Source organism: Flagellimonas sp. (genome assembly GCF_965233845.1).
GTDB lineage: Bacteria > Bacteroidota > Bacteroidia > Flavobacteriales > Flavobacteriaceae > Flagellimonas.
Window position 1 is genome coordinate 749,123 of sequence record NZ_OZ247584.1, and the last position, 57,671, is coordinate 806,793.

At 41.1% G+C, this 57,671-nt stretch carries 54 protein-coding genes, 3 tRNA genes, 1 rRNA gene and 1 pseudogene (2 of these 59 running past the window's edge); 26 read left to right on the forward strand and 33 right to left on the reverse strand.

Annotated features, from left to right (window positions below):
* The 9 genes from ACO6S0_RS03380 to ACO6S0_RS03420 all read right to left on the reverse strand — a co-directional run.
* Positions 1 to 400 carry the 5' portion of an ABC transporter ATP-binding protein gene (locus ACO6S0_RS03380; RefSeq protein ID WP_422350615.1) on the reverse strand. 311 nt of this gene lie to the left of the window's left edge, so only the first 400 of its 711 coding nucleotides appear in the window; its start codon is at positions 398 to 400; its stop codon lies beyond the left edge, outside the window.
* Complete coding sequence (locus ACO6S0_RS03385) at positions 397 to 1,599, reverse strand: nitrous oxide reductase family maturation protein NosD (protein ID WP_422351789.1); 1,203 nt, start codon at positions 1,597 to 1,599, stop codon at positions 397 to 399. Before ACO6S0_RS03385 ends, ACO6S0_RS03380 begins: the two co-directional genes overlap by 4 nt.
* 48 nt (positions 1,600 to 1,647) lie before the next feature.
* Positions 1,648 to 3,039: a nitrous oxide reductase accessory protein NosL gene (locus ACO6S0_RS03390; protein ID WP_422350616.1), complete on the reverse strand. Its 1,392-nt coding sequence runs from the start codon at positions 3,037 to 3,039 to the stop codon at positions 1,648 to 1,650.
* Positions 3,040 to 3,046: 7 nt separating this feature from the next.
* Positions 3,047 to 3,340 (reverse strand): hypothetical protein, encoded by a 294-nt coding sequence (locus ACO6S0_RS03395; RefSeq protein ID WP_422350617.1) that lies wholly within the window; start codon positions 3,338 to 3,340, stop codon positions 3,047 to 3,049.
* 8 nt (positions 3,341 to 3,348) lie between these two features.
* On the reverse strand, positions 3,349 to 3,795 hold the full coding sequence (locus tag ACO6S0_RS03400) for a nitrous oxide reductase accessory protein NosL (RefSeq protein WP_422350618.1): 447 nt from the start codon (positions 3,793 to 3,795) through the stop codon (positions 3,349 to 3,351).
* Position 3,796: 1 nt separating this feature from the next.
* Entirely contained in the window at positions 3,797 to 4,399 is a 603-nt protein-coding gene (locus tag ACO6S0_RS03405) for a hypothetical protein (RefSeq protein WP_422350619.1), read from the reverse strand.
* A 78-nt stretch (positions 4,400 to 4,477) separates the two neighbouring features.
* The gene (gene nosZ / locus ACO6S0_RS03410) at positions 4,478 to 6,436 is read right to left on the reverse strand and encodes a Sec-dependent nitrous-oxide reductase (protein ID WP_422350620.1); all 1,959 of its coding nucleotides are present in this window, start codon (positions 6,434 to 6,436) and stop codon (positions 4,478 to 4,480) included.
* A 31-nt stretch (positions 6,437 to 6,467) separates the two neighbouring features.
* Positions 6,468 to 7,049, reverse strand: a complete 582-nt coding sequence (locus ACO6S0_RS03415) for a fasciclin domain-containing protein (RefSeq protein WP_422350621.1) — start codon at positions 7,047 to 7,049, stop codon at positions 6,468 to 6,470.
* Positions 7,050 to 7,057: 8 nt separating this feature from the next.
* A complete protein-coding gene (locus ACO6S0_RS03420; protein ID WP_422350622.1) occupies positions 7,058 to 7,561 on the reverse strand; it encodes a c-type cytochrome in 504 nt (167 codons plus the stop codon).
* A 124-nt stretch (positions 7,562 to 7,685) separates the two neighbouring features.
* Here ACO6S0_RS03420 and ACO6S0_RS03425 point away from each other — a divergent pair, with 124 nt between their 5' ends.
* Positions 7,686 to 8,117: an RrF2 family transcriptional regulator gene (locus ACO6S0_RS03425; RefSeq protein WP_422350623.1), complete on the forward strand. Its 432-nt coding sequence runs from the start codon at positions 7,686 to 7,688 to the stop codon at positions 8,115 to 8,117.
* Positions 8,118 to 8,148: 31 nt separating this feature from the next.
* Here ACO6S0_RS03425 and ACO6S0_RS03430 read toward each other — a convergent pair whose 3' ends face one another.
* On the reverse strand, positions 8,149 to 9,336 hold the full coding sequence (locus tag ACO6S0_RS03430; protein ID WP_422350624.1) for an aldose epimerase family protein: 1,188 nt from the start codon (positions 9,334 to 9,336) through the stop codon (positions 8,149 to 8,151).
* A gap of 200 nt (positions 9,337 to 9,536) precedes the next feature.
* On the opposite strand from ACO6S0_RS03430, the gene ACO6S0_RS03435 reads away from it, so the two are divergent.
* The 7 genes from ACO6S0_RS03435 (at position 9,537) to ACO6S0_RS03465 (ending at position 19,308) form a co-directional block, all read left to right on the forward strand.
* Positions 9,537 to 10,598: an SMP-30/gluconolactonase/LRE family protein gene (locus ACO6S0_RS03435; RefSeq protein WP_422350625.1), complete on the forward strand. Its 1,062-nt coding sequence runs from the start codon at positions 9,537 to 9,539 to the stop codon at positions 10,596 to 10,598.
* A gap of 295 nt (positions 10,599 to 10,893) precedes the next feature.
* Positions 10,894 to 11,736: a fumarylacetoacetate hydrolase family protein gene (locus ACO6S0_RS03440; RefSeq protein ID WP_422350626.1), complete on the forward strand. Its 843-nt coding sequence runs from the start codon at positions 10,894 to 10,896 to the stop codon at positions 11,734 to 11,736.
* A gap of 30 nt (positions 11,737 to 11,766) precedes the next feature.
* Positions 11,767 to 13,218 carry a sulfatase gene (locus ACO6S0_RS03445; protein WP_422350627.1) on the forward strand — a complete coding sequence of 484 codons (1,452 nt, stop codon included), beginning with the start codon at positions 11,767 to 11,769 and terminating at the stop codon, positions 13,216 to 13,218.
* Positions 13,219 to 13,225: 7 nt separating this feature from the next.
* The gene (locus ACO6S0_RS03450) at positions 13,226 to 14,530 is read left to right on the forward strand and encodes a sulfatase-like hydrolase/transferase (protein WP_422350628.1); all 1,305 of its coding nucleotides are present in this window, start codon (positions 13,226 to 13,228) and stop codon (positions 14,528 to 14,530) included.
* Between the two features lie 64 nt (positions 14,531 to 14,594).
* Positions 14,595 to 16,043 (forward strand): sulfatase, encoded by a 1,449-nt coding sequence (locus ACO6S0_RS03455; protein WP_422350629.1) that lies wholly within the window; start codon positions 14,595 to 14,597, stop codon positions 16,041 to 16,043.
* Positions 16,044 to 16,277: 234 nt separating this feature from the next.
* Positions 16,278 to 17,786: a sulfatase gene (locus ACO6S0_RS03460; protein WP_422350630.1), complete on the forward strand. Its 1,509-nt coding sequence runs from the start codon at positions 16,278 to 16,280 to the stop codon at positions 17,784 to 17,786.
* 1 nt (position 17,787) lies between these two features.
* Positions 17,788 to 19,308 (forward strand): sulfatase-like hydrolase/transferase, encoded by a 1,521-nt coding sequence (locus ACO6S0_RS03465; RefSeq protein ID WP_422350631.1) that lies wholly within the window; start codon positions 17,788 to 17,790, stop codon positions 19,306 to 19,308.
* A gap of 27 nt (positions 19,309 to 19,335) precedes the next feature.
* On the opposite strand, the gene ACO6S0_RS03470 is transcribed toward ACO6S0_RS03465, so the two are convergent.
* The 4 genes from ACO6S0_RS03470 to ACO6S0_RS03485 form a co-directional block, all read right to left on the reverse strand.
* Positions 19,336 to 19,671 carry an L-rhamnose mutarotase gene (locus ACO6S0_RS03470; protein ID WP_422350632.1) on the reverse strand — a complete coding sequence of 112 codons (336 nt, stop codon included), beginning with the start codon at positions 19,669 to 19,671 and terminating at the stop codon, positions 19,336 to 19,338.
* Positions 19,672 to 19,681: 10 nt separating this feature from the next.
* Positions 19,682 to 21,028, reverse strand: a complete 1,347-nt coding sequence (gene fucP, locus ACO6S0_RS03475; protein WP_422350633.1) for an L-fucose:H+ symporter permease — start codon at positions 21,026 to 21,028, stop codon at positions 19,682 to 19,684.
* 36 nt (positions 21,029 to 21,064) lie between these two features.
* On the reverse strand, positions 21,065 to 21,853 hold the full coding sequence (locus ACO6S0_RS03480) for an SDR family oxidoreductase (protein ID WP_422350634.1): 789 nt from the start codon (positions 21,851 to 21,853) through the stop codon (positions 21,065 to 21,067).
* A gap of 87 nt (positions 21,854 to 21,940) precedes the next feature.
* The gene (locus ACO6S0_RS03485; protein ID WP_422350635.1) at positions 21,941 to 22,714 is read right to left on the reverse strand and encodes an SDR family NAD(P)-dependent oxidoreductase; all 774 of its coding nucleotides are present in this window, start codon (positions 22,712 to 22,714) and stop codon (positions 21,941 to 21,943) included.
* A gap of 882 nt (positions 22,715 to 23,596) precedes the next feature.
* On the opposite strand from ACO6S0_RS03485, the gene ACO6S0_RS03490 reads away from it, so the two are divergent.
* The 5 genes from ACO6S0_RS03490 (at position 23,597) to ACO6S0_RS03510 (ending at position 27,801) form a co-directional block, all read left to right on the forward strand.
* Positions 23,597 to 24,202 carry a TRADD-N-associated membrane domain-containing protein gene (locus ACO6S0_RS03490; RefSeq protein WP_422350636.1) on the forward strand — a complete coding sequence of 202 codons (606 nt, stop codon included), beginning with the start codon at positions 23,597 to 23,599 and terminating at the stop codon, positions 24,200 to 24,202.
* Positions 24,203 to 24,284: 82 nt separating this feature from the next.
* Positions 24,285 to 25,427: an AAA family ATPase gene (locus ACO6S0_RS03495; protein WP_422350637.1), complete on the forward strand. Its 1,143-nt coding sequence runs from the start codon at positions 24,285 to 24,287 to the stop codon at positions 25,425 to 25,427.
* A 12-nt stretch (positions 25,428 to 25,439) separates the two neighbouring features.
* Entirely contained in the window at positions 25,440 to 26,057 is a 618-nt protein-coding gene (locus tag ACO6S0_RS03500; RefSeq protein ID WP_422350638.1) for a hypothetical protein, read from the forward strand.
* A 151-nt stretch (positions 26,058 to 26,208) separates the two neighbouring features.
* Positions 26,209 to 27,081: a DUF3883 domain-containing protein gene (locus ACO6S0_RS03505; RefSeq protein WP_422350639.1), complete on the forward strand. Its 873-nt coding sequence runs from the start codon at positions 26,209 to 26,211 to the stop codon at positions 27,079 to 27,081.
* 213 nt (positions 27,082 to 27,294) lie between these two features.
* On the forward strand, positions 27,295 to 27,801 hold the full coding sequence (locus ACO6S0_RS03510) for a hypothetical protein (protein ID WP_422350640.1): 507 nt from the start codon (positions 27,295 to 27,297) through the stop codon (positions 27,799 to 27,801).
* Between the two features lie 55 nt (positions 27,802 to 27,856).
* On the opposite strand, the gene ACO6S0_RS03515 is transcribed toward ACO6S0_RS03510, so the two are convergent.
* The 3 genes from ACO6S0_RS03515 to ACO6S0_RS03525 all read right to left on the reverse strand — a co-directional run bounded on the left by ACO6S0_RS03515 (position 27,857) and on the right by ACO6S0_RS03525 (position 33,044).
* On the reverse strand, positions 27,857 to 29,389 hold the full coding sequence (locus ACO6S0_RS03515) for an LA2681 family HEPN domain-containing protein (RefSeq protein WP_422350641.1): 1,533 nt from the start codon (positions 29,387 to 29,389) through the stop codon (positions 27,857 to 27,859).
* Between the two features lie 43 nt (positions 29,390 to 29,432).
* Positions 29,433 to 30,410, reverse strand: a complete 978-nt coding sequence (locus ACO6S0_RS03520; protein ID WP_422350642.1) for a hypothetical protein — start codon at positions 30,408 to 30,410, stop codon at positions 29,433 to 29,435.
* A 66-nt stretch (positions 30,411 to 30,476) separates the two neighbouring features.
* Positions 30,477 to 33,044 carry an AAA family ATPase gene (locus ACO6S0_RS03525; protein WP_422350643.1) on the reverse strand — a complete coding sequence of 856 codons (2,568 nt, stop codon included), beginning with the start codon at positions 33,042 to 33,044 and terminating at the stop codon, positions 30,477 to 30,479.
* Between the two features lie 445 nt (positions 33,045 to 33,489).
* Here ACO6S0_RS03525 and ACO6S0_RS03530 point away from each other — a divergent pair, with 445 nt between their 5' ends.
* Entirely contained in the window at positions 33,490 to 34,053 is a 564-nt protein-coding gene (locus ACO6S0_RS03530; RefSeq protein WP_422350644.1) for a BfmA/BtgA family mobilization protein, read from the forward strand.
* 110 nt (positions 34,054 to 34,163) lie between these two features.
* Here ACO6S0_RS03530 and ACO6S0_RS03535 read toward each other — a convergent pair whose 3' ends face one another.
* On the reverse strand, positions 34,164 to 35,387 hold the full coding sequence (locus ACO6S0_RS03535) for a site-specific integrase (protein ID WP_422350645.1): 1,224 nt from the start codon (positions 35,385 to 35,387) through the stop codon (positions 34,164 to 34,166).
* A gap of 228 nt (positions 35,388 to 35,615) precedes the next feature.
* Positions 35,616 to 35,688: transfer RNA gene (locus tag ACO6S0_RS03540), tRNA-Lys, on the reverse strand.
* A gap of 123 nt (positions 35,689 to 35,811) precedes the next feature.
* Between ACO6S0_RS03540 and ACO6S0_RS03545 the strand changes: the two genes are divergently transcribed.
* Entirely contained in the window at positions 35,812 to 36,327 is a 516-nt protein-coding gene (locus ACO6S0_RS03545; RefSeq protein ID WP_422350646.1) for a shikimate kinase, read from the forward strand.
* Here the strand turns inward: ACO6S0_RS03545 and ACO6S0_RS03550 are convergent.
* Together ACO6S0_RS03550 and ACO6S0_RS03555 are read right to left on the reverse strand one after the other, a co-directional pair.
* Positions 36,319 to 36,816, reverse strand: coding sequence for a phosphoribosyltransferase family protein (locus ACO6S0_RS03550; RefSeq protein WP_422350647.1), 498 nt, complete (start codon positions 36,814 to 36,816; stop codon positions 36,319 to 36,321). The genes ACO6S0_RS03545 and ACO6S0_RS03550 overlap by 9 nt on opposite strands.
* 36 nt (positions 36,817 to 36,852) lie before the next feature.
* On the reverse strand, positions 36,853 to 37,224 hold the full coding sequence (locus ACO6S0_RS03555) for an RNA-binding S4 domain-containing protein (RefSeq protein ID WP_422350648.1): 372 nt from the start codon (positions 37,222 to 37,224) through the stop codon (positions 36,853 to 36,855).
* 78 nt (positions 37,225 to 37,302) lie between these two features.
* Here ACO6S0_RS03555 and ACO6S0_RS03560 point away from each other — a divergent pair, with 78 nt between their 5' ends.
* The gene (locus ACO6S0_RS03560; protein WP_422350649.1) at positions 37,303 to 38,301 is read left to right on the forward strand and encodes an FKBP-type peptidyl-prolyl cis-trans isomerase; all 999 of its coding nucleotides are present in this window, start codon (positions 37,303 to 37,305) and stop codon (positions 38,299 to 38,301) included.
* A 52-nt stretch (positions 38,302 to 38,353) separates the two neighbouring features.
* On the opposite strand, the gene ACO6S0_RS03565 is transcribed toward ACO6S0_RS03560, so the two are convergent.
* Genes ACO6S0_RS03565 through ACO6S0_RS03575 form a run of 3 tightly spaced genes read right to left on the reverse strand, consistent with a single transcriptional unit; the run spans position 38,354 to position 40,834 of the window.
* Entirely contained in the window at positions 38,354 to 38,965 is a 612-nt protein-coding gene (locus ACO6S0_RS03565; protein WP_422350650.1) for an outer membrane beta-barrel protein, read from the reverse strand.
* A 53-nt stretch (positions 38,966 to 39,018) separates the two neighbouring features.
* Positions 39,019 to 39,972: a transketolase family protein gene (locus ACO6S0_RS03570; protein ID WP_422350651.1), complete on the reverse strand. Its 954-nt coding sequence runs from the start codon at positions 39,970 to 39,972 to the stop codon at positions 39,019 to 39,021.
* A 16-nt stretch (positions 39,973 to 39,988) separates the two neighbouring features.
* Complete coding sequence (locus ACO6S0_RS03575) at positions 39,989 to 40,834, reverse strand: transketolase (protein ID WP_422350652.1); 846 nt, start codon at positions 40,832 to 40,834, stop codon at positions 39,989 to 39,991.
* 156 nt (positions 40,835 to 40,990) lie between these two features.
* Between ACO6S0_RS03575 and tgt the strand changes: the two genes are divergently transcribed.
* The 5 genes from tgt to ACO6S0_RS03600 all read left to right on the forward strand — a co-directional run bounded on the left by tgt (position 40,991) and on the right by ACO6S0_RS03600 (position 47,264).
* Entirely contained in the window at positions 40,991 to 42,121 is a 1,131-nt protein-coding gene (gene tgt, locus ACO6S0_RS03580; protein ID WP_422350653.1) for a tRNA guanosine(34) transglycosylase Tgt, read from the forward strand.
* Entirely contained in the window at positions 42,121 to 43,203 is a 1,083-nt protein-coding gene (locus ACO6S0_RS03585; RefSeq protein ID WP_422350654.1) for an LptF/LptG family permease, read from the forward strand. Before tgt ends, ACO6S0_RS03585 begins: the two co-directional genes overlap by 1 nt.
* 107 nt (positions 43,204 to 43,310) lie before the next feature.
* Positions 43,311 to 44,264 (forward strand): acetyl-CoA carboxylase carboxyltransferase subunit alpha, encoded by a 954-nt coding sequence (locus tag ACO6S0_RS03590; protein WP_422350655.1) that lies wholly within the window; start codon positions 43,311 to 43,313, stop codon positions 44,262 to 44,264.
* 167 nt (positions 44,265 to 44,431) lie between these two features.
* Complete coding sequence (gene dnaB / locus ACO6S0_RS03595; RefSeq protein ID WP_420399096.1) at positions 44,432 to 45,976, forward strand: replicative DNA helicase; 1,545 nt, start codon at positions 44,432 to 44,434, stop codon at positions 45,974 to 45,976.
* Positions 45,960 to 47,264, forward strand: coding sequence for an asparagine synthetase B (locus ACO6S0_RS03600; RefSeq protein ID WP_422350656.1), 1,305 nt, complete (start codon positions 45,960 to 45,962; stop codon positions 47,262 to 47,264). Before dnaB ends, ACO6S0_RS03600 begins: the two co-directional genes overlap by 17 nt.
* Before the next feature lie 26 nt (positions 47,265 to 47,290).
* On the opposite strand, the gene ACO6S0_RS03605 is transcribed toward ACO6S0_RS03600, so the two are convergent.
* The 4 genes from ACO6S0_RS03605 to ACO6S0_RS03620 all read right to left on the reverse strand — a co-directional run bounded on the left by ACO6S0_RS03605 (position 47,291) and on the right by ACO6S0_RS03620 (position 50,713).
* Complete coding sequence (locus ACO6S0_RS03605) at positions 47,291 to 48,316, reverse strand: hypothetical protein (RefSeq protein ID WP_422350657.1); 1,026 nt, start codon at positions 48,314 to 48,316, stop codon at positions 47,291 to 47,293.
* Positions 48,309 to 49,223, reverse strand: a complete 915-nt coding sequence (locus tag ACO6S0_RS03610; RefSeq protein ID WP_422350658.1) for an NAD-dependent epimerase/dehydratase family protein — start codon at positions 49,221 to 49,223, stop codon at positions 48,309 to 48,311. Before ACO6S0_RS03610 ends, ACO6S0_RS03605 begins: the two co-directional genes overlap by 8 nt.
* A gap of 198 nt (positions 49,224 to 49,421) precedes the next feature.
* Entirely contained in the window at positions 49,422 to 49,925 is a 504-nt protein-coding gene (locus tag ACO6S0_RS03615; protein WP_422350659.1) for a cupin domain-containing protein, read from the reverse strand.
* Positions 49,922 to 50,713 (reverse strand): HAD family hydrolase, encoded by a 792-nt coding sequence (locus ACO6S0_RS03620; RefSeq protein WP_422350660.1) that lies wholly within the window; start codon positions 50,711 to 50,713, stop codon positions 49,922 to 49,924. The genes ACO6S0_RS03615 and ACO6S0_RS03620 overlap by 4 nt, the downstream gene beginning before the upstream one ends.
* A 74-nt stretch (positions 50,714 to 50,787) precedes the next feature.
* Between ACO6S0_RS03620 and ACO6S0_RS03625 the strand changes: the two genes are divergently transcribed.
* Entirely contained in the window at positions 50,788 to 51,210 is a 423-nt protein-coding gene (locus ACO6S0_RS03625; protein ID WP_422350661.1) for a secondary thiamine-phosphate synthase enzyme YjbQ, read from the forward strand.
* Here ACO6S0_RS03625 and ACO6S0_RS03630 read toward each other — a convergent pair.
* From ACO6S0_RS03630 to thrS, 5 genes are all read right to left on the reverse strand, one after another.
* Positions 51,191 to 51,874, reverse strand: a complete 684-nt coding sequence (locus tag ACO6S0_RS03630; RefSeq protein ID WP_422350662.1) for an SGNH/GDSL hydrolase family protein — start codon at positions 51,872 to 51,874, stop codon at positions 51,191 to 51,193. The genes ACO6S0_RS03625 and ACO6S0_RS03630 overlap by 20 nt on opposite strands.
* Positions 51,875 to 51,943: 69 nt before the next feature.
* Complete coding sequence (rplT, locus tag ACO6S0_RS03635) at positions 51,944 to 52,288, reverse strand: 50S ribosomal protein L20 (protein WP_073181708.1); 345 nt, start codon at positions 52,286 to 52,288, stop codon at positions 51,944 to 51,946.
* A gap of 90 nt (positions 52,289 to 52,378) precedes the next feature.
* Entirely contained in the window at positions 52,379 to 52,576 is a 198-nt protein-coding gene (gene rpmI / locus ACO6S0_RS03640; RefSeq protein ID WP_046744547.1) for a 50S ribosomal protein L35, read from the reverse strand.
* 49 nt (positions 52,577 to 52,625) lie between these two features.
* The gene (gene infC, locus ACO6S0_RS03645) at positions 52,626 to 53,174 is read right to left on the reverse strand and encodes a translation initiation factor IF-3 (protein ID WP_422351790.1); all 549 of its coding nucleotides are present in this window, start codon (positions 53,172 to 53,174) and stop codon (positions 52,626 to 52,628) included.
* 36 nt (positions 53,175 to 53,210) lie between these two features.
* The gene (gene thrS / locus ACO6S0_RS03650) at positions 53,211 to 55,151 is read right to left on the reverse strand and encodes a threonine--tRNA ligase (RefSeq protein WP_422350663.1); all 1,941 of its coding nucleotides are present in this window, start codon (positions 55,149 to 55,151) and stop codon (positions 53,211 to 53,213) included.
* Positions 55,152 to 55,584: 433 nt separating this feature from the next.
* Between thrS and ACO6S0_RS03655 the strand changes: the two genes are divergently transcribed.
* The 4 genes and pseudogenes from ACO6S0_RS03655 to ACO6S0_RS03670 all read left to right on the forward strand — a co-directional run.
* Positions 55,585 to 57,108: ribosomal RNA gene (locus ACO6S0_RS03655) — 16S ribosomal RNA — on the forward strand.
* A 137-nt stretch (positions 57,109 to 57,245) separates the two neighbouring features.
* Positions 57,246 to 57,319 (forward strand) — tRNA-Ile (locus ACO6S0_RS03660).
* A gap of 199 nt (positions 57,320 to 57,518) precedes the next feature.
* Positions 57,519 to 57,595: transfer RNA gene (locus ACO6S0_RS03665), tRNA-Ala, on the forward strand.
* A 4-nt stretch (positions 57,596 to 57,599) separates the two neighbouring features.
* Positions 57,600 to 57,671, forward strand: a pseudogene (locus ACO6S0_RS03670); it runs 8 nt beyond the window's last position.

Genomic DNA, 57,671 nt, shown 5'->3' on the forward strand with positions numbered 1-57,671 from the left:
TTTGTTTGGTTCCGCCAGAAAGGGTGGTCAGTTTTTTATCCAGGAAGTCCTCTAGCTTAAACAACTCAATGAGTTCATCTGCCCTGTTGGGCTTTTGCCTAAGATCTACGATCATCTTGATCAGTTCCCTTACTTTGAGATTGCCTGGGAAATTTGCAATCTGAGGAAGATAGTTGATTTCTTTGCGATAGTTCCAATTGGTTTTGATGGCGCTGCCCAGCACCGAAATGCTTCCTTTATCCATGATCACCATTCCCAGAATACTTTTGATCAGGGTAGTTTTTCCCGAACCATTGGGCCCGAGGATGGCAAAAATACCGCCCCCGTCAATGTCTAGATCAAGCTTGTCCAGTACTTGGGTTTTACCAAATTTTTTATGAAGGTTAGCTACTTGGATCATTGCAGTTTTTTCATTAATGGACTATTGTCCCTTAAATTATCTGGGGTGAAAACTGGGGACACTTTTTCGGAAAAATCGATGATATCCATAAAAAGGCTACGCAGCAATACTATGGTTTCAGGGGTTCTATTGACAATGTACGAAAAGAGTTTTACAGGTCTGTACGGTACATCGCCAACCCCGTTCTTATCCAAATCATAACCGGTATAGTTGCTCCAATAATTACCACTGAAAGAATTGTCGTTCAGTTTACTGTTATAGCTAACATCAAAGGAGTTGTACAAGAAGTTATTGGATGAAAAAACATTGCCATAGCAGGCCCCTCGGACTTTTAAAGCCCACCCGTTGTTTACAAAGTCATTTTCTTTATAATCAATACGGTTGGAACCTTCAATACTGATACCCACGGTGTTTTCTTCAAACGTATTGCCAATGATCTCAGAGTCGTTGATTTCCTTTAAAAGCATTCCGAAGGAGGCCGAACCCCAGTTTTTCTTGAAGGTATTGTTGTACATTTTTATTTTCTTGGAAAACATGACGGCCACACCAGCACCGTTGTTCTCGAAGGTATTGTCTTGGTATAAATCGTCATTGGAGAACATAAAATGAAGGCCGTAACGTACATTGTTGGTACTGATATTGTTCTTGATGACGATTTGATCGGAAAACTCCAAATAGATGCCATCCCTTACATGCTGCACAATATTCTGCTCAACGGATACATTGTTGCAGTACCAGAGCTGTATACCGTTCCCAGAGTTAAATTCTTCCACGGCGTCTCCAATAATTTTGTTATGGTACACTCGGCCGTCAGTGGATTTTTCCAAATAAATGCCAAAAAAGAGCTTTTCCAAAACCACATTTTGTATGAGGAAGTTTTTGCTTTTCACCACGCGTATGGCAGCATAATCTGATGTGTAACTTGTTCCCACGTTGATGATGAACAATCCATCTATGGTGACATCGTCAGAAGTAACGGTGAATATTTCCCCTTGGTCTTCGCCATCAACAACCGGGTAATCTTTACCTATGATGGTCAATGGTTTGTCCACAATGATATCAAACTCTAAATAGGTCCCCTTTTTGATCAGCAAGGTGTCATATGCTTGCGCTTGCTCAATTCCTTGTTTGATGGATTTAATAGGGCATGTGGAACAGATTTCCAAGGTTGATCCATAGGAAGTTGCTCCATATACCATATAAAGTATCAAAAGAAGTCTGCTACAAGCTTTCATGATTGAAATCGGCTATAACACGTTATACCTTACGCCTGCATTAATGGTGTAGTCCGTGTTCATGAAAATACCATTGTAGTTTTGGTATAGGGGAGCATTCAACTCAACCCCCAATACAAGTTTTCCATTGGCTACCAAAATGTTGGTTCCCAAACCTGCGGAAAGCAGCTCACCTCCATAATTGGCCGGATTCGCGGTTGGAACCATCATAGGATTGAGGTCGGTATCCATACCCGAGATAGTGGCCTGGGTACTGCCGCTAAGCCTTAGGTTGAACCCAATGATGTTGGAAATGTTATAACCCATCCAGCTATGAAATTCGTGAATATTTCCGAAACGATAGCCTTCACTGTTTCGGCCTGTACTAAAAGTATTCAATTGTTGAACTCCCCAGGCAAAATTGGAATACTTTTGTTTAAAAGTTGCCCCTAAACTCAAGTCCAGGGTGCCGGTACCCAATTGCATCGCATAGGGTAACTTCGCATCGGGCATCATAGGAGTAGCATCCCTATTGTCCACGGTTCCTATGGGGATGTTAATACGAGTATTCAAGTGAAGTGAGTTTTTGCCTTTGGAGAAAACACCATAGAGCATCCCCAATTTTAAATCTCCTAGGCCACTGGATGAGGTGGAAAAATCATTTTGCATTGCCATGCCATTTCCCATGGTCATCTGGGCCGTAAGGTCCATGTCCTTGCTGACCATATTTTGCATGAGCATTAGGGTTACCTTATCCGAAGGCGCATACATAAGGCCCAACATGAACATTTCCATGCTCATTTGTTGGGGAGCGACCATGAAATTCTGATAAATATTTGAATCCTGGATTTTATTGCTTCCCATTCGATTTCCCTCCATGCTCATATACATGGAACGCAATGAGATCATAACGCCGCCTTTCGGATGCAAATGATCCCCCATTACCCCACTTGGGGCATAAGCATTGGGACCGTGATTGTGGTGTATATGCTCTGTAGGACCAAATTTTGAGGAGGTAAAACGATTGTTCAGCGCGTGCCAATCCAACACCTCGCCACCATGGGTCTTTTTGGACTCCAATGCACCCTTTTTTGATGTATATGCCGATAAATTGGCACCCATGGGACTAGCTAGCTTTTCACTTTTTAGGTAGTAGGCGCGTAAAGCATCAATTTCCTCTTCAGTATTAAAATCGGTAACAATAAGGGCTTTGAAACTTTGCTCGTCCTTGGTTTGGACAAAGTTGACCAAACATTCCACTGAATCAAAATGCGCAATTTTACCGTTGGTTTTTTCTGCACGAGTCTTGAATTGAGGTTGGTTAATGTCCATGCCACAGGCGGAGCATCGCTCTTTGTTTTGGGCAAAAGAAACAAGGCTGCCCATGCTTAGCAGGCAGGCAAAGAAAGTATGTAGTTTTTTCATGATTTATTTATCTGATGATTAGGAATTTGGAATTTTTATGGGCTTTTACCCAATGTATTTCCTCCTTTGGAAAATTGAAGTATTGCTGTTCCATAAGCCTATAATTGTGATGGTTGATCCGAAAGTCAATATCCCCCTCCAAAACCAACAAATGGGCGTCTGTTGGGGAGCTGTGTTCTGGAAAAATGGTATCCTTTTCAAGAGAAATCAATAATACTTCCAAGGATTCCGATTTTGTCAATTGATGCACTTTAAGGCCATCGAATCCCTCTGTTCTGATATGATTGTCAATTTTATACATAGCTTGATTTAATTTTGGAGATGGACAAGCAATTCACTCCAGGTATATAATTCTCCCATTGATTTTTCTTGCGTGGCCATAGCTTCATCCTTTGTTTCAAAGGCTGTTAGATATGCGCCCATGGGGCTAGGAATGGATTTGCTGATTAAAAATGTGGATTGGGTGGCGTCAATCAGTTCCTTGGGTTCGCTATAGTGGTTGCATAAATAAAGGGCAACTGTATTGGAGTCCACTTCCTTTAGATAATTGACCATACACTCAACGGCATCAAACTTGAACGCCTTCCCCTTTTTGGTGACCAATTGTGCTGCATGTTGGGCATCAACAATGGTCATCCTACAAAAGTGACATCCATCTGTTCCATAAGTGATTTCTTGGGGCTTTGCATTACAATTCAGCAATGCCGCCACAGCCAATAGAAACAAAAATACCTTGGATACACGACGGATTTTCATGCTAACTGATTTTAAGTTTTTTGTTTTCCCGTCTTACAAAGAGATAGGCGAGCAACGATAACCCCATACCAATACCAAGGCTAACAGCACCCAATTGGGGATAGGAGTGGGCTGTAAAATTGAGAATGTCCTTAGATCCAAAAAGTGGAGGTTGAAATCCCATTACAGATCCATCTGGATTGGTAAATTTCATGATGGCCTTGGGGTCCAGGTCATGTCCATAATCGTGTTCCCAGAGGTAAAAATCATAAAGCCCGGCACTACTTAGAACTACCATCAGAACAAACCAATATAAATACCATTTGTGATTGGCTTTCCAGGCTATTAGGAGTCCTATAAACGTTGTGATCAAGATTCCGGCTGGGAATATCTTGAACTCTGGAATGGCTTCTGGAATATACTTCATACCCACATAGTGATTCATCAAATTGATGTTTTTGATGTCGTGAGGGTTAGCATCCGAAAAGTCGTTGATATGGATGAACATACCCAACGGAGTTGGATACTGTGGTGCTTCCAAGGTTATTTTCCATAAGGGGAAAACAAATAGTAACAGGGGGAGCAAGGCTCCAACTAGCATCAATATTCTAGCTTTCTTTTTCATGGATGGGATAATTAAGTTTGAAAAAGCGGGAGGGAAGCCCTCCCGCTGATCCATTCACAATTCAACTTTGCACTAAAACTAATCTTCGCCCAGTGACCAGCTCAACTCAATATTGGAGCTGGCAGGGGAAACTCTTACGTAACCCTGCATTTCTTGGTGTAGGGCTGAACAGAAATCCGTACAGTAGAAAGGCCATACCCCTACTTGCTTGGGTTCCCAGACAAAGGTTTCAGTCTGTCCTGGCATGATCAGAAGTTCTGAAGTATTGGCACCGATCATACTTACTCCGTGGGGTACGTCATAATCCTGTTCCAAGTTGGTGACATGGAAATAGACTTTGTCCCCAACCTTGATACCTTCAATATTATCCGGGTTAAAATGGCTTCGGATCATGGTCATGTACACATGTACCTCATTTCCGTCTCGTTCTACCCTTACATTGGCATCGGAAGTGGTTGCATATTTGTGCTTGTTCTCTTCCAGACTGTATATTTTCTTGGATCTTTCCTTCACCAAATCGGCGGCGATACCAGCTGCGTAGTGAGGTTCTCCAACCGTTGGGAAGTCAAGCAGAAGTTCCATTTTTTCACCGGAAATATCGTAAAGTTGGGCTGACTGCGTTACTTCTGGCCCAGTTGGCAAATATCTGTCCTTGGTGATCTTATTCATGGCAAGGACATACTTACCAAAGGGTTTTCTTGAGTTTCCGCCAGGAATCATCAAGTGCCCTACAGAATAGTAGCAAGGCTGTCTGTCCACTACCTCCCAGGTACCTACTTTCCATTTTACTACTTCAGAAGAAATAAAGAAGGTAGTATAGCCGTTTCCTTTACCATCAAATTCGGTGTGTAGGGGACCTAAACCAGCCTGCTTCACACTTCCTGCAAGCACATCTTCAAAGCTTAGGATTGGAATACCGTATGCCTCGCCATCAAATTGTTTATTTTCAATGGCCTGAATCATTTTGCTAAAGGAGTGTACGGTCAAATCAGATGAGAGTTTTCCGTTCCCAACAATGTATTCGCCTGTGGGATCTACATCACAACCATGGGGCGATTTTGGAGTTGGAAGCAGGTAAACCAAACCAGGTAATTCCGAGGCATCCAAAACCCTCACTTCTTTCTTCATGGTCGAAGTTGCCGTATGGGTCCCTTCATCATACACGTTGTGTGCGTAGTTGGCGGGCATAGTCTGGAATTTACCTTCTTTGATATATTCCTCAGCTTTTTTCCAGTTTACCGCGGCAATGAAATCCTTATCATTTTGAGAGGCATTCACTTCCATGAGTGAATGTGACTCCTCAGAGTTATAGGTGGAGAAGAACATCCATCCATGAGAAGCTCCCCTTCCTGGGTGGGCCAAATCATAATCGAAACCTGGCATGAGCACTTGGAATGAAAGATCCATTCCTCCGTCTTCCGGGTCTACACTAATAAAGGAAAGTGAGCCTTGGAAATTGCCCTTATACTCGTTAATGGGCATATCCCGTTGCGGTATTGGAACGGAAAATCGGGTTCCTGCTACCACGTACTCTGTGTTTTCAGTAACAAATGCGGAACTGTGGTTACCAGCACTGTTTGGAATCTCAATAATTTCTGTGGTTTCAAACACGCTAAGATCCACTTTGGCTATCCTAGGTGTGTTGTTTCCATTAATGAAAACGAAACGGCCATCCAATTCCCCATTGGTTTGGGAAATATCTGGGTGGTGGGCATCATCCCAAGGAACAAATCCATGGGAAGTATTGAGCATGGGCTTGGTTTCTTCATTATAACCCCATGCCTTTTCTGCATCTTGTGAAAACACCGGAATGACTTTGAACAGCCTTCCAGATGGAAGTCCGTAGACGGAAAGTTGTCCACTAAAACCTCCAGAGACAAAGGCGTAGAACTCATCGTGTTCCCCGGGTGCCACATAAACTTTCTCCGCAGCACTGGACGACAGTGCTCCGTTGGAGCTGTTGCCCCCTTGGTTACAGCTCACCAGGAACATGGTTGTAGCTATTAGGGCAAGCATTAAAAAGCGAAATTTATTCATCGTAGTTGTTTTTATTTTAATTGTTGATTTTCTATTCTTCTGGTGGAAGCATTACCTTGTCCACTACATGCACAATACCATTTCCGGCAGGTACACTGGCCAAAATTTTGGCACCGCCAATAAATACGTCATCCCCTTGGACTTCCACGGATACACTCTGATTATTGGCTTGTCCCAGTTTCTTGAACTTCTTTAGGAAATCCTTACTGTATTTTCCTGGGGTTACATGGTATTGTAAAATGTTGGCCAGGGCAGCCTTGTTTTCAGGTTTGAGCAAATTTTCAACCGTTCCATCAGGCAAAGCTTCAAATGCGGCGTTGGTGGGTGCAAAGACCATTAAGGGACCTGCATTGACCAAGGCATTTTCCAACTTGGCTGCCTGTACCGCAGCTACCAAGGTAGAGTGGTCCTTGGAGCCAATGGCAATGTCAAGGACATTGGGTGTAGCTTCATCATCCTTTAGGAATGCTTGGCCCTGTTTTTTGCTTTCTTGCTGTGACGCCACCTCATTGGCGGACGGGCTCTGGGTGTTGGTCTCGTTCTTGCAACCGGTCAAGAGGGATCCGGCTAGGAACAGACCAATGAAAAGTTTAATGCTGGTTGCTAGTTTCATACAAATATTTATAAGGTTCTAAAGTATTCAAGCACGGCCCGGGCTTGTTCTTGGGTTAGCCCTTGATTGGCCATGGGAGATCCATTAAATTCCATAAACAAATCCTTGGCTAGTGGGTCATCCTTTACCATGCCCTCAGGATTTAGGATCATGTTCATGATCCACTCCGGTGACCTTCTCTCTAAAATGCCATCTGGGGCGGGTCCAATGAACTTTTTGCCTATTCTGTGGCAAGCAAGGCACATTTGATCATAAACTGCTTTACCTTCATCAGCCATGGCTTGATCAATGGCATCGTTTAGGGTTACCGAGGTCACAGGACCAACACCTTTACTTTCCAAGTCTATTCTTTCCGATGCTTTGGTAGTTTCCGTTTCCACCTTTTGCTCGGTTTTTTGTGTAGTTTTTTGCCTTTCAACCTGGAAGCCATCTTGTTTTTTTTCTTGTTTGCCCCCGCAGGCGATTAGTAGGGTCAAGAGTAGTAGCGAACTGCCTTTTACAATAATTTTCATGTGATATCAATTGTTGGATTTGGGGCAAATGTATGGGCAGAATTTCGCGCAGAATATGATAAAAATCACATTTCGGATAAAAACATCTTTTTTACTTTGTACAATGAACTAAAGACAAGGGAGCATGCTTTCAAATTCGGCCAAATATGCGTTAAAAGCAGTGCTTTATTTGGCCTTGCATACCAATGAGGATAATAAATTAATGGTGAAGGACATTTATTCCAGAATCAATGTGCCACAATCCTACTTGGCCAAACTCATGCAGAAACTTTCCAAAAATGGTATTATTTCCTCCTCAAGAGGGCCAAAAGGGGGATTTTACGCGAGTGACCAAAACATTGACTTGCCCTTGATCCGTGTGGTAGAGGTGATTGATGGGGAGCAGCGACTCCGTTCATGCATGCTTAGTATACATGAATGTGACAGTGAAAACCCCTGCGCACTCCATGACCTTGTTGGTAATGCCAACAGTTTTTTTATCAAAAACCTTGAAGAAACTACTATTAAGCAGCTCATAGGGGATGTAAAAGCGGGTAAATCGGTATTACCGCTTTAATTATTTAGTCTGTTGAAACTTTAGATGAAATCTACTTCACCACACTGAACTTGTATACGCAAGCAGACGTATACGTCTGTCCTGGCTCCAGCACGGTACTTGGGAAATTGGGCTGGTTGGGTGAGTCTGGGTAGTGCTGGGTTTCCAGACATATAGCACCGCGATAAACATAGGGTTCACCATTTTTTCCATGTACTGAGCCATCCATAAAATTCCCGCTATAAAATTGCATTCCAGGTTCGTTGGTATAAACCTCCATAACTCTCCCGGATTCTGGTTCGGTTACCCTGGCCGCAAAAGTAAATCCGTCTTTATTTTTCGGAGATGGGTTGAGTACGTAGTTATGATCAAATCCACCCCCGTGCCTCAACTGTTCCACATCTGCATCTACATCCTGTCCAATAGGTTTTGCGGTGGTGAAATCTAGTGGGGTGCCCGCTACGGAATCTATCGTCCCAAGGGGTATTAAGGTAGAATCCACGGGTGTATAGTGGTCAGCGTTGATTTCTATGATGTGGTCCAAAATGGTTCCTTGCCCTTCACCCTTTAAATTAAAGAAAGAATGATGGGTAAGGTTCACGATGGTCTTTTGATCCGTGTTTGCTTCATAAAAAATTTGAAGTTGGTTGTCATCGGTCAAAACATAACGCACAGTTACTTTAAGGTTTCCAGGATATCCCTCTTCTCCATCAGGGGAGGTTCTGGAATATTGAATTTCCTTGGTTGAGGCATGGTCGACAGCCCAAACGACCTCGTCATAACCCTTGTCTCCTCCATGCAGATGATTGGGCCCATTGTTGGTAGCTAGGGTGTATGTTTTCCCATCCAAAGTAAACTTGCCTTTGGCTATACGGTTGCCATAGCGGCCAATGGTCGATCCAAAGTAATCAGTTCCCGGCTCGTAATAGCCCTCCAAACTGTTGCATCCCAATACAATATCGCCAAAATTGCCCTGCTTGTCTGGCACGTACAAAGCCACCAATCGCTGACCGTAGTTGGTGAAGTATGCCTCTATTCCGGACTTATTTTTAAGGATATGCATGTAAATGGAGTCGCCTTCAACTACCTTTTCAAATTTTTTAGGGTCAATTTTATTGGCCATAGTGGTTTGCTGTTGGGTTTGGTTGCTATCGGATGTAGGTTTTTGCTCCGTTCTTTTACAAGCCGAAATGGCGAACAAAAAAACTAAAAAAAGATAATTCAGATGTTTAACCGACATAGTTATTTGAATTTGCAAGCTTTAAATGTAATTAAATTTGGGAGAACACATTTGTAGCATATTGTTATGCCTTGAGAAAGAATGGCAGCATAAGTAATCCTTGATTTCGCAGGCCTCAATTTAGCTGGCTCACAAGTTGCTTTATTCCAAATTATCATTATTTTTCGAGTACCTTGTACAAAGTAAAATTCGACCAACCTATGAATATCAAGAATAACCTTATAGTGGGATGCCTTGTCGTTTTAAGCATGGCCTCATGCAAACAGACTCCAAAAGCAGCACTTGAAAAGCAAGAACCGATTTCAAAGCAGCTTGTAGATATTTCCCAAGCTTTTGCAATTGAAATTTTGGACGAAGAAGCACTAAAAATTATAGATTCAGCCGCTTCCATTGAGGTTTTGGCAAGCGGATTTAAATGGTCGGAAGGCCCGCTATGGATTGACGAGGGGAAATATTTGCTATTTTCCGATATTCCCAACAACAAGGTGTTTAAATGGGATTCCCAGACAAAGGATACGACTACCTATCTCCACCCATCTGGATTTTTGGGAGAAGTAGGGGATGACTTTAAGGAGCCAGGATCCAATGGCCTAACTTTGGATGGCAATGGACAGTTGGTCTTAATGCAACATGGGGAACGAAGGGTTGCGCGTATGACTGCTCCATTGAGTCAACCCAAATCCGAGTTTGAACCTTTGGTGGACAACTATGAAGGTAAACGATTCAATAGCCCCAACGATGGTTATTTTGACAAGCAGGGCAATTTCTATTTTACCGATCCACCTTATGGTCTTCCCAAGGGTATGGATGACCCCGAAAAAGAGTTGGATTTTCAAGGCGTGTACTGCTTAAAAACTTCTGGGGAATTAGTGTTGTTGGATAAGTTGACAAGGCCTAACGGAATTTGCCTGTCCCCAGATCAGGACAAACTTTATGTTGCTGTTTCCGATTCCAAGCATGCCGTATGGTACCAGTACGATGTAAAGGAACCAGGTGTGGTGGAAAACAAAAAACTGTTTTATGATGCTACCCATTTAATGGGCAAAGAAGGACAGCAAGGGGCACCGGATGGATTAAAGGTGCACAGTCAAGAATATGTATTGGCTACTGGCCCAGGGGGACTATGGATATTTGATGCTGCAGGAAAAACCTTGGCAAGGATTTACACTGGGCAACGAACTTCCAATTGTGCGCTTAGCACTGACGAAAAACAACTTTTCCTTACCGCTGATGATTACTTGTTAAGGGTTCAACTTAAATGATTGTATAATTTACCGTTTTATATGTTGGGAGAATTATAGGAGGTTTGGTAAATTGAGTTTGCCCCCGGCATCACCTTATTTTGGGCACCTAAGGGTTCTTGAATGAAAAACGGGATTCCTAACCACGGCTTAAACTTAAAATTCTTCTGAAATAATATTGACCAGCGGTGAATTCCCAACCCAAAAGCAAAAAGAGTATAGGTATAAGTAAATTTTCTGCTAGCCACCAAAAGTTGGCCAACTTACCTTTAAATTTTATCCGTAGCGCTTCCTTATGGAAGTTAAAACCTGATAGATGAAAGTATATAAAAAGGGAACCACAGCTTTCCTGGATAATGATGGCTATTACTATAAGAAGGTAATCACCGATTGGGCAGATTTCCTTAACCGTGATGGACTTTATAATGCACTACAGGAAGAAATAGCGGATTGGGAGCAGGTAGATGGTGCTTTTTTAAATGGAAACAGATTTGACCCTCCAATGGGCAATCATGAAATTTGGGCAGCAGGGGTTACCTATGAGCGAAGCAAATCTGCAAGGATGGATGAGGCCAAAGCATCAGGAGGTTCGTTTTTTTACGATATGGTATATGATGCGGAAAGACCTGAACTTTTCTTTAAGGCCACGGCCCAGAGATGTGTAGGCTCTGGCGATGAGGTGTATATAAGGAAAGATTCCACTTGGAATGTTCCAGAACCGGAATTGACTTTGCTCATTAACTCCAATGGGTCTATTGAAGGCTATACCATTGGCAACGATATGAGTTCAAGAAGTATAGAAGGTGAAAATCCCTTGTACCTTCCCCAGGCCAAGGTTTATGAGAAATGTGCTGCCTTGGGTCCATGCATTTATGTTCCAAAAGGCCCAATTCCAACTACGACAAGAATTTATATTATCATTGAAAGGGATGGAAAGACCATGTTCAAGGAAGATGTGGCCATTTCCAAGATAAAACGTGATTTTGGGGAGTTGGTATCTTTTTTGTTTCGGGAATGTGATTTTCCCCAAGGTGTTTTTCTAATGACAGGAACTTGTTTGGTACCACCAGACGATTTTACATTAGAAGTGGGAGATAAGATTTCCATTGCCATTGATGGCATTGGAAAACTCGCTAATCATGTAGGCAGAAAGGAATAGAAACATAGTTTACAAATTGACGGAAGCTTTATGAAGACCAAGTTGATTCTCATCATCTGTAGCATTTTGTTCCTCTCTTGTCAAAGTGATGGAAAGGAGCAAAGAAAACCAAACATACTCTTTATCATCGCTGATGACCTCACTACAACTGCTGTTTCCTCTTACGGGAACAAGGTATCCCAGACCCCAAATATTGATGGTTTGGCTGCTGAAGGTACCCGTTATACACGTGCCTACTGCCAATATCCGGTATGTGGGCCTTCAAGGGCTTCATTTTTAACAGGGTATTACCCCAATGCGACTCAAACCTTTGGCTATGTCAGCGGAAGGGAAAACATTGGGGATGAAAGGGTCACATGGCCCCAATTGTTTAAGAACAATGGGTATTACACAGCTCGGGTGAGCAAGATTTATCATATGGGGGTTCCCATTGATATTGAATTGGGGTCTGATGGAAAGGACGATGAGGCCTCCTGGACCGAGCGATTTAACAGCCAAGGCCCGGAATGGACTGCCTTGGGCGATGGTGAGCTGGTTCAAGGAAATCCTGATGGTTCCAAACCCATTAAGGGAGGCAACGTGATGACTATTGTAAAAGCGGATGGCGATGACGAGGTCCATTCCGATGGGAAAACCGCAGCCAAAGCTTCGGAATTGATTCGACAGCACAAGGATAAACCTTTTTTTCTAGCTGTTGGTTTTGTAAGGCCCCATGTTCCATTCGTTGCGCCGCGGGAGGACTTTAAGCCGTATCCGCATGAGGATATTGAGCTCCCCTACAACTTTGAGGTAGACTGGGACGATATTCCCCAAAAGGGTATTAACTATGTAACCAGCAAGAATGCACAAATGACCCAGGTGCAAAAACAAAAAGCCATCGCAGCCTATTATGCCTCCGTTACTTACATGGACCGCCAAGTAGGGAAAGTGCTTAAAACTCTAAAAGATGAGGGCTTGGAGGATAATACCATAGTCATTTTCACTTCAGATCATGGGTTTCATCTGGGGGAACATGAGTTTTGGATGAAGGTCAGTGTAAAGGAAGAATCTGCCAAAGTCCCATTGATAATAAAAGTTCCTGGAAAAGAGCCTGCGGTATGTAACTCTTTTGTAGAATTGTTGGATTTATATCCCACCGTATCAGAATTGGCAGGACTTTCATATTCCGAACATATTCAGGGAAAAAGTTTGGTCAAAACTTTGGATGACCCGGAGCATAAGGTGCGTGATATGGCTTTTTCGGTGACCCAAAACGGGGAGACTTTTTTGTTGCGAACTAATAAGTGGGCCTACATCCAATATGGAGAGGATGCTTCATTGGGCATAGAGCTTTTTGATATGCAGCAAGATCCAGGACAGTATACCAATCTGGCCGCGCTTCCTGAGTACCAAGAGAACGTAAGCTACTTTCAGGAAAAATTAAAACAGAAGTTGTTGGAGGTAAGAACGAATGACTTGGGTATAGACTATTCAAAAAAGTAAGGTCAAAATGAAAAAACTTCTATGTATATCCTTGATAGTACTTGTTTGGTCGTGTAAATCTGACAGCAGCGATAAAAACAATAACCAAAGCCCCAACATTATTCTGATTATGGCGGATGACTTGGGTTATGAGACCTTGGGCGTATATGGAAGCAACAGTTACAAAACCCCTAATTTGGACCGACTTGCCGCAGAAGGGATGCGGTTTGACCATTGTTATTCGACTCCCCTGTGTACCCCGTCCAGAGTGCAGCTGATGACAGGGAAATACAATTTCAGAAACTATATAGGATTCGGATTGCTAGATCCCAAGGAGAAAACCTTTGGACACTATATGCAGGAAGCAGGCTATAAAACCCTGCTTGCAGGGAAATGGCAATTGTTGGGCAATGAGCATCAACAAACCTTGGCAGGGAACAAAGTGGGATCCCTTCCAGAAAATACAGGTTTTGATGATTTCTGTCTATGGCAAGTAGATCAACGTGGCTCTCGATATAAAGATCCATTGTTATCTATTAAAGGCCAGGGAGTGAAGGAATTAAAGGGTGAATTTGGACCAGATGTGTTCGTGGACTATATCAATGCTTTTATGAGCAAGAACAAGGACAACCCATTTTTTGTGTATTATCCCATGGTACTTACCCATGACCCCTTTGTTCCAACACCAGACAATCAAGAATTTGGAGGGTTTGACCCCAAGTCAAAGACAAACGACCCAAAATATTTTGGCGAAATGGTGGGCTATATGGATAAATTGGTGGGGCGTATAGTCAATGCAACTGAATCTCTGGGGATTAGGGAAAACACCCTGATCTTGTTTATTGGGGATAATGGAACAGATAGGGATGTAACGTCGCTAATCAATAGTGAACCCTTAAAGGGTGAAAAGGGATACACCACGGATGCAGGAACCCATGTCCCTTTTATTGCCAATTGGAAGGGACATATTCAAAAAGGAACTGTAAACCCAAACCTAATTGACTTTACAGATTTTCTACCCAGTATTATGGAAGCGGCCACCCAAAAGAAACTGGATAAAACCGAAACCGACGGTTTTAGTTTCTATCCACAATTGACAGGGGCCGATTATACTCCACGAGATTGGGTATTTTGCCACTATGATCCCAACTGGGGAAAATTTGAACCCAAAAGATATGTGCAGAATAAAACTTGGAAACTCTATGAAAATGGGGAGCTCTATCATCTAAAAGAAGATCCGAGTGAGCAAAATCCACTAAGCGTGGAAGAGCAGCCATCTGAGGTTAAGCAGCTGGTGTATCAATTCAAGAAAGTTTTGAAGGAATATCAATAAAGGAAATAAAAGGAATAGCAAATTCTTTATACAATCAACCTAAACCACTTTTAAAACACAAAGTTTGAAGCACATACTACTACTTTTTATTCTTCCACTTATTCTTGGATTTGCAATAGTTGGTTGTAGAGATATAAAAGATAAAAACAGAAAGGAAGCCGACTCCCCCGAAAAACCCAATATTATCTTGATCATGACGGATGATCAGGGATGGGGTGATACTGGCTATAATGGACATCCCTATTTGAAGACACCCAACTTGGATAAGATGGCGGCCAATGGGGTGGTGTTCAACCGATTTTATGCTGCTTCAGCCGTGTGTTCTCCCACTCGAGGAAGTGTGTTGACTGGACGTCATCCCCTGCGCTATGGCATCTGTACGGCCAATTGTGGGCATATAAAGTCAGAAGAAGTAACCCTTGCCGAGCTGGTTAAGGAAGCAGGTTATACCACAGGACATTTTGGAAAATGGCATTTGGGAACGCTCACTCGGGATACGATTGATGCCAACCGTGGAGGAAGGCCGCAGCATGATGCACATTATGCTCCGCCTACGGATCATGGCTTTGACACCTACTTTGTTACGGAATCAAAAGTGCCCACTTGGGATCCCATGATTACGCCACCAAAGACGGCCGGTGATGTCTCGGCAGCACTGGAAACTGGAAAATCCTTTAATACGCGGTATTGGACGGCACCGGGAACAGTTGAAACTGAAAACCTGGAAGGCGATGATTCCCGAGTGATTATGGATAGGGTAGTCCCTTTTATTGAAAGTGCAGTGGATAGGAAACAACCCTTTTTGAGTGTTATTTGGTTCCATACCCCGCATCTTCCTGTTTTGACGGGGGAAGCTTACAGAAAACAGTATGTTGACTTACCCGAAGATCAACAGCATTATTATGGGACTCTGACCGCCATGGATGAACAGGTGGGTAGGTTAAGAAACAAGCTAAAGGAGCTTGGTGTGGCCGATAATACCATCTTATTCTTTACAAGCGACAATGGACCAGAAGGTAAAGAAGTTAGGGGTAGGACACAGGGACTGACCAAAGGACTCAAGGGAAGAAAAAGAAGCCTCCATGAAGGAGGTATCAGGGTGCCTGGCATTGTTGAATGGCCTGGTACCATTCCTGCTGGTAAAAAACTGGAATCCCCTTGCTTTACCTCGGATTACTTTCCAACCATTGCCAATGTGCTGAACATAGATTTGAAAAAATTCAATCGCCCTTATGATGGAGTTGATTTAATGCCTTTGATTCAAGGAACGGTGAATACTAGAGAAAAGAACCTGGCCTTCAGGTTCAGCCAGCAAGCAGCCCTAATCGGTGAAGACTTCAAAATATACAGCAATGACAACGGAAACACCTTTGAGCTGTATAACATTTCAGAAGACCCGTCGGAAACTGAAAATTTAGCTGAATCCAACCCCAGTCAATTACGGAAGATGGTGGAGGAATGGAATCTTTGGAAGGCATCCCAAGAAGCCAGTGCCAACAATGCAGATTACTGATTTGGAATACACGGAGCGCTAGCTGGGTGCAAATTGATCATTGAGAGAAATTGACCCGAAAAGTTGGGATTTTGCACGGGAACTGCAAATAAAGTACACCTTTGGGTGAAGTATTTGGTGGAATTGGCCCATCTGTAACGATAAATTTGATGGAATTACCATGACTAAGTCGGGCAAGGAAGTTCTTTGTCTACTTTATATCTCCAAAATAAATGGTACGCCAATAACTAGTTTATGGATTTTCCCAAAAAAATTTCATTCGTTGTCTTAGGTGTTTTGGTTCTTTTGGCATCCTGTCAATCCAAATCAGAAGCGCAAAAACCACCCAATATTGTTTTCTTTTTTGTAGATGACATGGGTTGGCAAGACACTTCTGTCCCATTTCATACAGAGTTGACCCAACTTAACAAAATGTATCATACTCCAAACATGGAACAATTGGCCAATGAGGGGATGAAATTTACCCAAGCCTATGCTTCGGCCGTATGCTCCCCATCACGTGTTAGCCTGATGACGGGTTTGAATGCCGCAAGGCACCGAGTGACCAACTGGACTTTGTTTCCGGATAAATCCACGGATTCCAAGCACGACAAAGTCGTGGCCCCGGACTGGAACGTTAATGGACTAAGTGCCCAAGCTGGAATCAATAAAACAGTTCATGCCCAAACCCTTCCACAATTATTGAAAACTGCAGGCTACAAAACCATTCATGTTGGCAAGGCCCATTTTGGGGCCAGGGAAACTCCTGGAGAAAATCCACTGAATCTTGGGTTCGATGTCAATATTGCAGGTCATGCAGCAGGTGGTCCGGGTAGTTACTTAGGGAAATACAACTTTAGTGCCGCATGGAGAAACGGTATGGGTGTTTGGGATGTTCCTGGCTTGGAGAAGTATCATGGGGAGGACATATTTTTAACAGAGGCCTTGACGATAGAAGCCAATAAGGCCGTTGACAAGGCGGTAGCGGAGAAAACGCCATTTTATCTCTACATGTCCCACTATGCCATACATGCGCCTTGGGAAAAGGACAATCGGTACTACCAAAAATATATTGATGCAGGCCTTAACGAATTTGATGCCACCTATGCGGCAATGATTGAGGGAATGGACAAATCTTTGGGAGATATTAGGGCAAACCTGGAACGATTGGGCGTTGCGGACAACACAATCATTGTTTTTATGTCGGACAATGGGTCTCCAAAACAAACTGCCCAGAATCTTCCTTTGAGAGGCCATAAACTAACTCCGTACGAAGGAGGGGTCAGGGTACCCATGCTGGTAAAATGGCCAGGAATAACCAAGGCAGCATCGGTAAACGACGAATACTTTATCATTGAAGATATCTTTCCCACTTTTTTGGAAATAGCAGGTCTAAAGGAAGAAGCCAAAAAAAGCGCGGATGGGATGAGTATAGTGCCATTGCTTTCTGGAAATGGTGCCTATCCTACAGAGCGTCCAATTTATTGGCATTTTCCCAATACCTATGATCAACCGCCCTATAGTGCGGTGCGAAAAGGTGCTTGGAAACTGATTTATCATCATATTGATAGAAAAATTGAGCTCTTTAATCTTGAAAAAGATATTGGTGAAACAGAAAACTTGACTGTGGCCCATGCAGCAAAAAAGGAAGAATTGGTTCAGTTGCTTTCCAATTACCTAGCTGAGGTTGAGGCTCAGATGCCATGGGATAAATCCACGGAAAAACTTGTAGAATACCCTATCGAAATAACCGAAAACCGATAAAATGATGTTCAAAAAACTTGTTAGCGTATTGGTGATTGCTTTTTTATTGGGAGCTTGCCAAGAGCAACCCAAAGAGGACAATGGAACCCCGAATATCCTGTTCCTTTTTGCAGATGACTATACCTATGAGGCTCTGCATGCAATGGGAAATGATGTGATTGAAACCCCCAATCTGGATCGGCTGGTTAATCAAGGGACCACCTTTACGCATGCCTATAATATGGGAGGATGGAACGGTGCCATTTGTGTGGCCTCTAGATCCATGATCATTTCTGGTACTTCCATTTGGAATGCACATGAAATCACATCAAAATGGAGGGAGCGGGACTCTACTGCGCTCAACAATACCTGGGGACGACTAATGGCTTCCAAAGGATATGCTACCTATATGACCGGAAAATGGCATGTAAATGCACCTGCCGATTATGTCTTTGATACAGCCCGTCACATTCGCCCTGGGATGCCTGATGATTTGAGGAGTCAAGCGGATTGGAAGGAAATTCACAAGGCTTATAAGGAAGGAAAGGATGTAAAGCCCTTAATGCCTCCGGCCTATTTTAGACCTGTTGATGAAAATGATACCCTATGGTCGCCATCAGACCCCAAGTTCAAGGGGTTTTGGGAAGGAGGTAAACACTGGAGTGAGGTAATCAAGGATGATGCGCTGGACTTTCTGGAAGATGCAAGCCAAAAAGACAATCCATTCTTTATGTACTTGGCGTTCAACGCTCCCCATGATCCACGGCAATCCCCACAATCATTTTTGGATCGGTACGATATTGAGGACATTCCAGTACCCGATAACTGGCTTCCAGAATATCCATATGGAGAAGCCATGAACAGCAGTTTCACCATGCGTGATGAAGCCTTGGGTCCATTCCCTAGAACACCTTTTGCGATAAAAACACATTTAAAGGAATATTATGCCATTATCACCCATTTGGATGAGCAAGTGGGCAAGATTTTGGACGCTTTGGAAACTTCCGGCAAGCTGGACAATACCTATATCTTTTTTACCGGTGATCATGGGTTGTCAGTGGGACACCATGGATTGTTGGGTAAACAGAGCATGTTTGATCACAGTATTAGGGTACCTTTAATGGTGGTAGGACCAGATATTCCCGCAGGACAGCAAATCAATACCGATGTTTATCTACAGGATATTATGGCTACGAGTCTTGAATTGGCCAAAATTGAGAAACCAGCATATGTAGAGTTCAATAGCCTGTTGCCCTTGGCCAAAGGGGAGACGCAAACCGGGAGTTTGACAGATGGCGTGTATGGGGCTTTTGAACAATCATCCCAACGCATGATCAGAAAAGATGGATACAAGCTCATTGTGTACCCCAAAATAAACAAACTGCTCCTGTTCAATTTGGAAGAAGATCCTCTTGAGATGCATAATTTGGGTGGGAATCCAGAAAACAAAGCTCTGGTTGAAAGCTTATTTTCTGATTTGATGGCCTTGCAAAAGAAAATGAATGACCCACTGGATTTGAATGAACTACATCAAACTTTATAAAATACAGTGAGTTGTTTATAGAGCTTTTTAGAGTTCGAATATCTTTTCCATTAACATCCATTTTTCCCCTGGCTTGGCCATGGATAAAGCTTGCTGATAATTCCACATTAAATCTTCCCATTCCTGAACCTTGGAATTGCTTTCGTCCATTTTGGATTTTTGTTCGAAAGAAAAGGAATCGTCAGCCTCAATGATCATGAAAAGCCTATTGCCTAATAGGTAAATCTCCATGGAATCAATGCCAGCGTCCCTGATACTGGCCTCTATTTCGGGCCAGATTTTTTTGTGGTACGCTTTATATGCCGCAATCAATTTTGGGTCATCCTTTAAATCCAAGGCCAAAGCAAACCTTTGTAAACTCATGATTTTCTTTTTATGCGGTTTCCAGACGTTGTCTCTTCATAGAGCGATAGCTATATATTGCTACCAAAATCAAACAGGTCAAAGGCAAGATGAACGAAAAGTTGACCTCTGGAATGAATCCGAACAATTTAACATCGCTAAGACCGGTTCCTCCCATGTCAATAATTCTTCCCTGCAGTGGCGGCATCAGTGCTCCCCCCACAATTCCCAGGATCAATCCCGCAGAACCAATTTTGGCCTCATCACCCATTCCTTTAAGCGCAATGCCATAGATGGTCGGGAACATTAGCGACATGGCAAAGGAGACCCCTACCAAGCAATACAAACCAACCATTCCACTAAGGACGATGGCCCCTGTGCAGAGCACACTTCCAAGTATGGCAAAGATGAGCATGAGCTTGGCCGAAGAGATATATCGGAACAAGAATGTACATATCCATCTGGCTGTTAGGAACAAAATGGTCGAAGCAGCGGCATAGACCACGGCATTCAATTGTTCATCCGCTCCTCTAGAAGCATTAAGATTGGTCACATATTGATAAATAAACGTCCATACCATGATTTGTGCGGCCACATAGAAAAACTGGGCCAATACGCCTTCATAATAGGATTTATTGGAAAAGAGTCTAGAAAAAGTCTCTTTCAGGTCTAATTTCTCAACAGTTTTGCTACCGTTATCGATCTTTACGAAAAGGAAAACCAACAAGATGGCCAAGACTACAAAACCCAGAACAATGTAAGGAGCACTAATCACGGATAAATCGTGCTCAACCATTTGCTGGTGTTGTTCAGGGGATAGGGCGGAGGATGCCAAGGATGAGGTATCTGCCCCAATTTTTGTGTCCAACCGATCAACCACATAAAGTCGAGCCACCAATTGTCCTGATAAAGCCCCCATGGGGTTGAAAGCCTGGGATAGGTTTAGTCGTTGCGTGGCGGTCCTGGGATCTCCCAATTCCAAAATCATAGGGTTGGCAGTGGTTTCCAAAAAAGCCAATCCGAAGGTGAGGATATAAAAGGAAATCAAGAAGAAGTTATAGCTGGCCAAAAGTGCCGACGGGTAAAACATGAGCGCTCCTGCGGAGAACAGGATGAGCCCTAGAACAATCCCGGATTTGTAGCTGTACTTCCTAATGAAAAGGGCTGCTGGTATGGCCATGGTACCATATCCGCCGTAAAAAGCAAGCTGCACATAGGAAGCCTTTACATTGGAAATATCCAGTACGTTCTTAAAAACTTCCACCATGGGATTGGTAAGATCATTAGGAAAACCCCAAAGGAAAAATAGACTGGTTACAAGAATAAATGGTACAAGAAACGCTTTGGCAACTACCGGGATTCTTTGTTTTTGCTCCATAATTATAGGTTATTGGTTTTCTAGTTTATTGATTGGTTATTGATTAAGTAAGGCGCGGTCCAAATGGGTATAACCGCCATCCACATAAATGAGTTGACCTGTTGTGTGGCTTGATTTGTTGGATAACAGAAAAGTTACCATACTGGCAATTTCCTCTGAAGTAGTCATTCTGTTTTCCAACGGAATACGGTTTGTAATTTCTTCCAATTTTTTCTCAGGTTCCGGAAAAGTCTTGATCCATCGATCGTATAATGGGGTGTAGCATTCGGCAACGATAACGGCATTTACCCTAATTTGATGAGGTAATAGTTCCACCGCCCACTCCCGGGTAAGGGCATTTCTGCCACCATTTGCAGCTGCATATCCAGATGTCCCCCCTTGACCAGTTTCAGCGGTTTTGGAACCAATGTTGACTATGGCTCCCTTGCTTTCTTTAAGTTGGGGAAGGGCATAATGCGCCATCATGAAGTAATGGGTTAAATTTCGGTTAATGGATTCCAGAAAACCCTCATAACTACCATTCTCTAGGCCAATGCCATCATTTACCCCTGCATTATTCACCAGGCCATCAATTCTTCCATAGGCATTCACAACAGCCTCTACCGCAGCCTTGCATTGTCCAGGATCGGTGAGTTCTGCAAAGGTGTGAAAAGCTTTTCCTCCTTCTTCCTCTATTTTCTTTACCGCATCAAGTACGTTTTCCTTATTTCTTCCCACAATTACAGGAATAGCACCTTCCTTGGCAAGCTCACGGCTAATACCGTTCCCTATACCCTTTGAACCGCCGGTAACAATGATTACCTTATCCTTTAAACCTAAATCCATTATTTCAATTCATTAGTGCAACATCACAAATATTTTGGATAGCCATTTTCGCATTGTTAAAAGTGACCAGCTTGTGCGCATGGTAGACTATCCGTTAAGTTTGATAAAACCTCCATCAATTGGGAAATCAGTCCCTGTGATAAAAGAGGCTTCGTCTGAGCATAGATACAACGCCAAATTAGCCACTTCTTCTGGGGACCCCATTCGACCTATAGGTTGGGTTTTGGAGAGCTTTTCAAACATCTCATCCACATTGTCAGGATAGTTTTTCTTTAAAAATCCATCCACAAAGGGAGTGTGTATTCTTGCTGGGGATATACTATTGCATCGTATGCCATATTCCAAATAATCTTTGGCCACGGAATAGGTCATGGTCAGTACCGCTCCCTTGGTCATGGAATAGGCAAACCGATCAGCGACTGCCACCGTACTGGCAATGGAGGCCATGTTGATGATTACCCCACCCTTTTTCTTCATATGTTTTATACAGGAATGAATGCAGTTGTAAACGCCTTTGATGTTTACGTTGTACAAATTGTCCAAATCGTTTTCAGTAGTTTCTTCAATATTACCAACATGGGCAATCCCCGCATTGTTGATTAGGATATCAATGGTGCTGGATTGGGCAATGCTATTGGCTAATTTGGCCACTTCCCTTTGGTTGGAAACATCACATTCATGACCTTCGGCCTTTCCACCATGACTGCGAATTTCATCCACAGTGGTTTGGGCACTTTCCAAGCTTAGTTCCAAAATGTTTACAAAGGCCCCATATTCTGCCAGAGTCTTGGAAATGGCTTTCCCTATACCGCTACCTCCACCTGTGATAAGAACCACTTTACCGTTTAAAGAAAACTTCATCGATACAATTTAAGTTTATCTCTTCTGAAAGAAAAAAGAATCAAATTCAAAAAGTGGAAAATTAAATTTTACCATGGGAAGTGGCAACTATCAAAATTGCCCATGCTGATACTTTTTTTGCATAAGTGTTAATATAAATGCCCTAAACGTCAAATAAGTCTTTCAAGCAAAATCCGAAGAAGGGTGGAAAGTACAGGGAAATTAAAAGGAAAAAACCCTGCCGATTTTGGTAAAAGGACAGGGGTTTTGTGTGGTATGGAATCTTTCCTTGTGACCTGACTGGGGCTCGAACTTGAGACCCAATCATTTGATATTCAAAAAGTTAAAATTCAAAATTTAAACATGTGCACCGAATTGTACACCCGCTTAAAACGATTAATCAAATGAACTTATTTATTTGTGTCTGCTATCAAATAATATTGATGACGCAAATATATATTTTAGTTACCTACTTTTCCAATATTTCTATCAGTCAGATATCTTTTATGAAATAACATCTACACTCGTCGTTTGAACAAGGGTAAATAGTTTAAAAAATTACCCTTGTTTTATTTACTAGGGTAAAAGTTACCCTAGAAGGTGCTTAAGCATTTTATAAGTATTCTAATCAAAGCTGAACTGGCAAGCTTTCAAAAATTGAACAAAATGGAGACGTAAATTGCTTATTCACACTCATTGCATCTTAAAAAACTCCACTTTTTGGGGTAAAAATCACTCAGATTACAATTCTTAATTTCTCTCTTATCTTCAGTGATGTGCTAAAAAAGTCGACTAAGTCAGTGTAGCTTTATGAGAGTCCCCGAAAAAATAATAGCTATACAAAATAGTGGAATAATTAACTATATTTATAGTCTTCCCCTTACAAATTAAACCAATCCAGTCATGCAATCCATTTTTAACGATCACCCAGAGTTTATTATTTTCATTATTATTCTCATTACTATAATTGCCTTACGCATTTCTCTTAGACGAAATGAAAGAAGACGTGAACAAGAATTACAATCGGTAAAGAATGCTCGTGCTGGGGCGTTACAAAGTCAACGTTTAGAAGATTTTGCTAAATCCAATCGGGAATATTTGGAGAAACACTATGATTCTACTTTAAAGAATTACAAGAGGTCATTAAACATTTTAAGACTAATGACCATAATCGCGTTTTTCTTTGTCATTTCTGTAATTATCCTATCTCTAACTGAAGATACATATACAGAAGCTGTCGTAACTGCTATATTGGGAACAATCACTACAGCAATATCGAGTTGGTTTTTTAAACCATTGAGAAATATCTATAAAAAACTTCAAGGAGACCTGGATAACCTCAAGTCAGATAACAGGTTATTTACCGCTCTTGGCGTCATCGACACCATGGACAACAAAAAAGAAAGGGAAAATATGAAAAAGGAGGCATTACAGATTTTGTTTGAGCTGATGAAAAATGGTAATAGAAGTGGAAATATATCAACAGTATTAGACGCTTCAGAAAACTAAGAATTTAAGTAAATGAACAAATAACTACAACCTAAACCTGTCGGTTATATAATATAGTTAGCCAAAAGCTGAAAACACTCAAATGAATAGATTTGACAGCATCCCTAATGAATTACGAAGATTAGAAAAACGTGGAGAGGACGTAAGTATTTTAGTTGGTAAAAATGGCAGTGGAAAAAGTACGCTTTTAAATCAGCTCGCAAAATATTACGTATCCAAAAATAGAAGCGTAATAGCCTTAGCAAATTCCATTCATGATAAATTCAATCTAAAACATAGAAATTTTAGCGTTCTTAGAGGTCGTTCAGGAAGGAGACAAGTAAGAACGACAGTAAAAAAGGCAATGGAGGTTATTGGAGATGATAAGAATAGACTTCGCAATACGACTTTGGCCCTTTCCTATGTAGGTTTTGAACCCATTATTGGTTTTAAATTAGAAAGATTCAATCCACAGGCATTATCGAATGATGAATTAGAAATTGATTCTTCTGACAAAGAAAGGCTAGATTACCTTATTGATACGTCAGTAAGACAGATACAAAATCAAGAAATTATTTGGCTCGATACTGATAATTTAGATTTTAGCTCCTATGATAAATCAAATCTAACCGAATTATTTAAGTGGGAATCGTTTCTAAAAAAGGCCGGTATTATCTCAAGAATTGAGGTCTATTTAAGAAAAGAAGATAATATAATATCGGTACTCGATGCGAGTTCAGGAGAATTATCTCTTATAACTTCAATAATTTATATCTCTACGGTAATTGATGATAGAACTGTTATTTTGGTTGATGAACCTGAAAATAGTTTACACCCCTTGTGGCAAAAGGAATACACCAAAACATTTTTAGATTTATTTTATCTATATGAACCAAAAATTATCATCGCAACTCATTCACCAATAGTCGTGAACGGAGCGGAATTATTTTCAGATAATACCGATACTTTTAAAGCCGACAACTTCCAATTTGAGCTTCAAAGAAAAGAGCCTTTAAATGTAGAGGAGTTATACTATCGTTTTTTTGACATAACAACTCCAGAGAATAGATTTTTATCTAATCGACTTGTCCGACTTTTAAATTTGCTTGCAGAAAAAAAGATAACGCTACTGCAATTTACGATGGAATTAGAGAATATTAAAGAAACCGTTTATGATAAAACGCAAGATGAAGCTCTTTCAACTGTTTTAAAATTAGCAGAGGAAATAACAATTAATAGCAATTAAACAAATTGACTTTTGGAAATAACAGAGGATGACATTCAGAACATTGAAAATGCTGTTGCAAATGGTGGAGATATCTGGAACGATCCTCTTGTTTCGGATTTTAAATCAAGAGTCAAAGAATATTATAGAAACCTAGAAAATGAACAGTGTTGTTATTGTAAGAAAAATTTTCAGGGAGAATTTAATATGGTCATTGATATAGAGCATATACTACCAAAAGGTAAAGCGGAATTTCGGAATTTAATGTTCGTTTTGACCAATTTAAATGTAGCCTGTAAGCGGTGTAACATGAAAATAAAAGGACAAAAAACTGATTTTGTCTTTAACATAAATACCGCAGCTCAAAACCATACCGATAGCAGCCAGTACAAAATTATCCATCCAAATGTAGATAATTATTTTGACCATATTAGTGTATATCAACATATTGAAAATCAAAAAAAGCTCATTAAATATAGGGTTGAAGCAAATAGTTCTAAAGGAGATTATACTTACAAATATTTTAAGTTAAGTGAACTAGAAATTGACTCTATTAATCAAGCTCAAGGATTAGTTGAAAAGGCAGAGCTTTCGAAAAATATTGACCCTTCAATACAAGAAAGACTAATGGAAGCTTTCAAAAAAATATAAAGCGAGTGATTAATAAAAAGTATCAGTATCGCAGTATAAGATGATGGCGTGAAAGAACAAGTTTAGAACCAAGGTTAGAACAAAACCGAAAGGTTTGTGACTAGAAATCCGCTACTACTCATAAACTTGACTGATGCTTAGCATTTAAAAAATGACATTAGAGTACAAATTTGTAGACACTATTGAGGAGTTGACTGAATCAACACTTGAATTCCATGGCAAACCAGAATTCTGGAAACCAGCATTGGGTTCAGGGCCGAGATACTTTGTCCATATCAAGGACAATGGAACTAACGCCTTTGGACTTTCAAAATTCTGTGCCTTCAAAAACATAACCGTTGAGGACTACTTGACAAATTACCGTTACAAAACTGACGGAGGCACAACTCAAAAGCATATTGCTTCTTTGACAGGGCAAGACTGGAAGCTAAGGAAAAATGTTGCCACGGACATAAAAGAATCATTTGATAACTGGATTTCACAATTCTTCCCAAATTATAACCTTGAAAATGCCGCATTTATTTCTATAACAAAGACAGGTCACCCAAAGAGGAAGATAAAAAAACTCATCTCCCCTGCTGAACTTGAAGATAAGCTAAGACTTCAAAGGGAGATTGGAAAAATTGGAGAGAACATCGCAATGACTTATGAAACTGTGCGACTCAGGGACAAGGGAATTAAAAATCCGACACGACACATTGAACAAGTTTCCAAAAGAAACTCTGCTGCTGGTTATGACATATACAGTTCGACAAAGGGCGATACTAGATACATTGAAGTGAAATCATCGCTAAACGACAATTCCGATTTCTTTATAACTGAAAATGAATTGCTGACACTTGAAGCATTTGGACAGGAAGCCTATTTGTACTTAGTGCATATTAAGGACCTTAAAAGCCAAGAAGGGCAGGTATATCGGGTTGTTAAGGACCCAATACGACAATTAAAAGAAACAGGAACTTTGAAGCCAATTACATACAGAGCGGAAATAAAAACGCTACACAAGAAGGACTATAATTTATAGCCACATTTTCGCTCTTTTAAACCTCATAAAACATTAACGACTGCAAATCTACTCTTTTACAAGCTATGGGAAAGTCGTTTGCCAACCCCGTCACAAATCATAGTCGTGAATGAAAGTGACCATAAGCTAAATCAATCATTATTGAAATTGATTTAGTTAAAATTTACCAGCACAAAATAATTGTGTAGCTTGGAAATAAATTGGTCTAAAAAAATGAAACTGATTCACGAAGGCACTTTTATAACAGAAATAATTTTCCAGGCGGAACTTGTTTTACATGCTGTTGATCGATTAAAGGATTCTTCGGATGATTTTGATAAAGTTGCGGTTTGGTCAGCTATTCAATCTATTTTAATATCGTCAAGTAATGTTTCCAAAATTCTTTGGCCGATGAAGAAGAAATATGAAGAAAGAGGTAAACAACTTAGAAAACTTCTTAGAGTGGATTCTGAATGTGTTCTAAAGAGCAGAAAATTCAGGAATAAATTTGAACACTATGATGATTTAATAGATGATTTTTTTGAAGGCAATAATATTCGCTCTTATACAGATTTAGCAATGAATCCATCTTTAAGTTCATTTATAGGGGAATCTTGTCACAGAGGATACAATACTTACAATAATACTCTTGTGATTCATGGAGAAATTCTAGATATAAATGACATAGTAGATGTTGTGAAACAAGTAAAACTTAGGTGTGAAGGCTTATTTTTAAAGTAACAAAATTATTACCGCCACAAAGGATAATTAGCTTATTTGTACTTCAATCTGCAAACTAAAGTTTGGTATTATCGTCCCTTACATTAGGGTAAATAGGAATTGTCGGACCGCTTCGAGGCCTTTTATACTCCTCCAAATTAATACCCAAGGATAAATATATCATTGCGGCTCTGGCGGTATGCAATAGTGTCAAGGTCTTTTTCTCTAAATCCTCTCTTTTAATCCAATAGCTTTTCTTTTCAACCTCATTCGGAACCTCCATATGATTCGCAAGTATATTTATGGATTTATGCTCTAAATAGTTTCTAATCTCAGCCACCTCCTTGGATTCAGGTTGAATCGAAGATAAATATGGGAAACTTTTCTCATAGAAGTCTTTGTTTAGCCAAAATAGCCCCCTGAAGGCCCAATTCTCGGTAGCATTTATCTTATCTAAAACCGTCGTGCCAGGACCCTTGTTGCTAGAATACCATATTCTTCTAAAAGAAACTCTATTCAAGTCCCAACCCAATTCCAGATAATCGTTTAATAAATAGGCTACCTTATCAAAAATAGAATAGCTGATCTTAAATGCAATTTTCAATTTTTCTACCGCTAGACTGTAATTTATTCCTTTCGAAAAATCCAACTGCAAGTTTCCTTTATCTGAAAAATGTGGCTTTAAAGACTGAATTCCTTCGAAGTAAAGATACCTGGCCGTCCCGAATTCTTGTTTGATTTGATTAAAAAGAATCTGATAAAACTCCGGTCCATCATGTTTAGCTGTTAGCGACGGAAGTAGCAAACAATCATGCGCAGCTATACTTTCCCTAGTTAAGTCGTTCAAAGGATTTAGAAAAAGCCCATTTTTCAAAACCCATTTTCTATAACTTACTTCCTCCGAAGTACCTCCTAAATCAAAAGAACTTTCCTTATAGTCATGGTTCAATTCATTATTGGTGAAGATTGATTCTATATTCACTCTCATTATTTCTACGTTAACGCGTGTCTCCTCATATAAATCCCCTTTCAAGGATGCTCCAAGATTTTCATATGCATTCTTGAAAAAATATGTCTGTTGCCCGCCATCATATAGTATTCTCGCATATCCAAGCACTGTATTTGAATGATTGGCCAGTGTTTGGCCATATCCTGGTGTTATGTCCAAGGCCCTCCTGTAGTATTGAAGGCCCTCTGAAAATCGGCCAATCGTATGAAATAATATTCCCAAATTTGTCAATACTTCGCTTTTCCTTGTATCTGGCGGTAAACTTTCGGCAATTGATAACGCCAATCTTAAATGTATTATCTGCTGTTCCAATTCCGCCGGATTGAAATCATCAATTTCAAGATGATCCTGAGGCCCTTTTATTCCGTACAAGTACGACCAGCCATTAGCCATGTTGAAATGAAAAGCCTGAATTTGTTCTAAGAAAAAATCCTCGAACTCCATACCCTTACCCAATGCCAGACCCTTCTCGATAAAGCTTGTGTCATTAATCCCTCGACCGTGTTCAAATAAAGTTTGTAGGCTAATGACAATATCCTCGGGGTCCATACCAGTAAAACTGGATAACTGAATGAGTTCATCGGGGTTATAAATGTTCATTTTTCGTAGATTTTTATTGTCTGACAAGATTTATTAGTGCTTTCTATAACTGTTCTATCTCATTCAATAATTCTTCCAAGTCACTTTTTCTACCTGAAAAAATTAGGGTATTGTATTTCTCAGCTAAGCCTGATTCTACAAGTTCTGCTTTTCGCTGGCGGTCAACAAGCATAATATCTGAATAAGGTAATCCTGTGGAAATACGCATAATGTCAATATGGTCCGCTTGGTTTTCTTTTTTACTGTATATAGCAAGATATGCAATAAGGGTCGTTCTGATATTTAACGTTGGCACATTGTCAAAACCGTTGTTCTTGAATTCAAGTATTAATCTTTTTACTTCTTTTTTCTTCAACCTATGCCTTTTCAAGAGCTGTTCTATGATTAAATCTACCCAATTAGCAACTTCCTTTTGTCCTATGTAATCACCGCGAATAAAAAGATGGTCCTTTCTTAGAAGTTCCCCTAAGCGCTCAATAAATCCTTGTGTTTGGACATATTTTGAAGCTTGAATAAGAGATTTTTTCGCCTTTCCACTAATCTTTTGGGTCCTAGTATTCGCCCTTAATTTATTGGTCCCAGAGACAGCATCTTCTATTAGATTTTTATGTTCTCTTGCAAGTTCTTCCATTCGGATATAGTTTTCATCTTTTTCTAGAACACCTTTGATGTTTTCATACATAAAAGTTCTTTGCGTTACCTTATTACCCCGGATTCTTGAGGAAATTAGTTGTGATGTAATGAACAAATCCGGTTTAAAAGCCAATCCATCCGATAATGAAGTTAAAAAAGAATCATGCTCTTGAGCATCAGTCTTTGTTTTCCTGGAGGTTTCAAGAAAGTGCTCATGAGACAAAGGACAATACAATTTATGCTCCGCTCTTTTCATCATAATGGTCTCCTTGATTGCACTCCACAGGGAGTTTTTCTCAGGAGCGATTAGTTCACTTACAGCAAATTGGTCCAGATAAATGCATTTCTTTTTGGTTGGTGTTTTGGATATGTTGAGTTTTGAGGTCAAAGTCTAAAGTTTATTTTTTTTAACCCTAGTCCTTGGAATTATTTACAATTGTTCAAGAAAGAGCTATCAGTTAGGGGTGAATTCTTTTTTAATCACATTAAATGTTTCAAAATCAGATTGAAGGTCATCCAATCTAGGTGGATTATTGATGATTTGAGCATCACTATGAGCGTTAATGAACCTACTTGACCTAGCGAACAAATCCTCAATAGTAGCCTTGTGTTTGTCGATAAGTTCGCCACTTACCTTTGGAAAAGTGGTCATCATAATGTGTTTACGATAGCGTTTGACCGTGTTCTGAAAAACTACATCTGTAACTAAAAGTTCCAAGGCGGCGCGTAAATGGCCATACCCTTCCTTTGCCACATCCTCCTCGGACCTTCCTTTTAGCCCACCATTCAACAATACATTTATTTTACTTGTTTCACTTTTTAGGGAATTGATTTCATAACCCTCGGTTAATAATCCCGCTCGATTAAGATTTCTATAGACATTGTAAAATTTGAAATCCACATTGCTCCCAACGGCCGATTTTTTTAAATCGAACAAGCTATGGTATAGCAGGATACTGTGTGTGAATACAAGTACTTGTCGCTCAGTGGTCAGTTCCACAAGTCTTCTAGCCACATCATCAATGATATGATGGTCCAAGGAATTAACAGGATCATCGAATACTACAGGAGCTATGGTATTATCCAATTGCATTTCAGTTAGAAATTCTGCCAATGCTATGGCCTTCTGTTCCCCTTCGCTCAATACCTGGTTAATGTTGTAAGATGATATGTTTTGGCTAATATGGGAACTTCCTTTGGACGTATAAAATGAGATTTTTACCCCTAAGTGGGCCTTCCTAAATTTCCTAAGTTCCTCCTCAAATTTTGCGTTAAAATCCTGAGCAATCAACTCTTCCCTCGCTTTAGTGGTTTTGCTGCTCAAAGAAGCTGAATTGAATTTGTTAGCATTGTCCACTAGCAAAGCTTGAGCTCTTAGATTGGAATGACAGTTAATTACTTCCTGTTTTTTCTTCGAGAGTAATTGCCGATCTTTTAGCTCACCTATCACTGAATATATATTTTTTTCTGTCGCAATCAAATTTTGTAATTGACCTAAGATACCGTCCCTTTCAGCTTTTAATTCATTTTTCTTTTTTTCAAGGATGGAGATGTATTTAGGGTAGAGAACATCAAAAATTACCTCATTAGTCAAAGTGTCTTTAATCACGTGTTCCTTTAACGTTTGTAACTTGGCATTCAGTTCCAACAGCTCTTTAGGCTGTATAACTAAACCACTTTCATCAACTCCATAAACTGGTTGATTTATGAGCAGACTGTCTTTAACAAGAGCCACCCTTTGTACAATCTTGCTTTTGAGTTCAGTTAATTGACCTATTTCCTTTTGGGTGGTATCGTTCATCAATTCTTGGTAACTCTGCACTAGGCTTCGTGCACTTGCATCTGCTAGACTTTGTTTGCAATACACACAAGTATCGTCTGTATTATTCGGATAGCCCTCTTTGTTTAATATCTTTATATACGCATCGGCAGATTTTAAGAAGTTGGAAAATTGAGGGGTATTGAACATATCCACGCCATTTTTCTCTGCAATGGCACTCAAATTTATTTGGGAGCGTGCATTTAATACCTGTAATTGTTGATTGTAATTCAGCAAATTGATCCAGTCAGCAGAGGATAAGTTTGCCTCATTTAGTTTGATTGCGGAAATAACTCGTTCCAAATCCTGAAGGTATAGGTTAAAATTCCCGCTCCTGGTTTGTAGGAAGCCCTTATTCAATCCTCGGGCTTCTTGTTCCTTCCTCTGAAGTGTTATTAAGTCCGTAGCGGCGAAATTTGCCAGAGAATCCAATTCTTTTAAATCAGACTCTTTTGTCAGCCCATCGATAAATTTACGTTGTGGTGTTCCGGCATGAAGTTGCTCTTTCCAAGAGATGGTGGTCGGATATTTGAGTATTTGTTGCTGTCTTAAAACTTCCAGTTGCGCCAGTTCGTCCTTAACCAATTGGAACATATAAAACCCTTGTGGCGCCACCAACAACTCTCTGTTACTTCCTAACGAAATATTTACGCAATCACTATTAAATACTGATATAGCGGAGAGTTCCTCCGTAGTTGCCACCCCATTCCATGGATGGCTTTCAGGTTTTCCCTCTATTTCGTAATCAATAACACAGCTTTGGCCCTGCTGGGCCTTATTAACGTCTGAAAGTATTTCCTGTGAATTGTCAAAACTGTGCCCCAACGACTTTAGGACACGACTATATCCGGTTTTGCCAACACCGTTATTCCCATAGATGACCGTTATACCGGGACTAAATTCCATTTCTTGACTCTCATCCAATAGATTTACTCCATTTATGCTATGCATTTTCTTGAGTACGACTTCCTTTGTTTCAATACTAAAGGTTGGCTTGGTTACCTCAATGGGAGCTAATGGAGGTTCAAATACGAACCCTATCTGTTCCAAATAATAATTGAAAATTGCCAAGCGTTCCTCACTGCTCAGTGCTTGTTGTTTTCCAATGATTTTAGCAAGCAATAGTTTGCCCCAGTTTCCATTTGGTTCTGCCCACTCCCAAAGAAAATCTATCAATTCCTTTTTCGTATTTGTACCAGCCATATCATTTGGTTTTCTCTGAAATAAAGATAGAATATAGTTGTAGGAAAATTTAACAAATACCCTTGTTAATTTTAACAGTAGAGAAGTTTGGAAAATATGGGAGCTTCAGAATTCAAAATCTTATTGAACAAAATTCACGGTTTTTAAAAAATCGTTAACCGTTCCTCAAATCTGAAACCTTCCCGTCTTAAAACTTGAAAATCGTTTTTTCTTCTTCACTGACAACACTATTTTGGGAATAGGCTATGAAAATTTTGGTCCCACTTTTGGAACAGAATTTGAGTAGCGAGAGGGTAGCGCGCCAAGGCGACGCTACGATAATGATTTGCTACGCAAAGAGTTGATTATTAAGGAGTTTCATTGGAGTTTTGAAATGGGAGACAATGTGAAGTTTGTTGAAAAATACTTCAGAAACCCTATAAACATTGAAAAAGTTTGTTGAAAAATGCGTGTAAAGGGTAAATATGAGTACAAATATCTCGCCTTGAACCTAAAGGCATCGGTGGTAAAACGATTCCGTTCGTTTGCCAAAAAGATTTCTGGTTCTCAATCAGAGGCTTTAGAGAAAATGATTGATTTTTTTGAGTGGCATGGCTTCAAACCCAATGACCGTTTTGTTGATAGTATCTTGGAGGAAATCCGCAAGAATCGCAAGCGGACTGAGGCAAACATTGCCATTCTTCGTGATATTGAAATCAATCAAACCAGACCCAACAATGCCATGCTAATTTCTCTTTTTGGTGAAAGTATAAAACAGGAAAAACCAATTCGTAAAGAGAAGAAGCTTGTCAAAAAAGAACCTGAAAACAATAAAGAAGAAATAGAAATCACGGTACCCAAAATCCGTTATGAGCGGCTAACGGATAAAATGGAAATGTTCAAAAGAGAAAGCCAATATGTAATTGATCATGTCACTTTGATAAAACCTTCTTTTGGGAAGCCTTATTTAAAGTTGGAAATCACTGAAGGGGAGTTGGAAAATTATAAACGAACAATTAAGAACCTATAGATGATTCATGAATTGTTATTTAGCTTTCCACCAAGCTCAGCAGGTTTGTTTTGGTAAGATTGGGACTTGCAGCGCGAAACATCGTTTCGCTCGCTCATGTTGTACCTAAATCAAGAACCCAATTTGAATTTGGCTTGTACAACTTCCATATCTTCCATCAATTTTTTATCAATCACCTTAGCATAGATTTGTGTTGTTTTCAATGATTGATGCCCAAGCATTTTACTCACGGATTCAATTGGTACGCCATTAGCCAAAGTCACTGTTGTGGCAAAAGTATGTCTGGCCAAATGGAAGGTCAGGTTTTTTTGAATTTTACAAATAGTGGCTATCTCCTTCAAAAACGCATTGGTCTTTTGATTGCTTATTACTGGTAGTAACAAACCATGCTCTTTTGTTAAAGGGTGGTCTTTGTATTTATTCAAAATTGCTTCTGATGTGGGTAGTAGGGGTACCACACTTCTTGAATCTGTTTTCGAGCGTTTTATTTTAATCCATCGTTTTCCATCCAGCCCCAGAACAATATGGTTTGAGGATAGCTTTTTGACATCAACATAAGCCAACCCTGTGAAACAGGAAAAAACAAAGATGTCTCGAATTTGTTCCAGTCTAGGGATATCAAATTCTTGTTCTATAAGTGAGCGAAGCTCAAGTTCAGTCAAAATATCTCGTTCTACCTTTTTCCATTTCGCCTTCCAATGATAAAAGGGATCTTGGTTCACCCAGTTATTGGCCACAGCAATCCGCATTATTTTTTTGAAGTTCACAACATATTTGGTCATGGTGTTTTGATTTCCAATTTTTTGGGTCTTTAAGAAGTGGTGGAAACGATTGATGAATTTTAAATCCACTTCTTTAATGAAAATATCTTTCATCTTATACTCTTTCCGGATAAAGGCGGCCAAATGGTTTCTTGTTCGAATATGTCTTCGATACGCCCCATACGAATACTCTAAACCCAATAGTTGTTGTATTTGAACATTATGTTCATCATAGACTTGGAGAAGCGTTTTATTGGTGCTTTCTGTAGTAAGCATTTTTTGCTTTATGGTTTCTGCGGTAAAGGGTTTCTTTTTGAGTACCAATTTCGAATGAATCTTATAAGCCTTGGATTCCAGTTCGTCCAAATAATGATTGAGTTCTCTGCTTTGAGGGCTCGAACCCTTGACCCTACCTTTGATCGAGCACCATTTTTCTAGCTTCACTTTACGCTGAATACTGAACTCTGATCGTTTGTAATTGACTGTAATTCTGAGGAATAGAGGTACCTGACCTTGTTGGTTAATCCGAGTCTTACGAACATAGCATAAAACGGAGAAAGAATTTGTTTCCATAACTGTGACTTTACTGATTTTTAAAATGTTAAATTTTCTTTGTAAGAACTTGATAATCACAAATTTTAACAGCTTCGAGGTGTACAATTTGTGAATTCAAAAAAGTGTACACCGATTTGTACACCGCGAGAAGCGGTATTATTTGATATCAAATGAAATCAGGAAAAATAAAAAAGTCTGTAAATCAACGATTTACAGACTTTTTGAATAATTATGGACTCTTAAAAGTGACCTGACTGGGGCTCGAACCCAGGACCCTCTCCTTAAAAGGGAGATGCTCTACCAACTGAGCTATCAGGTCTTGCTTAAAATTGCGACAAAAGTGTTGCGCTAAGCGGGTGCAAATATAATATCAATAATCTATTTTACAAGTTGATTTAATGATAAATTTTCGTTTTTTTGAATTCGCAATTATTTCTGAAGTATGAAAGTAGTTTTGGTGGGTTATATGGCAAGTGGAAAGTCATCTGTAGGTAAGCCACTTGCAGATGAAATGGGTCTGGAATTTATAGACCTGGATCATTATATTGAAGAACAACAGCAAATGACGATCACAGAGATTTTTAGGGAAAAAGGAGAGATTTTCTTTAGAAAGCTGGAACACGAAATGCTGCTCAAGGTGTTAACAGAAAATGAAGCTATTGTTTTATCCACTGGAGGGGGTACCCCTTGCTATGGCACCAATATGGATACCATTCTAAGACATGCTGACCATTCCATATACCTGCAATTACCTGTTTCTTCTTTGGTAGAGCGTATTGCCAAGGAAAAGGAGGAAAGACCCTTGGTTAGGGAGCTCACTGATGACGAACTAGCTGAATTTGTCGGAAAACACCTTTTTGAACGAAGGCGGTTCTACGCCCGATCCACTTATGTTTTGGATTGTCAGGACAAATCCATTGAAACCTTGGTAGAGGAAATAAAACAGGAATTACTCTAGGTACACGGTATCGTTTTTGCCTTGAAACTCTACCTTGATATGTTCATTCAAGGAGGTGGAGAGCGAAATACCCTTATAATCGGCCTTAACGGGATATTTTTTATGGTTCCTGTTGACCAAGACTGCGGTTTTAAGCTGCTTAATAGGTGTCTTTAGAAAATGATGTACCCCATAGATCAAGGTCGTTCCAGAATTTAACACATCGTCCACCACTACAATGGATTTATTTTGGTAAGCTTCTTCTGGAATGGAGGTACTTACACCACTTTTTAACGGATTCTTTTTGTCCATTTCAAGTTGACACAGCACAATTTCCGCATCCGTGATCTTTTTAAGAACGTTTGCAATTTTCTTGGCCAGATTAAGACCTCCGCCAACAATACCCGCTACAATGATTTCATTTTCGTTCACATTGGCCTCATAAATTTGGTAGGCTATTCGCTTGATCTTGTGCTGTATTTGTTCGTGGGAAAGGATTCGGTTCACCATGGAGTGCGTTTTGTACGTTCAAAGATAAAAAACAGATCATTCAGAATCGTCCAAATACCCATCAATGTCCCTGCGGTCTTTTTTGGTAGGCCTTCCTGTTCCTTTTTTTCTGTAGTGGTCCTTCGCAAATTTCAATAGTTCATCGTTGGCAAAGGCCTCTTTTGGGGTAGTGTCTTTCCTATAGATATCCACCAATTTGGCACCTACGCGGTTTTCTGGGATATCCAATACTGTAAACTGATAATCTATTTGGTTCTTGCGTACCCGTATTTCATCCATGGGGTACACTTCCCTGGATGCTTTTACAACGTCGCCATTGATTCTGACCTGCCCTTTTTTAACAGCATTTGCAGCAACGTTTCGGGTTTTATAGTATCTAGTACACCAGAGATATTTATCAATGCGCATAAACTCTGCAAATCTTTGTTAATGCCAGTAACAAAAATAGTGGAAAATTGTATCTTGCGCAGCTAAATAATGTACTTGATGAAGCACGGATTTTTAGTTTTTTTGTTTACTCTAGTTTTGTTTTCTTCCTGTAGCAATGATGATGGAGGGCCCGATGTTGAGATCGTCCCACCCCGTTTACTGGCAGAAGTATCAGCAGAGAATGATACGGAAATCCGGGAGTTTTTACAGACTCATTTTTATAATTACGAGGACTTTGCTTCCCCCTCGGCCAATTTTAACTTTAGGATAAAAATTGATACCATTGCGGGAGTCAATGCGGATAAAACCCCGATGATTGATTTTGTTAGGGAGGCTACCATAAATGTGTCTGATTTCGAATTTCTATTAGATCAGAATGAAGATGATATTCCCCATAAATTGTACTATCTCTCTGCAAGACATTCCTTTGACGAACTTGATCAGGAGCGTGTGGACTGCCCAGAGTGCTTCCCATCTGTAGCCGACTCGGTTTTTGTGAGATATGAAGGTAAACTGTTGGATGGAACTTCTTTTGATAGTGCCTTGAACAATGCAGTTTGGTTTGATTTGGCCCGACTTCAGGATTTGACCCAGGGTTTTAGAGGATTTGCTGAAGGTATCCCAAACTTTATTATTGGGGATAACATCAGTGATAATGGGGACGGAACAGTCACTGTTGAAGATTACGGGGTTGGCTTGATTATTTTCCCTTCAGGATTGGGCAATTTCAATCGGGTCAGTGGTGGTATACCACAGTATAGCCCGCTCATGTTTACTATTGATTTGTTTACGCTGAACCAAACCGATCATGATGGAGATGGGATTCCTTCCATTGATGAGGATGTTAATGGTAACGGATATCTTTATGACGACAATACAGATGCCGATAGCGAACCGGCTACGGTTTCTTTTGCCAATTTCCAGGATGCGGATGATGACGGTGATGGCACAACCACCAGAGCAGAAATAACAGATGAAGGCGGGAATATTATTTTTCCCTATCCAGATGATAATAATGATGGGATACCCAATTATTTGGACCCGGATGTAAACTAATAAAAAAGGCCTTGAATTTCGAGGCCTTTTTTTTATTACGTTATTTTATTTCCTATAGCTTAAGCGATGCAGAGAAAATGACCTGCGAAGGTCGTGAATCTACCCGTCCAGAAATGTCGGCTACGTTATCGCCGATCAATTGGGCCTCATTTTCAGAGAAGCCTCTTTCGTATCGGACGTCCAATCCAAGTTTTCCCAGATTTACCCCCAAACCGGCATTGAGACCAACGGTAAAATCATTTTCAACATCATCAATATCCAAGTCTCCAAAATCATTGCTCAAGGTATATTGAAAGGCTGGACCCGCAAAAACATGCAATGGTCCCACCAATTTATACCCCAATAAAACGGGAACATCTAATTTGGAAACATCATAGTCGTTGGAATTGCCTTCTACGCTATAGGTACTTTTGGTCCTGGTATATACCACTTCCGGTCTCAAATAGAGTTTTGGAAAATCCAGTTTGCCCCAGAACCCAAAATGGAATCCGGTTTTACCCTCGGCCCCTTCGGTTATGTCTTGGGCGGCATCACCAACGGTTCCCACAAGGTCACCGTTCTTGTTATAACTTAAACCTGCTTTAATACCAAAGCCAGAACCGCTTTGGCCAAATGCAGTGATACCCATCAAGGCAAACACTGCAATGAAAAGTGTTTTTTTCATAATGTGCTTCGTTTTTTAATTGGTTGAAAATGTATCAAAGATGATACCGAAAACTATTTTCGTTTCAACACTTTTAAAACGGCAGCCTCAATGGCTTTATTGTTTAAGCCATATTTATCCATTAATTGGTCTGGTGTTCCACTTTCGCCAAAAGTATCTTGGGTGGCAACAAACTCCTGAGGTGTAGGATGCTGTGTTGCCAGAACGCGGGAAACACTTTCACCAAGGCCTCCTAGATAATTGTGTTCTTCAGCAGTTACCACGCATCCGGTTTTCTTCACGGAAGCTAAAATAGCCGCATCGTCCAAAGGCTTAATGGTATGTATATTGATTACTTCGGCAGAAATACCCTGGTTCTCCAAATTTTCAGCAGCAATTAAAGCTTGCCAAACCAAGTGTCCCGTTGCAATAATGGTCACATCGGTACCTTCATTGAGCATAAGGGCTTTTCCTATTTCAAATTTTTGGTCTACTGGAGTAAAGTTGGCCACTTTGGGTCTTCCAAATCGAAGGTAAACAGGACCATGGTGTTCTGCAATGGCAAGGGTAGCGGCCTTGGTTTGGTTAAAATCGCAAGGGTTGATGACGGTCATGCCCGGAAGCATTTTCATCAAACCGATATCCTCCAGTATTTGGTGGGTGGCTCCATCCTCTCCCAAGGTAATACCGGCATGGGAAGCACAGATTTTTACGTTCTTATCCGAGTAGGCTATAGACTGGCGAATCTGGTCATAAACCCTACCTGTTGAAAAGTTGGCAAAAGTCCCAGTAAATGGGATTTTTCCACCAATGGTCAAACCAGCAGCTATTCCCATCATATTGGCCTCTGCAATACCTACTTGGAAAAATCGCTCCGGATTTTCATCAATAAACGTTTGGATTTTTAACGAGCCTACCAAATCTGCACAAAGTGCAACAACGTTTGGATTGGTCCTACCCAATTCTGTCATTCCAGCTCCAAATCCACTTCGGGTATCTTGCTTTCCTTGATCTGTATATTTAGTCATGTCTTTGTCTTAAGAATTAGTAATCACCTAAAGTTTCTGGATTTTGCGCCAAGGCTGTTTCCAATTGCTCGTCACTTGGAGCTTTTCCGTGCCATGCATGGGTGTGCATCATAAAATCCACCCCGTTACCCATTTCAGTGGTCATTACCACACAAACCGGCTTCCCTTTTCCAGTTCTGTTCTTGGCCTCCTTCAATCCGGCAATGACCTGATCCAAATCATTCCCATTTTCGATTTCCAAAACATCCCAACCAAAAACACGGAATTTTTCGGCCACATCTCCCAAGGGTAAAACATCTTCGGTGCCGCCATCTATCTGCTGTCCATTTCTATCCACGGTAGCAATCAGGTTGTCCACTTTATTACCCGCAGCATACATGATGGCTTCCCAATTCTGGCCTTCCTGAAGCTCTCCATCACCATGTAGGCTATAAACCAAATGGGAATCGCCATTCAATTTTTTGGCTTGGGCCGCTCCAATGGCTACTGACATCCCTTGTCCCAAAGAACCGGAAGCGATACGTACACCAGGAAGTCCCTCATGGGTGGTTGGGTGTCCCTGAAGTCGGGAATCTATCAGCCTAAAGGTGTTTAATTCATCTATTGGGAAATATCCTTTTCTTGCCAGAACACTATAAAATACCGGTGAGATATGACCATTGGAAAGAAAGAAAAGATCTTCACCAATTCCGTCCATATCAAAACCATCCTTTAGTTCCATCACTTCATTGTAGAGCGCAACAAAAAACTCTGTGCAGCCCAAAGAACCCCCTGGGTGTCCGGAGTTTACCTTATGGACCATACGCAGAATATCCCTCCGCACCTGGGTCACTAAATCCTGTAATTCTTGTGTGTTTGGCATTGTATTGATTTTAAGCCTTCAAAAGTAACGGCATTCACTTTGTTATACAAGCACTTGGGCATTATTTTACGAAACGGTTTGCGGAGCAAAACTTTATTTTTTTGTTAAGGCTTTCTGGTGCTGAGATAGCTATATTTGCGGTCTTAATTGTGACTTTTGGATTTTACCTTACTTAAGAAGGATGGACAAAGCAAGGCCCGTGCCGGAGAACTAAAGACGGATCACGGAACCATCCAAACCCCAATTTTCATGCCCGTGGGTACTGTGGCCTCCGTAAAAGGGGTGCACCAACGGGAGCTGGTCAATGACATTAATCCGGATATTATATTGGGAAACACCTATCACTTGTACCTCCGTCCCAAAACAGGGATTTTGGAACAAGCCGGTGGCCTTCACAAGTTTATGGGTTGGGACAGGAACATCTTAACAGATAGTGGGGGGTATCAGGTATACTCCTTGTCCAATAACAGAAAAATCAAGGAGGAAGGGGTTAAATTCAAATCCCATATTGATGGCTCCCTACATACGTTCACTCCGGAAAATGTGATGGAAATCCAGCGTACCATAGGAGCTGATATTATCATGGCTTTTGATGAGTGTACACCATATCCTTGTGACTATAATTATGCCAAACGATCCATGCATTTGACCCATAGATGGTTGGACCGATGTATTGCGCATTTGGATAGATTGCCCTATAAATATGGGTATTCCCAAAGCTTTTTTCCCATTGTTCAGGGTTCCACCTTTAAGGATTTAAGGAAACAGTCCGCAGAATATACTGCTTCTGTAGGAGCTGAAGGGAATGCCATTGGTGGACTTTCTGTAGGGGAACCGGCCGAGGAGATGTATGAAATGGCGGAGTTGGTCTGCGATATTCTACCAGAAGACAAACCCCGATATCTTATGGGAGTTGGGACTCCTATCAATATTTTGGAGAACATTGCCTTGGGAGTGGATATGTTTGATTGTGTAATGCCCACTAGAAATGCCAGGAATGGAATGCTTTTCACGGCCCATGGCACCATCAACATCAAAAACAAAAAATGGGAAGCCGACTTTTCTCCCATTGACGAAATGGGAATAACTTTTGTAGACACGGAGTATTCCAAGGCATACTTAAGGCATTTGTTCGCAGCCAATGAATATTTGGGCAAACAAATCGCCACCATTCACAACCTTGGATTTTATCTGTGGTTGGTGCGAACAGCCAGAGAACGTATTTTAGCAGGGGATTTTCAGGAATGGAAGACCAAAATGGTGCAACAAATGGATAAAAGATTGTAATGCTCACTATACTGGATAGGTACATATTAAAACGTTATCTGGTAACCTTCTTGGGGATGCTGTTATTGTTTATTCCAATAGGCATCATGGCCAACCTGGCTGAAAAAGTGGGCAAGATCATTGACAATGAGGCTCCTTTGAGCGAAGTCATCGTTTACTATGGGAATTTTACCCTGGTCATCGGGAATTTGTTGCTGCCCATATTCCTTTTTCTGTCCATCATATTTTTTACCTCCAAATTGGCCAGTAACACGGAGATTGTGGCCATTTTAAGCTCCGGGGTTTCATATTGGCGGTTTTTGCGTCCTTATTTTATTGGGGCTACCCTGGTGGCCGTTCTTATTTTTATGATGGGGATGTTCATTGTTCCCAATGCCAGTATCGGTTTTAACGAATTTGAGTACGAGTATTTTAAAAAAGGAAGAAAGGTTCAGGAAACCTCCAATATTTTCAATCAGCTCAATGAAACCGATTATATATATGTAAGTCGATTTGAACCTAGCCGAAAGGTGGGCTACAACTTCACCTTTGAACACTTTGATGCCAGCAAAAAATTGGATTATAAAATCTCTGCATCCAATATTAGATGGGTGGAGAAAGATAGTATTTATAGGTTGACCAATTATGTCAAACGCAAGTTGAGGGATGGGATTGAGGTAATGGAAACCCAACGAAGGCTGGACACACTTTTTACTTTTAAGATAGAAGACCTTACCCCGGTTTCCTATGTTGCGGAAACAAAGAATTTATTTGAGCTGAACGAGTTCATAAATGACCAAAAGAGCAAAGGGGCTTCCAACATTAACGCTTATGTTTTGGTGAAGTATAAACGTTGGGCCTTACCCATAGCGGCATTTATTCTTACCATTATTGCAGTGGCTGTTTCCTCGGTAAAAAGACGCGGAGGAATGGGACTTAATCTTGCTTTTGGTATTGGGGTGGCCTTTGTCTATATCTTTTTTGACAAGGTTTTTGGAACCCTTGCGGAACAATCTGGATTTTCGCCCCTATTGGCCGTATTGATTCCGAATCTGTTGTTTGGTGCCTTTGCAGTTTATATGCTGATGAAGGCCAAGAGGTGAGCCATTTCCTTCTCCATTTTTAAGAAGGAAATCGCAAAAAGTAGGGGTAGGGGTATCCCCAGAATGTTATATATTTGACCCCAATATTTTGTTGAAACCAACTTTTCATGGAGTATCTAGATTTTGAACTTCCCATTAAGGAACTTGAAGAACAACTTCAAAAATGTATGATCATTGGGGAAGAGAGCGATGTTGATGTGAGCGAGACTTGTCAGCAGATTGAAAAAAAGCTGGAAGAGACCCGAAAGGATATCTACAAAAACTTGACAGCTTGGCAGCGGGTGCAACTTTCAAGACACCCCAACAGGCCCTATACTATGGATTACATCAACGCCATATGTGGGGACACCTTCTTGGAATTGCACGGGGATAGGACTGTGAAAGATGACAAGGCCATGATCGGCGGATTGGGGAAGATAGGAGATCAGAGCTATATGTTCATTGGTCAGCAAAAGGGTTACAATACCAAGACCAGACAATACCGAAATTTTGGGATGGCCAATCCAGAGGGCTATAGAAAGGCATTGCGTCTGATGAAGTCAGCAGAGAAATTTGGCATTCCGGTGGTCTGTTTTATAGATACCCCTGGAGCCTATCCAGGAATTGAGGCCGAAGAAAGGGGACAGGGCGAGGCCATTGCCAGAAACATTTTGGAAATGACCCGTTTGAAGGTTCCAATTATTGTGGTGATTATAGGTGAAGGAGCTTCAGGTGGAGCACTGGGCATAGGTGTAGGTGACAAAGTACTGATGTTGGAAAATACCTGGTATTCTGTTATTTCTCCGGAATCATGTTCATCCATTCTATGGCGCAGCTGGGAATTCAAAGAGCAGGCTGCCGAGGCACTTAAGCTTACGGCTACCGATATGAAAAAACAGAAGCTGGTGGACGAAATTGTCAAAGAACCGCTCGGTGGCGCACATGCCAATCGGGATAAGACTTTTGAAACGGTAAAAAACAAAATTTCGGCACAATTTGAGGAGCTTAAAAAGTTATCACCAAAAGAATTGGTAAAATCACGGATGGAAAAATATGCATCCATGGGTGTTTTTAACGGCTAGCCTAGCGTTTCTGGCGACTCCTTAATTTTTTCAGATTTTTTCTTCAAACATTTTACGGTTATTAACATTTATTCCAAGTTATCAACATTAACTTTGTTAATGACCTGTGGACATCCCAGTGGGAAAATTTAAAGTTAACTAAAGGTTAAATAACTACTTTCGTAGCTATGGACAAGCCCAGCCCAATTATCGGCCATAAAATCGAAAAGTCGACCATAATCAACTTAGAACGCGGAAAAATTCCGCCACAAGCTGTTGATTTAGAGGAAGTTGTGCTTGGAGCCATGATGATTGACAAAAAGGGCGTGGATGAGGTAATAGATATATTACATCCAGAAGTCTTCTATAAGGACGCCCACAGATTCATATACGAAGCCATCTTCAAATTGTTCGAATCGTCCGAGCCGGTGGATTTATTAACCGTTTCGTCCCAATTGAAGAAGGACGGGCACTTGGAAGCAGTGGGAGGGGACTTTTACCTCATAAAATTGACCCAAAAAGTAGCTTCTTCGGCCCATATTGAGTTTCACGCGCGAATCATACTTCAGAAGTACATTCAGAGAAGTTTGATAAAAATTTCCAACGAAATCATTGAGGACGCCTATAGCGATTCCACAGACGTTTTTGACCTTTTGGACAACGCTGAAGCCAAATTGTATGAGGTAACCCAAGGCAACTTGAAACGCTCCGCCGAGACGGCCCAAAATTTGGTGATTCAGGCTAAAAAGAAAATCGAGGAGATTTCCAATAAAGAAGGGCTGAGTGGTATTCCTTCCGGATTTGACAAACTGGACAAACTGACTTCGGGTTGGCAACCTTCGGACTTGGTTATTGTGGCCGCAAGACCTGGTATGGGTAAAACGGCACTAACGCTTTCCATGGCAAGAAATATTGCAGTCAACTCGGAAATTCCCGTGGCCTTTTTCTCTTTGGAAATGTCTTCCGTACAGTTAATTACCCGTTTGATTTCTTCGGAAACGGGCCTATCCTCTGAAAAACTTAGAACGGGCCGCTTGGAAAAGCACGAGTGGGAGCAGCTGAATGTTAAAGTAAAAGCTTTGGAGAAAGCTCCACTCTTTATTGATGATACCCCTTCGCTCTCCATTTTTGATTTACGGGCAAAAGCCAGACGATTGGCTTCGCAGCATAAAATAAGGTTGATCATTATAGATTACCTACAGTTGATGACCGCTGGAGGAAGTCAAAAAGGTGGAAATAGGGAACAAGAAATATCAACTATCTCAAGAAATTTAAAGGCGTTGGCCAAAGAATTGGACGTGCCTGTCATTGCCCTATCACAGCTTTCCCGGGCCGTGGAGACCCGTGGTGGTAGTAAAAGACCTATTCTGTCGGATTTGAGGGAATCCGGAGCCATTGAGCAGGATGCGGATATTGTTTCCTTTATCTATAGGCCCGAATACTATAAAATTGACGAATGGGATGATGAGGAACGTACCCCTACCCAGGGCCAGGCCGAATTTATTGTGGCCAAGCACAGAAACGGTGGATTGGATAATATTAGGTTAAAGTTCATTGGAGCCCTTGGTAAATTTGATAACTTGGATGACTTTGATTCCCCATTTGAATTCCAATCGAAGATGAATGCGGATGAAGAGAATCCCTTTGCAACACCCAATCTGCCCAGTACAGATGAGGCTTTTGGCAGTGCAATGAACAGTGATGATGATCCGGATAATGACGTACCTTTTTAAAATTCCAACTTTGTCATTTCGACCACGGCCGAAAGGGGTCTTTTTTCTTTTTTCTTTTTTCTTCTATCTCAACGCAGTTGCTTCCGTTATCCTTATTCCCATGGATGCCGAGAGCCAGGAGAATCATTTAAAAGCCTATGGCATAACCTATTGGGTGTTGACCAAACAGCAAAAAGTGCAATGGTTGCTCAACTATAGAGGGGGCTCATTCTTGTTGCCAGACGGAGAGGTTATTAGAAAGGAATGCCTGATTAGAGGCGTATCCTTTGAGGTTTTATCTGATGCGCAAGCTGAGTCCATATTGGATGGAATTAGTAGCCCGTCCCAAAACCAAGAAGCCGTTATTTTGGAGAAAGCACCCAAAATCGCAGTCTACTCGCCTAAAGGAAACCAACCTTGGGACGACGCGGTGACCATGGTTTTGACCTATGCCGAAATTCCTTATGTAACAGTTTACGATGAGGAAGTTTTGGATAATAAACTGGTTTTGTACGATTGGTTGCACCTGCATCATGAGGATTTTACGGGCCAGTTTGGAAAATTCTATGGAGCCTACCGAGCAGCACCCTGGTATATAGAGGGAAAAAAAGAAGCAGAGGCCTTGGCCTTAAAATTGGGATTCGGTAAAGTCTCAGAAGCAAAAAGGGCGGTTGCTCTCAAAATCAGAAACTATGTGATCGGTGGTGGATTTATGTTCGCCATGTGTTCTGCAACAGACAGTTTTGATATTGCATTGGCAGCCGAGAGTGTGGACATTTGTGAGCCTATGTTTGACGGAGATCCATCCGATGCCAATTATCAAGGGAAATTAAACTTCGGAAATACTTTTGCCTTTACCAATTTTGTCCTGGAACGCAACCCGCTTCGGTATGAGTTTTCATCTATAGATATGACCAACAAACGGCGTGACATCCCCAAAGAATCGGATTATTTTTCACTGATGGAGTTTTCCGCCAAATGGGACCCAGTGCCTACTATGTTGACCCAAAACCACACCACTTTGGTAAAAGGTTTTATGGGACAGACTACCTCTTTTACGCGGAATCAGGTGAAGCCCACAGTGATGGTTCTCGGTGAAAGCAAACTCAATGGCGAGGCTAGATACATTCATGGTATTAAAGGCAAAGGATTCTTTACCTTCTATGGCGGTCATGATCCGGAAGACTATCAGCATAGGGTAGGAGATCCCAAAACGGAGCTGGAACTACATCCTACCTCACCTGGATACAGACTGATTTTGAACAACGTTTTGTTTCCCGCTGCCCGGAAGAAAAAGCAGAAAACCTAAAGAGTTAATTGGGTTGTGGATGCAGCCTAACTATTTTGCCGAATATACTCGATATAGTGCGAAGCATAACTTGGAGAAATTCTCTTTCTTAACTCCAAAAGTGGTTCTATGCTGTCGTGTACTTTTTTAAAATTTTTTAATCCGAGGTCGGTTCCAAACTCGGCTCCAATGGTTTCTTTCTGAATCAGCTTACAAATATAATTGTATTCATTAATAAGAGATTCTATATGGTCGAGAGTAGGTAACCCATCCAACAGAGGGAATTTATCTTCCTTTTTTGTTATGGCATTTACATTTTCTCGAAGCTTATCCAGCGCATCGGTAAGACACTGAATTCTATTTAAGTATAGATTGTTGAGTTCTACTTTAAGTAGATCTAATTTTAATTTAACAGGTCCATCTTTACCCCGTTTCTTTAGCGATTGCTTATATATTTCTTGAAGTTTAAATGTATTCAGTTCCGAAAAGTGCTTAGCAAGTCTGGTTTTGTTGAGAACAAAAAATTCATATTTTTTGATATTGGCTAGGTTGTTCTTAGGTAGTTTGTTCATTTCTGATTTGTACAATTTCAAAAGTTCCAACCTGTTTTTTTTATTGATCTCAGTTTTGTCCAACAAATTGATGTTGTCGGGATGCAACAATTTCATTTCTTGAATCCCTGGTAAATCTGTAGATAACCTTTCATTCAAACTTTCTAATCTTGTTTGAATTTCCTCAGAATAAATGAATCGTTTAATGGATTGGAACCTATCAGATATTAAGGGTTTATAGATTTCAGATTCTAGCTTTTCTTGTTCAAAATCATTCTGCCTTCTAATCTCTCGAATGGAGTTTAACCCAAAAAAGGTAACTAGCAGGGTAATTGAAGTTATTAGAACCTGAGCCCAACTTGCGGATTGCAAAAAGTGCTCAGGTATCCCATATTCAACATCTCCCTCTAAATCTATGTCAGATAGGGCAAGGATTGATATCCCTATTAAAATGATCGTGATTGCCAATCCTATTAACAGGCCATATAGTATAAACCCTAAATGCAATTTTTTTTTACGCATAATTGTAATATCTCAGTATTTGAAGCCTGTCATTCTGCGGTATCTCTTTATAAAAAGAGATTGTTTTTTCTAGACCTTCGTATAGATGGGTTTCTTTAGCTACATGCAATATCTCAGAAATATTTGTGTCTTTTCTGAAAACTATCTCAGAAGTTTCACCTTTTCTCATAGAAATATGATTGATTTCTGAAGAAGAGCCAGTTAGATTAAGGATAGTCTTCGCTATTTCATTAATGGTCAAACTATGGCGTGAATGAATTTCATAAGTCTTGTTTTTTACTTTTGGAATATGAAGACCAAAATCTATGGCTATTTTGGCAAAATTCTTTACGTAAACAAGTTCTATATATTGAGTTCCATCACCATATATCTCAATAGGCTTATTTTCTAGGGCCTGAATTATGAATAATGGAATGGCTTTTCTAACTGGTTGGATCTTTTGGTATGGACCATAAATATTCCAGAATTTTAATATTCTGATGTCAAAATTTTCAAACTCATTATAGCTTAAACCTAGCTTTCCCACTGCTTGGGAGGTGACTGAATAAACGTTATGCCATTCATTTGGCTTGGTGGGAAATAAGATTTTCCTAATCCCTATCTCTCTACATGCAAGAATCACGTTTAATGCACCTTTAATATTTGTATCGATGGCTTCATGTGGGTTTTCAAATAATTCGGAGGTCCCTAAAAGACCTGAAAAATGAAATACAATGTCCATACCTTCCAAACCTTTTACCAGTCCATTATAGTTACGGACGTCACCATTTATTACCCGACAAGAACCGAGGTGTTTAGGAATTTCTGGTTCAATGTCATAAATGGTAACATTATGCCCTTGTCGTACCAGTTCCATTGAAATGTGAGAACCCAAAAAACCTAGTCCTCCAGTAACAAAGCAATTCATATAGCGTGGATTGGAAATAAATTTGAGAATAAAAGTGAAGTTTTAAATATACATTTAAAAATCAAAGAAATATACCATGTACGTAGAGGAAATACCTGGCAAGGGGTGCTAATATCTTACTAGAAAAGGAGTCATATCAACCGTGCTCAAAAGTCAAGTCTTGTAAAAGGACAGCGTGTCCAAAGTCGGATTGCTTTTTTAGTTGCGAGTTAAAGAGTGTATAAGCATACTGTGCTGCGGAAATTTGTCCAAGAGTTCCATTCTTTCTGGTAGCACAAAATCCTCAAACTCAAAACCTGGTGAAACCGTACAGCCCACAAATGAATAATCATTTGGATTTAGGGTTTTAGCCGCAAACCAATGATTCCCTGGAACCACAAATTGGGGAATTTGACCTTTCCCAAAATCATTTCCAATACAATGCTCGGAGAGTTCTCCTTCTTCGGATATCATATAAAGCATCAAAGGAGAACCGGAGTAAAAATGCCAAATTTCATCCTGTTTGATTTTATGGAAGGCAGAAAAGGTATCCGAAGTCAACAAAAAGTAAATGGAAGTGGCATAATTTCTAGAACCTTGATATTCCTCTGGTAATGACCCAGAGGCTACTTCCCCTTGACTCCTATAGGTTTCTTTAAAATAACCACCTTCGGGATGGGGGATTAGGTCAAATTTTTTAATCAACCGCTCCACCTGCTTCATACCAATTGCTCCAAAATTCGTTCTACCCCATAATCATCATTACTGGCGGTTTCGTATTTGGCCACCTTTTTTACGTTTGGATGTGCGTTGGCCATGGCAAAACTGTAATCAGACAATTCCAACATCTCTAGATCGTTGTTGTAATCCCCAAAAACCATCACCTCATGCGATGCAAGTCCGTGGTCTTTCATTAGTTTGTCCAGGGCATATCCCTTATGCGCATTGGAATGGTTTAAATCTACCCAATATAAACCAGAGACCTTTACCTTAAGCAAGTGCTCCAAATCCTTTAAAGCTGGATATATATGGGCTTCCGCATTTTGGTTATGGTAAACGGCTATCTTAATGATTTGATCCGTCACATCCCTTAAGTTTTTATGGATTTCATAGTTGGAGTAGTACTCCTTTAAGTCTCCAAGAAAAGAAGCGGATTTCTCATCAAAATAAGCGTTGTACTTCCCGCAAAGCATAGCATGTGCTCCTTCAATTTCCTCAATAATCCCCAAAAGCTCTTCCTTGAGGTCCTGTTGTATGGGGGTAACCAGAAGCTCATGCTCTTTCTCCTTGACCAAGGCTCCGTTTTCTGCAATAACCAGGATATCCTCTTTGATGGGATTTAGCTTGTCCACGATACTGTGATATTGTCTACCGCTGGCCGCAACAAACTGGATGTTTTTTTGTTGAAGCGCCACAAAAATTTCAAAAAATCGGGGACTCACCTGGTGCTTGGAATTTAGCAAGGTACCATCCATGTCCGTGACCACCATTTTAATTTGGGAAAAATCCATTGATATCAATTTAAGCTGCAAAGGTATAGGATGTGGACAGAATGAAGCAAAGTTTATATTATTTTCGCTACCATATGAAAGTTTATCAATCAGAAATAAAACTTAAGTCCTACCCTAGGGGATTTCACCTTATAACAGAGCGGGTGTTGGATGTCTTGCCGGAAATTGAGAATATAGAATCAGGGCAGCTGCAGGTCTTTATCAAACATACTTCGGCGAGTTTGACCATAAATGAGAATGCCGACCCTACCGTTCGTTTGGACTTTGAGAGCCATTTTAATCAAATGGTTCCAGAAAATGCACCCTATTATATACATACTTATGAAGGCCCAGACGATATGCCTGCCCATTTGAAAGCTTCCCTTTTGGGCGCTTCTGTTCAGATACCCATAACCAATGGAAAACTCAACTTAGGTATTTGGCAGGGAATTTACCTTTGTGAGCATCGAGATCGCGCCTCTGGAAGAAGGTTGGTCCTTACGGCTTTTGGAATTTGAATTCCTTACTGATTTTCTTTACCCATGCTTTGTACATTTTTTTGGAAGGATGTAGACTGTCCTGGGTCAGCAGATAGGGATTGACCCTTGCATTTCTGGAAATTTTTGTGATTTCAATAAATGGGGTTTCATGGGCATCCGCCTCTTTTTTAATATAGCTGTTGTAGGCCTCCAGTTCCTTTGCAATTCGAGAGGTATCTTTAAATCTTGCGTAAGGGGTAACACTGTAATCAGGAATGGACAACACAATCACTTTTTTCGGATTTCCTTGGGCCAGACTGATACTTTTCTCCAAAAGCATAGAGAACTCTTGCTTAAATTTTTCAAAAGATTGTCCCCTAAATTGATTGTTGACCCCTATGCATAGCGATACCAAATCGTAGTTGGGTTTTGGATTTTCGGATGCAATGGCCTCCAATAAGTCTGAAGTGGTCCAACCTACTTTGGCAATTACTTTTGGGTCTTTTAAGGGGATTTTCTTTTTCCTAAGCTGGGCACTTAACTGAAAAGGCCAGCTATTGATTCTTAATTCCGAAGTGCCTTCGGTATAGCTGTCCCCAAGTGCCAAAAATGCGATGCTATCGTTTTGTGCGGTACAACAAAAGGAATAACCTAGAGCAAGAAGGATTAAAATCCTATGAATGCGATTATGGATGTTCAACATTCATATAAAATACAAAAACCCACTCAAATGAGTGGGTTCTTGATAAGCGGGGTAAGTTTATATTAACTCTTATTTCACTCTTTCAACGATGGCTTTAAAGGCATCAGGATGGTTCATGGCCAAATCGGCAAGAACTTTTCTGTTCAATTCTATACCGTTGGATTTAACCTTCCCCATAAATTGAGAGTAAGACATTCCGTGCATTCTAGCTCCAGCGTTAATACGGGTAATCCAAAGTGCGCGGAAATTACGTTTTTTGTTTCTTCTATCGCGGTAAGCATATAGCATTGCTTTTTCTACCGCATTTTTGGCTACTGTCCAAACGTTTTTACGTCTTCCAAAGTAACCTTTGGCTTGCTTCATCACTTTTTTTCTTCTAGCTCTGGAAGCAACTGAATTTACTGATCTTGGCATAATGTTTCATTTTTTTGTAGCAGGCGGTCAATTTTTGACACTTTAAAGGCCCAACTCCATGGTTAATAATTAATGTACCGGATCGAACAATTATTTTAAACGCAATTGTTCTTTAATACTGTTGACATCGGACTCGTGTACCAAAGTAGAGTGTGTCAACTTAAGCTTACGCTTTTTCGATTTCTTAGTCAAAATATGACTCTTAAAAGCGTGCTTTCTTTTGATTTTACCAGTTCCGGTAAGCTTAAATCGCTTTTTGGCACTGGATTTTGTTTTCATTTTAGGCATTTTCTCCTCTTTATAAAATTATACCGAATAAGCTTCGGTATCCCGCTTCCTATTTTTTGGTCTTGGGCGCAATGAACATAGTCATTCGCTTCCCCTCTAACTTTGGCATCTGTTCCACCTTCCCAAGCTCCTCCAGCTCTTGTGCCAATCGTAACAGTAAAATCTCGCCTTGATCCTTGTAAACAATGGACCGTCCTTTAAAAAAGACATAGGCTTTCAATTTGGCACCATCTTTCAAGAACTTTTCTGCATGCCGCTTTTTGAAGGCATAGTCATGATCGTCCGTTTGGGGTCCAAACCTAATTTCCTTCACAACAACTTTGGTGGCTTTGGCCTTCATGGCCTTCTCCCGTTTCTTCTGTTCGTAAAGGAACTTCTTGTAATCTATAATTTTACAAACTGGAGGGTTTGCTTTGGGAGAAATCTCCACCAAATCCAGCTCCAATTCATTGGCCTTGGCCATTGCTTTGGAAATAGGATATACTCCTACTTCTACATTATCCCCAACAAGTCTAACCTCAGGGGCCGTGATTTTGTCATTGATATTATGAGGGTTTTTATTTTCCCTCCTGGGTTGGGGTCTAAATCTTCTTCGTATTGCTATGACGTATACTTTTTAATTAAACTAAAATTTCTAGAACGACTTTAAGGTACTATTTATTTCAGTAGCTACCAAGTCGGAAAATTCATTGATGCTGATACTTCCAAAATCTTCTCCCCCGTGTCTTCTAACCGATATGGTTTCGGACCCTTCTTCTTGCTCACCCACGATAAGCATATATGGGATTTTCTTCAGCTCGGCTTCACGGATTTTCTTCCCTACCGTCTCGTTCCTATTATCAATGAGCGCGCGAATTTCGTGATTTTCCAACGAATTCAAAACTTTTTCCGCATATTTTTCGTGTTTCTCACTGACGGGCAATACAATAGCCTGGTCAGGAATGAGCCACAATGGGAAGTTTCCACCAGTATGTTCCAAGAGCAAGGCAACAAAGCGTTCCATGCTTCCAAAGGGAGCTCTATGGATCATTATGGGCCTATGCAACTCATTGTCACTTCCTTTATAAGTAAGCTCAAATCGCTCTGGAAGATTGTAATCCACTTGTATGGTTCCCAATTGCCACTGTCTTCCAAGGGCATCTTTTACCATAAAATCCAATTTTGGTCCGTAAAAGGCTGCTTCCCCAGCCTCAATAACAAAATTCAATCCCTTTTCTTCGGCAGCATTGATGATGGCTTGCTCAGCTTTTTCCCAATTTTCTGGCTCCCCAATATACTTTTCTGGCTTATCCAAATCCCTAACCGAAACTTGGGCTGTGAAATTTTCAAACCCAAGGGAATTCAGCACATATAGAGATAAGTCAATCACATTTTTGAACTCATCATTCAATTGGTCGGGTGTACAGAAAATATGGGCGTCATCTTGGGTAAATCCACGTACCCGTGTTAGCCCATGAAGTTCTCCGCTTTGTTCATATCTATATACAGTTCCAAACTCAGCATATCTTTTTGGTAGATCCTTATAGCTAAAAGGGCTGCTATTATAGATTTCACAATGATGCGGACAGTTCATAGGTTTCAACAAGAACTCCTCATCCTCCTTGGGTGTATGGATAGGTTGAAAACTGTCTTCTCCATATTTGGCATAATGCCCAGAGGTTACATAGAGCTCTTTTTGCCCGATATGTGGGGTCACCACCATTTCGTACCCAGCTTTCTTTTGGGCTTTCTTTAGAAATTGTTCTAGACGTTCGCGCAAAGCAGCGCCCTTGGGTAGCCACAATGGAAGTCCCTGTCCAACTTTTTGGGAGAAGGTGAACAGTTCCAATTCTTTACCAAGCTTTCTATGATCTCTTTTTTTGGCCTCCTCCAATAATTCCAGATACTCGGTGAGTTCTTTTTGCTTTGGAAATGAAATCCCGTAAACCCGTGTCAATTGTTTATTGTTCTCATCACCTCTCCAATAAGCTCCGGCAACACTCAATATCTTTATGGCTTTGATGATACCTGTGTTGGGGATATGTCCCCCGCGACATAGGTCTGTAAATGTACTATGGTCACAGAAAGATATGGTTCCATCCTCCAAGTTTTCAATGAGCTCAAGTTTATACTCATTGTTTTGTCCTTTATAATAGGCAAGAGCATCAGCTTTGGAAACACTGCGCATTTTATAGTCGTGTTTTCCTCTGGCAATTTCCAAGGCCTTCTTTTCTATAGTGGGAAAATCTTTTTCGGAAATGGTATGTTCCCCAAAATCCACATCGTAATAGAATCCATTTTCAATGGCAGGACCAATGGTGAGCTTTATACCAGGGTAAAGTTCTTCCAAGGCCTGGGCCAATACGTGCGATGAGGAATGCCAAAAGGCTTTTTTCCCCTCGTCATTGTTCCATGTATATAAGGTAAGAGTACCATCCTGGGTAAGTGGGGTTACGGTTTCCACTACCGTATCATTGAATTTTGCAGAAATAACGTTCCGGGCAAGACCCTCGCTTATACTTTTAGCAACCTCCATTGGAGTAGTTCCTTGAGGAACTTTTTTTACTGCGCCATCGGGCAATGTAATCTCTATCATTTGTTATCCTTGTTTTGGATGGTGCGCAAAGATACTATCTTGATATGATGCTTACAATAGCGTATACAAAGGAATGGTAGAAAGCTTGCTTTCAGTTCTTTACCAAGGGCGATTTTCGAACGGGTCATGAAATTGCAGGGTATAGATTGATTTTTAAATTGTAAATATCTAAATATCAACACCTTGCATTTTTTTTGATTTTTTTTTGAAAATTGTTTGGTGGGATAAAATAAACCTCTCTATATTTGCACCCGCTTAGCTGATAAGGCGGGGCGTTTTTTAAAGAAGAGACGGGGTCCTTTGGGCCTGTTTTTTTCTTCTTTTTTTGAAGTTCATTTGACATATTGTATAGACAGCGTAAAAGAGAATAACGAGGAACCATTTTGATGTCAGTTACTTGGGTTGTTTGGGAGTTGAAATTATTCAACTTTTTACAATGAAGAGTTTGATCCTGGCTCAGGATGAACGCTAGCGGCAGGCCTAACACATGCAAGTCGAGGGGCAGCGGGGATTGCTTGCAATCCGCCGGCGACCGGCGCACGGGTGCGGAACGCGTATGGAACCTGCCCCTGTCAGGGGAATAGCCCAGAGAAATTTGGATTAATGCCCCATGGTATCCCACCACCGCATGGTGGAGGGATTAAAGATTTATCGGACAGGGATGGCCATGCGTACCATTAGCTTGTTGGTAAGGTAACGGCTTACCAAGGCAACGATGGTTAGGGGCCCTGAGAGGGGGATCCCCCACACTGGTACTGAGACACGGACCAGACTCCTACGGGAGGCAGCAGTGAGGAATATTGGACAATGGTCGGGAGACTGATCCAGCCATGCCGCGTGCAGGATGACTGCCCTATGGGTTGTAAACTGCTTTTATACGGGAAGAAACCTGTCCACGTGTGGACAGCTGACGGTACCGTAAGAATAAGGACCGGCTAACTCCGTGCCAGCAGCCGCGGTAATACGGAGGGTCCGAGCGTTATCCGGAATCATTGGGTTTAAAGGGTCCGTAGGCGGGCCGTTAAGTCAGGGGTGAAAGTCTGCGGCTCAACCGTAGAACTGCCTTTGATACTGGCGGTCTTGAGTCGTTGTGGGGTTGCCGGAACATGTGGTGTAGCGGTGAAATGCATAGATATCACATAGAACACCGATCGCGAAGGCAGGTAACCAACAACGTACTGACGCTGATGGACGAAAGCGTGGGTAGCGAACGGGATTAGATACCCCGGTAGTCCACGCCGTAAACGATGGATACTAGCTGTCGGGTCTTCGGACTCGGCGGCCAAGCGAAAGTGATAAGTATCCCACCTGGGGAGTACGTTCGCAAGAATGAAACTCAAAGGAATTGACGGGGGCCCGCACAAGCGGTGGAGCATGTGGTTTAATTCGATGATACGCGAGGAACCTTACCAGGGCTTAAATGTAACGGGACAGGCTTAGAGATAGGCTTTTCTTCGGACTCGTTACAAGGTGCTGCATGGTTGTCGTCAGCTCGTGCCGTGAGGTGTCAGGTTAAGTCCTATAACGAGCGCAACCCCTACCGTTAGTTGCCAGCGATTCAAGTCGGGGACTCTAACGGGACTGCCGGTGCAAACCGTGAGGAAGGTGGGGACGACGTCAAATCATCACGGCCCTTACGTCCTGGGCCACACACGTGCTACAATGGCCGGTACAGAGGGAAGCCACCCCGCAAGGGGGCGCGGATCTACAAAGCCGGTCACAGTTCGGATCGGGGTCTGCAACTCGACCCCGTGAAGCTGGAATCGCTAGTAATCGGATATCAGCCATGATCCGGTGAATACGTTCCCGGGCCTTGTACACACCGCCCGTCAAGCCATGGAAGCCGGGAGTGCCTGAAGTCCGTCACCGCGAGGAGCGGCCTAGGGCAAAATCGGTAACTAGGGCTAAGTCGTAACAAGGTAGCCGTACCGGAAGGTGCGGCTGGAACACCTCCTTTCTAGAGACTTGCCCACCGGAGCGATCCGGTAGAGGGGCAGGAAGACGACCGGACGTCCAAGTCCGCCATCGGGTGGTTTCTTGTTTCTTTTATGCTGTCTTGCAATATGCAAACATACTGGCGATTTTAGGCCAAACAGTCTCATAGCTCAGCTGGTTAGAGCGCTACACTGATAATGTAGAGGTCGGCAGTTCGAGTCTGCCTGAGACTACAAAGTTGTCGAAGAAGGACGAGAAGTCTGCCCTGAGCGCAGTCGAAGGGAGTCTGCCTGAGACTACTGTGGTCACCGGAGCCTTGTGCGAAGGGGGCCGAAGTTCATTTGAAACAGGAAATTTTAGAGGTTGAGTTATCACGTTATGGTGAGCCGTTTAGGACTGTTGACTAATAACTGTTGACTGTTCGCTGAAAATGGGGAATTAGCTCAGCTGGCTAGAGCGCCTGCCTTGCACGCAGGAGGTCACCGGTTCGACTCCGGTATTCTCCACCAAAGAGAGACTTGGCCGTTTTTTGGGGCCAGGGCGTCCCGACCGCAGCGTCGGGAAGGTCACCGGTTCGACTCCGGT

Coding starts and splice junctions, on each gene's coding strand:
- ACO6S0_RS03385 (WP_422351789.1), bottom strand. CDS start 1,599: ATGGTATATGGAGCAACTTCCTATGGATCAACCTTGGAAATCTGTTCC.
- ACO6S0_RS03390 (WP_422350616.1), bottom strand. CDS start 3,039: ATGAAAAAACTACATACTTTCTTTGCCTGCCTGCTAAGCATGGGCAGC.
- ACO6S0_RS03395 (WP_422350617.1), bottom strand. CDS start 3,340: ATGTATAAAATTGACAATCATATCAGAACAGAGGGATTCGATGGCCTT.
- ACO6S0_RS03400 (WP_422350618.1), bottom strand. CDS start 3,795: ATGAAAATCCGTCGTGTATCCAAGGTATTTTTGTTTCTATTGGCTGTG.
- ACO6S0_RS03405 (WP_422350619.1), bottom strand. CDS start 4,399: ATGAAAAAGAAAGCTAGAATATTGATGCTAGTTGGAGCCTTGCTCCCC.
- nosZ (WP_422350620.1), bottom strand. CDS start 6,436: ATGAATAAATTTCGCTTTTTAATGCTTGCCCTAATAGCTACAACCATG.
- ACO6S0_RS03415 (WP_422350621.1), bottom strand. CDS start 7,049: ATGAAACTAGCAACCAGCATTAAACTTTTCATTGGTCTGTTCCTAGCC.
- ACO6S0_RS03420 (WP_422350622.1), bottom strand. CDS start 7,561: ATGAAAATTATTGTAAAAGGCAGTTCGCTACTACTCTTGACCCTACTA.
- ACO6S0_RS03425 (WP_422350623.1), top strand. CDS start 7,686: ATGCTTTCAAATTCGGCCAAATATGCGTTAAAAGCAGTGCTTTATTTG.
- ACO6S0_RS03430 (WP_422350624.1), bottom strand. CDS start 9,336: ATGTCGGTTAAACATCTGAATTATCTTTTTTTAGTTTTTTTGTTCGCC.
- ACO6S0_RS03435 (WP_422350625.1), top strand. CDS start 9,537: ATGAATATCAAGAATAACCTTATAGTGGGATGCCTTGTCGTTTTAAGC.
- ACO6S0_RS03440 (WP_422350626.1), top strand. CDS start 10,894: ATGAAAGTATATAAAAAGGGAACCACAGCTTTCCTGGATAATGATGGC.
- ACO6S0_RS03445 (WP_422350627.1), top strand. CDS start 11,767: ATGAAGACCAAGTTGATTCTCATCATCTGTAGCATTTTGTTCCTCTCT.
- ACO6S0_RS03450 (WP_422350628.1), top strand. CDS start 13,226: ATGAAAAAACTTCTATGTATATCCTTGATAGTACTTGTTTGGTCGTGT.
- ACO6S0_RS03460 (WP_422350630.1), top strand. CDS start 16,278: ATGGATTTTCCCAAAAAAATTTCATTCGTTGTCTTAGGTGTTTTGGTT.
- ACO6S0_RS03465 (WP_422350631.1), top strand. CDS start 17,788: ATGATGTTCAAAAAACTTGTTAGCGTATTGGTGATTGCTTTTTTATTG.
- ACO6S0_RS03470 (WP_422350632.1), bottom strand. CDS start 19,671: ATGAGTTTACAAAGGTTTGCTTTGGCCTTGGATTTAAAGGATGACCCA.
- fucP (WP_422350633.1), bottom strand. CDS start 21,028: ATGGAGCAAAAACAAAGAATCCCGGTAGTTGCCAAAGCGTTTCTTGTA.
- ACO6S0_RS03480 (WP_422350634.1), bottom strand. CDS start 21,853: ATGGATTTAGGTTTAAAGGATAAGGTAATCATTGTTACCGGCGGTTCA.
- ACO6S0_RS03485 (WP_422350635.1), bottom strand. CDS start 22,714: ATGAAGTTTTCTTTAAACGGTAAAGTGGTTCTTATCACAGGTGGAGGT.
- ACO6S0_RS03490 (WP_422350636.1), top strand. CDS start 23,597: ATGCAATCCATTTTTAACGATCACCCAGAGTTTATTATTTTCATTATT.
- ACO6S0_RS03495 (WP_422350637.1), top strand. CDS start 24,285: ATGAATAGATTTGACAGCATCCCTAATGAATTACGAAGATTAGAAAAA.
- ACO6S0_RS03505 (WP_422350639.1), top strand. CDS start 26,209: ATGACATTAGAGTACAAATTTGTAGACACTATTGAGGAGTTGACTGAA.
- ACO6S0_RS03510 (WP_422350640.1), top strand. CDS start 27,295: ATGAAACTGATTCACGAAGGCACTTTTATAACAGAAATAATTTTCCAG.
- ACO6S0_RS03515 (WP_422350641.1), bottom strand. CDS start 29,389: ATGAACATTTATAACCCCGATGAACTCATTCAGTTATCCAGTTTTACT.
- ACO6S0_RS03525 (WP_422350643.1), bottom strand. CDS start 33,044: ATGGCTGGTACAAATACGAAAAAGGAATTGATAGATTTTCTTTGGGAG.
- ACO6S0_RS03530 (WP_422350644.1), top strand. CDS start 33,490: ATGCGTGTAAAGGGTAAATATGAGTACAAATATCTCGCCTTGAACCTA.
- ACO6S0_RS03535 (WP_422350645.1), bottom strand. CDS start 35,387: ATGGAAACAAATTCTTTCTCCGTTTTATGCTATGTTCGTAAGACTCGG.
- ACO6S0_RS03545 (WP_422350646.1), top strand. CDS start 35,812: ATGAAAGTAGTTTTGGTGGGTTATATGGCAAGTGGAAAGTCATCTGTA.
- ACO6S0_RS03550 (WP_422350647.1), bottom strand. CDS start 36,816: ATGGTGAACCGAATCCTTTCCCACGAACAAATACAGCACAAGATCAAG.
- ACO6S0_RS03555 (WP_422350648.1), bottom strand. CDS start 37,224: ATGCGCATTGATAAATATCTCTGGTGTACTAGATACTATAAAACCCGA.
- ACO6S0_RS03560 (WP_422350649.1), top strand. CDS start 37,303: ATGAAGCACGGATTTTTAGTTTTTTTGTTTACTCTAGTTTTGTTTTCT.
- ACO6S0_RS03565 (WP_422350650.1), bottom strand. CDS start 38,965: ATGAAAAAAACACTTTTCATTGCAGTGTTTGCCTTGATGGGTATCACT.
- ACO6S0_RS03570 (WP_422350651.1), bottom strand. CDS start 39,972: ATGACTAAATATACAGATCAAGGAAAGCAAGATACCCGAAGTGGATTT.
- ACO6S0_RS03575 (WP_422350652.1), bottom strand. CDS start 40,834: ATGCCAAACACACAAGAATTACAGGATTTAGTGACCCAGGTGCGGAGG.
- ACO6S0_RS03585 (WP_422350654.1), top strand. CDS start 42,121: ATGCTCACTATACTGGATAGGTACATATTAAAACGTTATCTGGTAACC.
- ACO6S0_RS03590 (WP_422350655.1), top strand. CDS start 43,311: ATGGAGTATCTAGATTTTGAACTTCCCATTAAGGAACTTGAAGAACAA.
- dnaB (WP_420399096.1), top strand. CDS start 44,432: ATGGACAAGCCCAGCCCAATTATCGGCCATAAAATCGAAAAGTCGACC.
- ACO6S0_RS03600 (WP_422350656.1), top strand. CDS start 45,960: ATGACGTACCTTTTTAAAATTCCAACTTTGTCATTTCGACCACGGCCG.
- ACO6S0_RS03605 (WP_422350657.1), bottom strand. CDS start 48,316: ATGCGTAAAAAAAAATTGCATTTAGGGTTTATACTATATGGCCTGTTA.
- ACO6S0_RS03610 (WP_422350658.1), bottom strand. CDS start 49,223: ATGAATTGCTTTGTTACTGGAGGACTAGGTTTTTTGGGTTCTCACATT.
- ACO6S0_RS03615 (WP_422350659.1), bottom strand. CDS start 49,925: ATGAAGCAGGTGGAGCGGTTGATTAAAAAATTTGACCTAATCCCCCAT.
- ACO6S0_RS03620 (WP_422350660.1), bottom strand. CDS start 50,713: ATGGATTTTTCCCAAATTAAAATGGTGGTCACGGACATGGATGGTACC.
- ACO6S0_RS03625 (WP_422350661.1), top strand. CDS start 50,788: ATGAAAGTTTATCAATCAGAAATAAAACTTAAGTCCTACCCTAGGGGA.
- ACO6S0_RS03630 (WP_422350662.1), bottom strand. CDS start 51,874: ATGTTGAACATCCATAATCGCATTCATAGGATTTTAATCCTTCTTGCT.
- rplT (WP_073181708.1), bottom strand. CDS start 52,288: ATGCCAAGATCAGTAAATTCAGTTGCTTCCAGAGCTAGAAGAAAAAAA.
- rpmI (WP_046744547.1), bottom strand. CDS start 52,576: ATGCCTAAAATGAAAACAAAATCCAGTGCCAAAAAGCGATTTAAGCTT.
- thrS (WP_422350663.1), bottom strand. CDS start 55,151: ATGATAGAGATTACATTGCCCGATGGCGCAGTAAAAAAAGTTCCTCAA.